The sequence below is a fragment of the Candidatus Zymogenaceae bacterium genome, from assembly GCA_016931225.1.
Taxonomy (GTDB): Bacteria; Desulfobacterota; Zymogenia; order Zymogenales; family Zymogenaceae; genus JAFGFE01.
The window spans coordinates 1-57,671 of sequence record JAFGFE010000009.1; the positions used below are offsets into that span (position 1 = coordinate 1).

The following is a 57,671-nucleotide window of genomic DNA, read 5'->3' on the forward strand; positions in this document are numbered from 1 at the left end:
GGGAAGGGGAGAGCGAAGGGAAGGGGAGAGCGAAGGGAAGGGGAGAGCGAAGGGAAGGGGAGAGCGAAGGGAAGGGAAAGGATGGGGGATCGCTCGTGGTTGGGTTGGATGGTGAGGGGCGGGAGTGCGGGTGATCGAGTTTTTGAGGGACGGGATGTGTCCGGTGTTTCTCTTTCCACCGCCGGATCGGCGGGCGAAGCGTTAAAAATGAATACGAGACAAACGAAACCGGAGCGGCGTTGCAAACGCAATGTCTTTCCGGTTTTTTACATGGATGCTTGCAACATATTGCCTCAGATACGCTTTCATGATACAAGGATACTTGCGAAACTGTGAGAAGGTATCCAAGCGGGATTTAAGGATTACATATGCCGAATACGCTGCAGAAGAAAATGTTTCATGAAATGGAGCAAAAAGATATTTTCAGACAGGCTCAATCCTACGCCTTCGACTATGCCGATGCCGTCCGCGGGCGCACGGTCTTTCCAACGCCCGACGCACTGGCCGGTTTGAACGAGTTCGTCGAACCGCTTCCCGAATCTCCGGGAGACGCCGCTTTGATAATTGAGATACTGAATCGATACGGAACGCCGGCAAGCGTTGCACAGACGGGCGGCAGGTATTTCGGTTTCGTCAACGGAGGCGTGATCCCCGCCTCTCTCGCGGCGCGATGGCTGTCGGATTTCTGGGACCAGAACACCGCACTCTCTGTCATGTCGCCCGTCGCCTCGAAGCTCGAGGAAGTATGCGAATCGTGGCTGAGAGAGCTCTTTAGTCTCCCCACGGAGAGTGTCGCCGGATTTGTCAGCGGCACCTCGTCGGCCATATTCTGCGGCCTGGCGGCTGCGCGGTATCGGATCTTTCTAAACAACGGCTGGGACATCAATACGAAGGGATTTTACGGCGCACCGAGGCTCAGGGTTGTCGCCGGGCGCCAGGCTCACGGATCGGTGATCAAAGGGATCGCCCTCCTTGGCTTCGGCACGGACAATATTGAATGGGTCGAGACCGATGCACAGGGGAGGATGATACCGTTCGAAATTCCCGAGCTTGATGAAAGCACGATACTGATACTGCAGGCCGGTAATGTGAGCTCGGGGGCGTTCGATCCGTTTGATGAAATTTGTGAAAAAGCGAGTTCGGTGAAAGCGTGGGTTCACATCGACGGCGCGTTCGGTCTCTGGGCGGCGGCATCGGATAGGTTGAGCCATCTGACCAAGGGGATGGAAAAGGCGGATTCATTTTCCGTGGACGGACATAAAACACTCAACACGCCGTATGACAGCGGTATTGTGCTGTGCAGCGATAGAGACGCCTTGACGCACTCGCTGCACGCATCGGGGTCCTATATCGCGTACAGTGAAAACAGGGACGGGATGCTCTACACGCAGGAGATGTCCAGGCGGGCGAGGGTGGTTGAGCTGTGGGCGGCCCTGAAATATCTTGGAAGAGAGGGTGTCGACGAGCTTGTATTCGGTCTTCACAGCAGGGCGCTGCAGATGGCAAAGGAGTTGAAAGCCGAAGATTTTCAGATTTTAAATGATGTGGTTTTTAACCAGGTGCTTGTGTCATGTGACAACGATGCCGTTACCGAACAGACAATGCGGTATATTCAGGAGTCGGGTGAATGCTGGGTAGGCGGAGCCGTGTGGGACGGCAAAAAGGTTATCCGAATAAGTGTCTGTTCATGGGCGACTACCGAGGATGATATTACCCGCTCGGTTGGAGCGTTTGTCGCGGCACGAAAAAAAGCTGTTCAGTAATGATGCACATGATATAGAATCCGATATGGGAAAGGAGGAAGCCATGCACAAGACCATCGGCATACTGGGAGGATTGTCTCCCGAGTCGACGGTGGTGTACTACGAGACCATCGTCACAGAATACCGCGATCGGTTCGGGGATCAGCACTATCCTGAAATCATCATGTACAGCGTGGATTTCGACGAATATACCGAATGGTTCGTCGCCGGGAAGTGGGAAGATGCGGGGAGGAACATGGCCGAGAAATTCGAGCACATGCGTGCCGCCGGGGCGGATTTCGGCCTCATCGCCTCAAACACACCCCACCGGGCGTTGGATACGATCACGGCGAATACGACGCTTCCGATCCTCTCCATCGTCGCGGTAACGGCCGATGCGGTGAAGAAGGCGAAGGTGAAGACGGTGGGGTTATTGGGAACGCGCTTTACCATGCAGGAGGAATTCTATCGCCGGGGACTGGAGGACGCGGGGATTGCTGCGCTGATACCCGAGGGGGAGGATCTCGACCGGGTGCATGAGATCATCTACACGGAGCTGGTGAGACACATCATTACCGACGAAAGCCGTACCGAATACCTTCACATCATCGATCGCCTCATCGAGCGGGGAGCCGGGGGAATCATCCTTGGTTGTACCGAGATACCACTCCTGATAAAGCCGGGAGATCTTTCCGTCCCGGTGTTCGACACCACCGCCATCCACGCCGAGGCGGCGCTGGAGAGGGCGGTAAAAAAATAATAGGGAAAATTAAATAAAATTGCTTGACAATTGATATTTACGCTTGGTAAGTTAATATTGAAATATATTTTAATATGCAATAGTAGTTTGGCTCAAGGGTGAAAAAAAGAGGAGAAGGAATATCGGAATCCAAGCGGAGCAGTTACAGAGGAGACGTCGGAACACCATATCATTCCCGCCGATATGGAGCATGCCGGTCACATCTCTGTTCGGTGCGTGTATGACAGAGACATGAGATACAGTGAGGCACGCCACAGTTTCTTCTTATGTATCGCCCGGAGCTGTAGACCTTCACATTAAAAAAATGAGGAGCCTTTTATCGTTTGAAAGACCGATTCATCGCCCCCCTCAATTTGATAACACCTTCAAGAACGAGACAACAGTCGACCAGGCGTGGAAGACGTTGGGGCTTTTCCGGAGGAAAAAGTAGCGTCACCGTTCAGAACGGACGATGTACGGGGGGCGGCCCATAATGGGCCGCCCCCCGTTGTATTCAGCACGGAAAAAAAGCCCGATGACCGCATAGTCGGATGAAGGAGAAAACGCGTATTTCGAAAGACATGTTGCGGTTCTATTTCACGTGGAATAACACAGACTAAGGAGGATGCGATGGAAAAGGTTGGCGTAGTCGGAGTGGGACAGACCACATTTGAGCGGTGTAAAGAGGATACCTTCGATGAGCTGGTTTTTGAAGTAGTGACGAAGGCACTCGCCGATGCCGGCGGAGAGATCGGCGATATCGACAACGTCATCACCGTCTCTAACGACTTCTGGGACGGCAGGGACGTTTCGTGCATGGCTGTCCAGGACGCCGCGGGAGGTTGGGACAAGGACATCTCCACCGTGGAGGGTGACGCCACGTTTGGCGTGCTCTACGGCATGATACGGGCCATGTCCGACGCCTACGAGACAACCCTGATCGTAAGCCACATCAAAGGATCCGAGGGGGTGATGAACCTGATCACCAACGCGATGTTCGATCCGATCTATCAGCGTTCACTGGGCATCGACGCCACATCATCCGCGGCGCTCCAGGCCCGGATGTATATGGAGAAGGCAAAGGCGACCCAGGAGGATGTCGCCCTTGTCTCGGTGAAGAATCATAAAAACGCCATGAACAATCCCTACGCCCAGCTTCCGATGGAGATCAGTGTTGCCGACGTGATGAAGTCGAAGATGCTTGCCGATCCCCTGAAGGTGTTGGATTGCTCGCCCATCAGCGACGGCGCAGCTGCGGTGATTCTGGCCACGGAGAAGGGCGCCAAGCGATTCAAGAAGAGCCCGGTCTGGATCAGGGGCGTGGGGCATATGTCCGACTCTTATACCCTGGGATACCGAGACCTGACGAACCCCCGGGCTCTGGATGCGGCGGCAAAAAAGGCCTACAAGATGGCCGGTGTCAAGAATCCCCTGAAGGACCTGGACGTGGTCGAGCTGTACGACGCCTATTCATACATGGAGCCGCTGTGGTATGAGGGGTTGGGTCTTGCAAAGGAGGGCAAGGGTGTGGAGCTGTTGAAGTCAGGCAGCACCGCCATGGACGGTGAGCTTCCGGTCAACCCGTCGGGCGGTGTCATCTCGGCCCACCCGGTTATCGTGGCGGGCATGGTCCGGGTCATCGAGTCTGTTCTGCAGCTCCGGGGGGAGGCGAAGAAGCGTCAGGTAAAGGGCGCCAAGACCGCCCTGGCCCACGGCATCAACGGCGCCTGCGGTCAGTCTCACTGCGTGTTTGTCATGGGCGTGTAGGGGTAGCCGAGGCTGAAGGGGGGCGCCGCTTCCCATAGGGTGGGTGATACTACTGTCAGTTTATTATATATATATGTTTAATAGACGTCATTGTAGGCGGGTGGCGGTGTCCCCATTTAATCGGGATACCGCCTTTTTTAACATCGGAAGAGTTCTCAATCGAACCCCCCCTCCACGTCGGCCCCGCCCGCTAGTCGTCCGCTGCGATGGGTGGCCTGGGATGTGATAAAGATGATTACGTATAAATTCCTTGACATTTGACATTTATATCCTATAAGTATATTTGTGAAAATTCTATTGATGTATAGTGAAAAATAGTAAATAGGGAAAATTATGATAGACAAGATATTAGAAGCTTATCTTGACAATTTCAAGGAGGATTATAATTTGAGCGGGTTGGAAATCCCGGTCGCGTTTGAGCATTTTGTTAACCATTGTATTATAACAAAAGATTATCCAGGGAATTATGATTTTGAAGAAATCGCGGTAGGGGGCACACATGATATATCGATAGATGGTTTGGCAATAATGGTAAATGATCATCTCGTGTTTTCAGAAGAAGACATAGACTATTTTAAAGATGAATTCAATAGATTTGATATAAAATTCATTTTTATACAATCAAAACTAGGTAGGAAGTTCGAAAGCTCAGAAATGGGACAATTTCTATATGGTGTAAAGTGTTTTTTTGAAGATGAGTCGAGTAGTAATGAGAATGTTGAAATAGGAAAACGAAGGGAATTGAAAGACTATATTTATAAGAATGCAATTCACATGGACAAACCACCGGAATGTTTATTATATTACGTTACAACTGGAAAATGGGTGGATGAGCAAGTTCTTATAGACAGGATTAAAAGGGGGGTGCAGGATCTTAAATCAACTAAACTTTTTCAAGAAGATGAAGTAAAATTTATTCCAATAGATGCTGAGAAATTAAGTAAAATTTATCGTGAGTTGAATCTTAAGGTTAAAGAAGAAGTACTTTTTGAGAAACATACTACTTTACCGGAAATGGATAAGGTAGAGGTTGCATATATTGGTATTTTACCTGCAAAAGAATATCTGAAATTGATTTGTGATAAGGAGGGATCATTACAGCGATCGATATTTTATGATAATGTGAGAGATTTTCAAGGACGTAATCATGTAAATAAAGAAATTGAAGAAACCTTAAGGGATGGTACACAAAATGATAAATTTGCATTATTGAATAATGGAATTACTATTGTTGCTAAATCCATCAATCCAGTAGGGGATAGATTCACCATAAAGGATTATCAGGTAGTAAACGGCTGTCAAACGAGTCATATTCTTTATAATAACAAGGATATTATAAATGAGAAAATTTATATACCAGTCAAATTAGTTGTCACAGATGATCCTGATGTGACGAATGAAGTAATCAAGGCAACAAATCGGCAAACTGAGGTAAGGCTTGAAGCGTTTGAGTCTTTGAAAGAGTTTCAAAAGAAGCTTGAGGAATTCTATAATACTTTTGGAAAAGATAAAAAGCCTAGATTATATTATGAAAGAAGATCTAAGCAATATGGTCAATTGAAGATCCCTAAAAAATACATTGTAACCTTAACCACACAAGTAAAAAGTTTTTTAGCAATGTTCTTAAATGAACCACACAGTACACATAAATATTATGGTGAGCTGATAAGATCAAATCAAAACAAATTATTTCTTGATAATCACTCATTATATCCATATTATATTAGCAGCTACACACTTATCACATTAGAAAGTTTTTTTAGCGACAAAGCCATTGACAATAATTATAAAAAATTTAAATATCAAATGATAATGTTGTTTAGGTTCAAAACTGAACCTTTTATTGTACCTCACCTGAATAATTTAAATAAAATCGACAAATATTGTGATCAAATCCTAAAAACACTTTTTGATAGAAAGAAAACATTGAAAATATTTAAAGAGACTACTTCAATAATTGATGAAGTGTTGCAGAAAAAGAAAATAACTAAGAAAATAACTGTAAAAAAGGCTTCCAGGCTTAAGGCATTTACAAACGAATTAATAGAGTATTGTCTCGGCGATGATGAATATTCCTCTGAGAAGATATTGCCAGCAACAGTTGACAGAGTAAGTGGAACAGTAAAGAACTATAGTGATATTAAAGGTCATGGATTTATTGAAACAGATACAAACAAAAACGTGTATGTTCATTCAAGCGATTTAGAGAAGTCAGGAATAGAAGGATTGGTTAAAGGACAAAAAGTTATATTTACTATAGTAAAAAATGACAGAGGGTATAGAGCGATAGATTTATCTATGGTACAATAACTAAAAACATTTTAATAATTTGTAATGGAAATCGCCCCGTATGGGACGGTCTTAAAAATCGATTATCTCACTCTATTCCGTGAGGCCCTTTTTGGCCCCCCCTTTCAGCTCCCCCTCACTCCACAATCACCACCGCCAGCTTTCCCGGGCCATGGATGCCCCGGACGGGGGTGAGGGCGATGTCCGCCGTCATGCTGGGGCCGGTGACAAGGCTCATGGCCCGAGGAGAGTGGCCGTCCGCCGCCATGCGCTCGAAAAGCGCCTCGGTATGGGGAAGCATGTTCTTCGCCTCCAGGACGGCCACGTGGATGAACGGGACCAGGGAGGTGAGCCTTCCTTTGCTTTCTCCGAAGATCATCGCCAGGGTGCCGGTTTCTGCAATCCCATATTGCGCCGTAGTCACGCCCGCGTCGCACGTGATGCACGCCTCCCGGTGGGCGGCGGCGTCGATGGGGCCGGAGGTGACATCCAGCTTCGCCGTCTTCAGCGCCTCCGGTATGCCCAGGGAGGCCAGCGGCTCCTCGTCCGCTACCAAGACGCTTTTCGCCCCCAGCTCATTCAGGGCTTCAACAACAGCGGCCGCTGCCTCCTTTTTTCCGGACGCCCGCTTGAGGATGCCGGTGGTGAGGGCCAGCTTTTCGCCGAAGGAGGCGATCATCGTCTCCGGGTCCGGGAAGGAGGGGGTAACCGGGATTCTTTCTTTCGGCTCTATGGCTCTGGACGGGGCGGATCTGAGTCTTTTCAGTATTGAATCGCGGATCGATGTGTCTGTCATGTTGTGCTCCTTTCCTCGCCGTCCGTTTTTCTCTCGACGGCATCCCGCCAGTGATCCCGGAAGGTTTTGCTCGGCGGCTCGGGCAGGTCCCGTACTTCAGTGAATCCCCGGCCGGGCTCCGGAAGCCGTGTAAGCTTTCCGTTGGACACGAAGGGCTTGATCGCCAGGCGAAAGAGGCGGCTCCCCAGCCGGTAGCGGCCGTTGCCTTTCAACCCCCATGACCATATGGACATGATCAGGCGTTCTGTGAGGGGCGGTTTTTTCCCGCCGAAGGTTTTGTCTCCAAACGCCCGTCGCTCCCGATGCTTTAGAAGCAGCTTCGGGTGGTCGATGCCTGCGGGACAGACCGATTTGCAGGTGCCGCAGAGTGACGTGGCGAAATAGAGGTCCTTTGCCCGGTCTTCACCCACCAGCAGCGGATTGAGCACCGCCCCGATGGGGCCGGAATAGACCCAGCCGTAGGCATAGCCCCCCACCTTCGTCCACACGGGACACGAATTCAGGCACGACCCGCACTTGATGCACTGGAGGACCTCCCGGAATTCCGGGTCCGCGTAGATCTTCGACCGGCCGCCGTCCACGATGACGAGAAACACCTCCTCGGGACCGTCGATGTCATCGGGCCGCTTTGGGCCGTTGATGAGCGAGATATAGCTGGAGATGGCTTGGCCGGTGCAGCTTCGGGTCAGGAGCCTGAGCATATGGAGGGCGTCGTTCATGGTCGGGACGACCTTCTCAATCCCCATGACCGCCACGTGGGTTTTCGGTGCGGAGGTGGAATAGCGGATGTTCCCCTCGTTTTCCACCAGGACGATCGTCCCGGTCTCGGCCACCGCCATATTCACCCCGGTGATCCCCATCTGGGCCGAGAGAAACTTATGTCGTAAAAAATCTCTCGCCTGCATGGTCAGCTCGTTCAGGTCCATGGTCCGCTCGACGCCCATCACCTTCACGAAGAGATCGGCGATCTCATCGGTTGTGATGTTCACCGCGGGCCCCACGATGTGGAAGGGGGTGCGCTTCGCCTGCTGGACGATGAACTCCCCCAGGTCCGTCTCGAAGGTGTCGATGCCGGAGGCAATCAGCTCCGCGTTCAGCCCCATTTCTTCCGTGAGCATCGATTTTCCCTTGGTGATCATATTCACGCCCCGCTCTTTCGCGAGCTTCAGGACGATTTCTTTCGCGTCGTCATAGTCTTCGGCCCACAGCACCGTCACGCCGTTTTTCGTGATATTTTCCTCGAATTGGGCGAGGAGCTCCGGCATCCGGGCGATGGCGTTCGTACGGATGGCGGCCCCGGTATCCAGGGCGGCCCGGGCGTCCGGCAGCGTGGACATGGCGTAGTCCCTCAGACCCTTGAACAGCACCGGGAGCCGGGAGAGCACCTCCCGCTGGGACTCGTTGGCCAGGCCCTCTTTTGCTTTTTCTACGAATCGTTCCGTTTCTATCTTCATGACGCCGCCTCCTTTCCCATCGTACCGCTCTCTGTGGCCAGGACCTGGGCCAGGTGCAGCACCTTCAGGGGGAGACCCTGTTTTTCGACGTATCCCCGTATATTCAGAATACAGCCCGGCTCTGCCAGTACCAGGTACTCGGCGCCGGTGGCCACGGCCTTATTGACCTTGTCCTCCACCATGGCGCCGGATATCTCCGGATAGTTGGCGGAGAACTCGCCGCCGAATCCGCAGCAGACATCCATGTCGGGAAGAAAAAGCATCTGGGCCCCCGGCACCGCGTCCATCAGGGCGATCGGCTCGGCCATGATGCCCAGCCCCCTGACGATATGACAGGAGTGGTGATAGGCGACGCTGCCCGTAAAGCCGCTCCCTGTGTCGGTGACGCCCAGGACGTTGACGAGGTAGTCGGACAGCTCGTACACCCGTCCCGCCAGCTCCAGGGCCTTCTTTTTGTATTCGCCCTCGAGAAGCTCGGGATAGTGTCGGGTGACCGTGTAGACGCATGAGCCGGAAGGGGCCACCACGGCGCTGTCTTTTGAGGCGTCGTAAAAGATGTCGATAAATCTTTGGGCAAGGGTCCGTGCCTTGTCGGTACGGCCGGCGTTTATCATCGGCTGACCGCAGCAGGTCTGTCTCGGATCGTAAGACACAGAAACGCCCAGTCTCCGAAGGAGCCGGGCGGTATCGGTGCCGATATCGGGCAGAAATTGATCGACAAGACAGGGGATGAAGAGCGCAACGTGTGTATTCATGGTGCATCCCGTGAGAAGTATTGAATTGTCATCATTACAATAAAAAAAATATCACGAAAAGTCAAGGGAATTCAGAAAAGCGATTTTAGGTAAAAAACGGAACAGATGAAGAGACACTACATTCCCGTCGTTCTGGCGCGAAACATGGTGTAGATGAACCAGGCGTAGTAATCGGATCGGTGATAGATACACCGATCCGAATCTGGATCGATGAGGGTTCGATAAAGAAGCCTATCCTGTTCTGAGAGGTCGTTGGGATCGGTGCCCCACCGCATGAAAAACAGCGAGTCGAGGGCCCGCTCCTCCATGTCATTTTGGGGCGGATGGATTTCCCCCAGGAAGGAACGTACGAGGATATCCTCAAGGCCCATCGTTTCAAGCCGCCCCTTCAATCGCAGAAAGTGAAGGGAGGGCGAAAGGCCGTCCCGAAAGGGCGCAATACCCTGGGCTGTTGTGTTCAGGTGCGCTTCCAGGACGGGATGGCCCGGCAGCAGCATTTGTGACGTCCACGCCGCCAGCGCCAGCATCCCGCCGGGTCTGACGACCCTGACGAGCTCGGTGATCATGTCGTGCGCGCTTTCCGGCATCATCCCGACGCAGTCGACGCTCACCGCCGAATCGATTGCGGCGTCGGAAAAGGGGAGCCGCATCAGGTTTCCCCGTATGTATGATGTGTTTTCCTTGTCAAGTCGGTTTCGGGCGCAGCGAAGTGAGTCGATGTCATAATCGACTCCGAGAACATATCCGTGTCGTCCGGCCGCGTGCGCCAGAAAGGACATATTGCTGCCGATGCCGCAGCCCGCGTCAAGACCGACGCCGCCCGGAGAAATCTCCAGTGAGTCGATCATCCGGCCCATGACCTCTCCGCGGAAAAGATCGGTAAGCTCCAGCATCTCGATTTTCGTGTATGGTCTATTCATCTGTTTAGGATTGTAAAACCGGCAGCGCGGTTACCGCACCGCATTCGTGCAGCCACACCTCTTTCCTGTGGGTGGAGCGAAGGCGTGCATGATTCCCGGATGCCCCGAGAGAATCCCGACGATGGGCGCATATTTCCCGTTCATCATGGACATCTCACAAATTTTGTAAAAAAAACATGCGTATCGTCGGCTCCTTGCCTCATTGAAACGATGATCATATCGGATGAGATCTTCCCCTGACGACGATGGTGCATTGTAGCAGAGAAGCTCGCGAACAATCCAGCAAAAAGGGCGGCGGTGGTCTGGGAAGCGGCGGGCTCGGAGTGAACGCCGGGGACGGGAAAATCGATCACCATATATGATATCTCCTGAGTTATGGGGATGAAACCAAAACGATCGCTTTACACCTCTGGTTGATAATGATATGGTAAGCACCATATCTTATTTCTCTTATCTTGTGTTTTATCATTCAATGGGCTTTGTCATTCAATGGACTGTACTCTACGGGAATCGTACGATGTGGTGGTGGTCGGCGCCGGATTCGGCGGAACGGCGGCGGCCCATCATACCGCCCGCCACGGGCTTTCTACCCTGGTGATCGAGCGCGCCGAGAACATCGGCGAAAAGATCATCTCCGGCCTGACCATACCGATCTACGGATTTCTTTTCGGTCCCGGCTTCATCAGGGACGGCACACCGCCCATAGAACGTCCGGTGGACGGCATCATCAACTACATCGTCACCGATATCGACCGGGAGGAAATCGTCATCGACGATACCCTTCGATTCCCGAAGCCTTTCGCCCCGATATTTTCCTTCGGGTATAACGCCTACTGCGCCGACTTCTGCCAGTGGCAGGCCGACGAGGCAGTCCGGGTGGGGGCGGAGGTCGTCACAAAAACGGTGGTGAGTGATCTTATTATCGAGGGCGGATCGGTTCGGGGAGTGGTGCTGGAGGACGGGAGGAACATTGCGGCGAAGATCGTCATCAACGCCGAGGGCTCCCAGGGGCTTCTGTCGGTAAAGGCGGGCATACGAAAAAAATATCCCCCCCGGGTCATCTCCCTGGCCGATACCTATGACTACACGATGAAAAAAGGGGATGTGGACCGGATCTTCGGCCACTCCATCCGGTTTTTGTGGGCCTGGGATGAACAGAACATGGCGCCCCCCCTCGGATACGGAAACGGGTTGATGGTCTGGCCCTACGGCGAGAGCCTGCACTTTATGCAGGATCAGTGCCTGGCGATGGACGACGGCACGGTGCAGAATCTGAAAAAGAGGTTCGAGACCTATCATAAAAACGTCGTCGAAAAGCTCCCCTGGTGGCGGGACGATGTCGAGGCAAAGGCCGAGCTTCGGGCGCATACCTGGCAGTGTTTCGAGATATTCGTGGGGCTTGACGACGAACTTCGGGCGATGCCCCTTTCCACCGGCGGCATGCTCCTTGTGGGAGACGCGGGGGGGCTGGAGAGTACGGAACTGTGCGACGGGGTGCCCGCGGCCTGGTTCTCCGCGGAGATAGCGGGACGGGTGGCCCGGGAGGCGATTGAGGCCGGTGACGTATCGGAAGATTTCCTCTCCCGGTACGACCGGGAGATCAGGAATCACCCGATCATCGCCTGGTCCATCACCGCCCCTCATCGATATCTGCTCCGCAACGCCCAGCAAGATCATGATCTCGGTTCATTAAGGAAATATGTCCACGCGGGATGGGGCTTCGGAGCTTTGGCCCACACCGTTTCTCCTCTTTTCCGGGTGTTTCTTTCCGCAATCAGGCAAGATCCCCGGGTGCTCACCTCATGGGTGCGGATGTTCTTCCGAAACTATCGTCACTGGCACCATTCGTATTCAGACGATGTCTCGAGTTGCGGGGACGAGGTGATCCGTCCGGGAGACCGGAGCGTTGGAGAATATATATTTATATTCCTGATGTGGTGGTCGGACCTCGTCTTAACGGTATTTTGGCCCGTTTTGTGGACGATGTCATACCTATTCGTCCCGTTTGCTTTCCTCATGAAGGCGATTGCGGGATTCATGGTCTGGCTGTATGAGCCGCTGTACGTGCGCCTGCTCGGCCGGCTGGATACGAGCGCCGTCGGAATGACCGAGGCCCTTATCCGCTTTACCGTGAAAGCCCGTGCCGCCACCTTCGGGGCGAAAAAGAGGAGGGAGCCTTGAGGACCACGGATACATTTCCCGGTGTGCGCTGGGTGGGGGAACCGGAACTATTTATACGGATTGATCCCAAAAAATGCACCGGCTGCGGGGGGTGCCTCAAGGTGTGTCTCGCCGGCTGCTTTGAGATCGTGGAAAAAACCGCCCGGGTCCGCTCCCTTGAATGGTGCATGGAATGTTCGGCGTGCTGGTATGTCTGCCCGCAGGACGCAGTGGAATTTTCATGGCCGAAGGGGGGAAGCGGATTTCATACCCGCTTCGGGTAATCGTGCGCACGGAGACGTTGAATACGAACGAGACGACGGTCGGTTCCGCCGTACATCTTGACAGAAGGCGGTTTCTGATCCGGGGACTTGCCCTCTCCGGCGGGGTGCTGGTCGATGCGGGGTCGTGTGGAGGATACATGAAGCGAGCGGATTTTCAGAATGCCCAGGAACAGGCGCGGCTCGCCGCGCGGGAACTGTCGCTTGTGGAGATCGCCGAGGGGAGGCTGCACCATTACAACGGCCGGTTCGTCAATCCCATCGGCCTGGGCGGCGCGGTGGGAATTCCACGCCTCGTGAAGTGGCGGTTTTTTTCAAAAAACGAATTCAAGCAGTACTACGACCAGGAGCCGACCGTGGAGGTCTCGGTGGACTGGCGTCTGGTGATGATGGAGAAGAATCCGTCGATCACATTCATCCGCCACGCCATGCTCTTTATCCGCATCGGCGAAAAAAACCTCCTGGTGGACCCGGTCTTTTCCACCATCATCGGGGTGCACGACGATTTTTCGCCCCTGGCCTTTTCCCCCGCCGAGATGCCAAAACCCGACTGCGTGCTCATCACCCACGGTCACTTCGACCATTTGGATATAGCATCCCTGTCTCTATTGAATGACGACACGCACGTCGTCAGTCCCCTGGGATATGATGATCTCTACGACCGGGCAGGTCTGAGAAATCGCACCCATCTGGACTGGTTCGAGTCATACCGCGATGGTGATGTGACGATCACCTTTCTCCCCTGCGACCACTGGACCATGCGAAACCCGATCGTCGGCCCGAATACCGGCCTGTGGGGGTCGTTCGTCATCGAATGCGACGGCGGGCCGACGTTGTATCTTTCCGGGGACACCGCCTATTTCGACCGCATCGGTGAAATCGGCGACATGTTCGATATCGACCTGGCCGTTTTCAACCTGGGGGCCTATGAGCCCCGCTGGTTCATGTCCACCAGTCACATAAACCCGGAAGACACCGTGACGGCCTTCCGACAACTCGGGGCAAAACGATTGATGGTGGCGCACTGGGTGACGTTTCGCCTGGGGGATGAGCCGGTGCATTTTCCCCCGAAGAATATTCTCCGGGAGATGGAGCGGCAGGGATTGGAGGAGAGATTCGTATCCCTCAACCACGGCGAGAGCTATTTCTTTTGACCGTAATTTACAATCGAAACGGAAAAAAGAGAGGTGACGGATGAAACAGGTGCTGATCGTATATGCAACCCAGACCGGAAACACGAAAAAGCTGGCCGACGCAATCAACGGTGCCGCGAAGGAGCACGAGGTGACGATTATGCCCGTTGACGAGGCGGACCCGGCGAAGGCCGGGGAGTATGATGTTGTGTTCGTCGGCACCCCCATTCACGCCGGGGGACTCTCCGCCCAGGCGAAGGAGTTTCTCGAAGGCCTCCCGGAGGGGGGGGATGTGACGCTTGCGGGGTTCGTCACCCACTCGTCGTCCGCCTTCCGGCCGGAGGGCTTTCGTCGGGGGCTGGAGACGTTTGATGAGGTCTCGAAAACCAAGAAGATCGACTGTCTGGGGGTGTTCGACTGCCAGGGAAAGCTCGCCCCGGAGCTTCACGATTTTGTCAAGCAGAACCTGGGCGTATCGGACGAGGAGTTCGCACGGATAATGGCCGAGACGGACCCGCATCCCGACGATGCGGACCTGAAGGCGGCGGCCGAGTTTGCGGTAATGATCCTCAACCAAGTCGGCAGGGGCCGACAGCCGTTATAGTGGTGGAGTGAGACGACTGGGGTGTGCCGACAGAGTCGGGTGCCATTATAGCGGTGGAGTGATGTGATTGGGGTGTGAATAAGCGAAGGGGGCGAAGGATACTATTGGGGAGAGGACAAGAGGTCCGCTTTTCCGCCTCATGTGCTTAAGTCCACCACTATTGAGGAAGACAGCACTGCAGGATCGGCAGGGGCCGACAGTCGTTATAGTGGTGGAGTGAGACGACATGAGTGCGCCGACAGGGTCGGCTGCCAAGATAGAGGTAGATTAAAGTGACTGAGGTGTTGAGGGGTGACGGTGGAGGTGTGGGGTGAGGAAGTCAAGGAGACCGGCAGGGTGAAGTCAGGAAATCCGAATTACCGCCCCATGTGCTCCAGACCACCACTATCTGACATACCCATCGGATAAACAAGGAGTCTGTCATGAAAAATATTCCGAAAAATGTGGCGAGGGTGCTCAGGCTCCCTCGGCTCAATCAACTGGGCATCGTGGTCAGAGACATGGACCGGGCGATCGAATACTTTTCCCGGACATTCGGGCTGGGACCATGGTTTCGGGCGGGCCTGGCGGACGAGGAGCATTACCGAGGCGGGACGGAGCGCGTCAGCTATGAACTCGATCTGGTAATGGCGTTTTCCGGGGGCGTCATGTTCGAGTTGATCAGCCACCTGAAGGGGGATCGAAACCTCTACCTTGAGCATCTGGAGAAGCACGGGGAGGGGCTTCACCACCTCGGATTTTTTGTCAAGGATTTCGACCGGCGCATGGAGGCGGTTCGGGAGGCGGGTATCGGCGTGTTACAATCGGGCATCATCAAGAGCACCGGGAAGGGAGGGGGATCCGAGACGAAATACGCCTATCTTGACACCGTCGAGACCGGGGGGATTATCTTCGAGTATATCCAGACGAAATTCGTGGGCATAACAATTAAGATGTCTCGACCCTGGTTCGAGATGGGGGCGCTGACCGGAGATCTGGAAAAAATCAGCATAAGATGATATACTTATGCCGAAATGATGCAATTGGGTGTTGACAAGCGCGTCGGTAGGTGCTACAAAGGGAATCCATTTTATGGGGATGTAGCTCAGTTGGGAGAGCGCAGCGTTCGCAACGCTGAGGTCGTGGGTTCGAATCCCATCATCTCCACCATGTTACAATCCGGCCGGTCGTCCGGCCGACATCCGGGGGCGGATACACTTCGTTGAGAAGGGTGAATCACCGTGGGCGGTTTATCGTCCTCTGAGGATTCATGTGAATCGGCGGTGAGTATCACGCCCCCCGTTATTTCCACACACAGCTTACTGCGCGAAAAAAATCGGGGACGACCAAATCGTCCCCGATTGATTGAGTCATGCAATAAACTCCCCGTCCGACTCCCCGCTACTCCTCGATTCCGTGACCCTTCAAAAACATGTGGTAATTATACATGGCGACCAGTGATTGCACCGCCTTTTCCGGTGTGGTGTATACCACCTCGGAGTAGCCGGCTTTTAATCTCAAGCTCGCGCGACGACGCCCGGAATAGAGCGAGACGTTGATGATCGGTTTTTTCAGCTGGTTCATCAGTTCGTTGAAGCGGGTCAGGATGTCCTGCTCGGTCTGCTGGTATCTCTCCTGGGTCTGTCTGACGTAATATTCGATATTGTCCATGTCCGACGCGGCGGCGGATGAGAGAAATGTTCGTACGCCGACGTTGGAGACGCCGATCATTCCCAGGCAGATGACCGCATCTACATTTTTGGACTCTGCCACTACCTGCACCGCCTCGATGTATACGTCGGGGAGTATTTGGCCCACCAGGTCGATGGGATTGCTGCGGCTCCAGAAGGGCGGCAGCAGCTTGTCGAGCCGTTCGATCACCGAGTTATCGAGGGTCGCCAGGCGCAGGCCCTGTTCCACCAGGGCGTCCGTGGTCAAAACGCCCCAGCCGCCGCCCAGGGTGACAATGCCCACCCTGTCTCCCTTCGGGAGCGGCAGGTTATCGAACGCCATGGAGAGGTCATATAGGTCCGACGCGCTTTTCGCCTCGATGATGCCGGACTGGCGAAACACGGAGGTCATGACCGTGCTGTCCCCCGCCATGGAGCCGGTATGTGAATGGGCCGCCTTCCCTCCCGCGTCGGTACGGCCTCCCTTCAAGGCGATGATCGGTTTTTTCAGTGTCGCCTTTTTTGCGGCCTCGAGAAAGTGGATGCCGTCGTCCACGCCTTCCAGATAGAGCATGATCACCCGTGTGTCCTTGTCCTGGGCCAAGTAATCGATATAATGCTCCTTGGCGACACAGGCCTCGTTTCCGGACCCCACCATTTTACTGATGCCCACACTATTGTTCTCCGCCCATTCCAGCATCTGGATCCCCAGGTTACCGCTCTGGGTGACGAACGAGATCGTGCCTTTTCTGGGGAACATGGGTGAGCCGACGGTGAAGAGTCTCTTTTGCGTGCAGAGAGCCCCCATCGTATTGGGTCCCACCATGGGGATGCCGGCCTTGTTTACCATGTCCGTCAACTGTTCCTCAAGATTTTCACCCTCATCGCCGGTCTCCGAAAAGCCGGAGGTGATAATCATCAGGCTTCTCACCTTTTTTTCTATGCACTCTTTGACCACGTCAAGGACGGCCGATGCGGGTGTGGCAACCACCGCCAGGTCCACCTTTCCGGGAACGTCGCCGATTTTTTTGTAGACGTTCCTGCCGAAAATCTTCTCCTCTTTTGGGTTAATGGGAAATACCTGTCCCATATATCCGCCGACGATGAGATGGGCGGTGATGAATGATCCCCATTTGTTGAAATTGTTGCTGGCCCCGATAATAGCCACCGATTCAGGATAAAAGATAGCATCGAGGTTGCTTTTGAAGTCCGTTTCCATAATGTTTGCCTCCGAGTTGAATACTCCTTGGAAATTGCATAGGTGTCAATAGCAACATGTGTTGCCATTATAATACCCGGATACTATAAAGAGCAAGTAAAATTCTTCATTGAAGTGCTATACATTGAAATGCCCCCGCTGAATCATTCGCCGCCGTTCGATATACCCATGGGGCCGGACGTCTGTCCCTCTCGGAACACATCGATGGAGGGGAGGAGGGGGGCTGATGCGATGTCTTATCCATTGGAAAGGGAAAATAGCTTGACATTATTTTAAGCATTGCACTATAATATACTATTTACACTGGGGAAATTGTAGCGTGAAAGCGATGATTGAAATCGACAGAGAGGTATGCAAGGGATGCCTCTACTGTGTTGAAACATGTCCCAAGCAGATGATAGTGATTGATGAGAAGCTTAACGCCAAGGGATATTACCCGGTACGATTTGACGATGGCGACAGGAATGAATGCACCGGATGCAGCATGTGCGCCGTCATATGTCCCGAGGCCGCCATCGAGGTATATCGTGAGTCAAAAAAGTAATTTGAAACTAATGCGCGGCAATACTGTTGTGGGTGAAGCCGCGGTACGGGCGGGGTGCACCTGTTACTTCGGGTATCCGATCACTCCCCAGAATCAGCTGCCCGAATACATGTCCCGGCGGCTGACAGAGGTGGAGGGCGGCATCTTCATCCAGTCCGAAAGCGAACTGTCGGCGATAAATATGGTACTGGGAGCCAGCGTCGCCGGAGCCAGGGTTATGACGTCCTCATCCAGCCCGGGCATCAGCCTCAAGCAGGAAGGCATCTCGTTTCTGTGTGGGTGTGAGCTTCCGGCGGTGATCGTCAACATGGTACGCGGCGGGCCGGGGCTGGGAAATATCTCTCCCGCCCAGTCGGACTATTTCCAGGCGACCCGGGGCGGCGGACACGGCGATTATCGGGTTGTGGTACTGGCGCCGGCTTCATGCCAGGAAGTCGCCGACCTGACTATGGAGGCGTTTGATATCGCAGATTATTATCGAAATCCGGTTTTGATCCTTGCCGACGGCATGCTGGGACAGATGATGGAGCCGGTGACGTTCGAAAATTACTCTCCCCGAGAGATACCGGAAAAGGACTATATTCTCGACGGCGCCAAGAACAGGCCGTCCCGCATAAACCGTTCCCTTATCCTCAATCCCCAGATGATGGAGGAACACAATTGGAAGCTGGTGCGCAAGTACAAGACCATCGAGCGTAACGAAACCAGGTATGAAGAATTCATGATGGACGATGCGAAGCTTGCGGTTGTGGCCTATGGAACGGCGGCGCGCATTGCAAAGGGGGCCGTCAAGCGGGCCAGGAGCGACGGGATGAGGGTGGGGCTCATTAGGCCGATTTCGCTGTGGCCGTTCCCTTCCGATATCATCCGAAAACGGGCGAGCAAAACGGATCTTTTTTTCGTCTTCGAGATGAGCACCGGCCAGATGGTCGATGACGTGCGCCTTGCCCTTGAGGGGCGATCGGAAGTCTACTTTCACGGAAGGCCCGGCGGGATTATTTCAACGCCGGTGGAGGTGCTGCGGATTATCTCAAGACAATATTACCAAAAGGAGTTGGGAAAGTGAAAAAGGTCTACGAACGCCCGAAGCTCCTCAAGGACGCCATCATGCACTATTGCCCCGGTTGTGGGCACAGCATCGTCACCAAGCTCATCGCCGAGGTCATCGAGGAGATGAACATGGCCGACCGAACGGTGTGCATACCCCCGGCGGGGTGCGCCGTGCTGACATATAATTATCTCGATGTCGATACAAGCGAAGCCGCCCACGGCAGGGCGTGCGCGGTGGCGACGGGCATCAAGCGGGTACTGCCGGACCGCCTGGTGTTTACCTATCAGGGAGACGGCGACATGGCGGCCATCGGCACCGCCGAGACAATCCATGCCGCGAACCGGGGCGAATGCTTCACGACGATATTTATGAACAACGCTGTGTACGGTATGACCGGCGGACAGATGGCCCCCACCACCCTGGTGGGACAGAAAACGACGACCTCACCCTTCGGCCGCTCGGTTCAAAAAGAGGGGTCGCCCATACCCATCAGTGAAATGATCGCCATCCTGAACGGTGCGGTCTACATCGAGCGCACCACCGTCACCTCGGTCGCCGCCGTACGAAACACAAAACGAGCCATCAAGAAAGCGTTTACCGTCCAGATGGATAAACTCGGCTTCACGCTGGTGGAGGTGCTTTCGCCCTGTCCCACAAACTGGAAAATGACCCCCCTGAAGGCCTGCACGTGGATCGAAGAGGAAATGACAGGCACCTACCCCCTGGGAGTTTTGAAGGATGAAACGGCTGGGGCGCCGGGTCGGGAGGCAGCCAATGCAGATTAAGACGATTCTTTCGGGCTTCGGCGGCCAGGGTGTCTTGATGATGGGATATGCCTTTGCCGTGGCCGCCATGTGGGAAGACAAGCATGTCACCTACATGCCGTCATACGGCGCCGAGGTTCGCGGAGGTACGGCGAACTGCACCGTGGCGATTTCCAACGACGAGATCGCCTCTCCCATCGCGTCGTCGCCTGAGTTCATCGTGGTTATGAACAAGCCCTCTCTTAAGATGTTTCAGAATCGACTTCAACCCGGAGGAGTGCTTTTTATCAATTCCACGATGATAGACGAATCTCCGTCCCGGGGAGATATCGAATTGGTAACCGTTGATGCCGGGAGAATTGCCGAAGATATTGGAGATATGCGAGCCGCGAACATGGTAATGCTGGGCTCGTTTGTTAAAAAAACCAACATGGTCAAGCTGAGCACGGTGATCGACAGTCTGGGTGAGATTTTTGACGGGAAGAAAAAGGTTGTGGAGGTAAACACGCAGGCGCTGGAGATCGGCTATAGCAGCGTATGAGGTACATGCACGTATGACAAATAATGAGATGCAAATCAAGCAGATTTCAGTGGTAGTGGAAAATGTACCGGGGAAGCTCTCGCGGCTTTCCACCATTCTGGGGGGAGAGGGAATAAATATCCGGGCCATTTCCGTTGCGGATACGTCCGATCTGACCACCATCAGGATGATTGTGGACGATCCGGCCAAGGCAATTATGGTGATGGAAAGCAAGGGATATGAGGTGAGAAAGCGGGATGTCCTGGCGGTGGAGACGCCCGATCATCCGGGGGGACTCAACGCCGTGCTCAAGCATCTCAGCGATGCGGATGTCAATGTCCTGTATTTGTATCCGTATATCGGTCGTGTCGGGGACAATGCCATCCTGATCGTCGGCGTGGATAAGATCGATGATGCCATCGATATCATGAAGAGAAACTGGGTGCCCCTGATTTCAGAGAAGAAACTTTCTACACTATAATGTGCTTCTTTATGCTATAATCAACCCGGTTTGCATCCGTGTATAGTGATTTACACTTAGGGGATGATACACATAGTTTGAGGGACATATGGATGTTATTGAACGGGTACGGGGACTCGTGACCGGGCCGGAGGCGCTTTTCGAGACTCTCAGGGAGAGCGATCGGCTCGAACAGGAGACTCTCATCTTTGTCTGTATCGCGGCTCTGATTCCGTTTTTTGCCTCGCTTTTCGGTCAGAGCATCGTGGGATACGGCATCGGACAGTGGGGGCGTTTTCGGCTTCCGTTCGGATACGCACTCCTTTCCGGAATCCTGCGGTATTTTCTTACCGTCGGTATGGTGTTTGCGGGCGGATGTATCATTATGTATATTGCACCCAAGTTCGACGCGACAGCAGATTACGGAAAAGCGCTGCTTTGCGCATCGTACGGATATCTTCCGTTTTTTCTGGGGGGGATTTTCCTGTTCATTCCGGCGGCCAGCATTTTAACCTTTATTACGGCTTTAGGTGGAATATACATACTCTATCTGTCGCTTCCAATCGTAACGGGCAATCCCGAAGAGCGAACGGCCGTATATACGCTGACCGGCTCTCTCGCTCTGGCGCTCCTGTTGATAATCGTAATGATGATTGTGGCTCGTATTAATTATGTGTTCATGGTAACGTCCATGGACAAGTTATTCCTGTAATTAAATAATACCACCAGAGAAAGTTCGGTTTTCACCTCTGTTGAAAGTTTGGCCCTTGTTGCCGGTTGAAGGAACCTCATGAGAAAGCTCTTGTCCTCTATCATCTATCCCGTGAACGGGAAACAACCGACGCTGAGATATCTGATACTCTGTGCCGTGAATCTTATACCCATTGTGGGAACGATTGTGGCATGTGGGTATATATCCGAAAGCATGCGTATATCCATGAACGGTAAAAATGAGACGCCGCCCTGGGATCGGATACTCGACCTGGGCATCGGCGGCCTGAAGTTTCTTGGTGTCCTGGCGGTGTATGCCGTCACGTTTATGGTTCCCTTTCTCATCGCCTCTTTTTTTATCTTCGTCATTCGCACACCCTGGTCGGATTATGTCGGTTTTTTCTTTCTATTGATTACGGCCATATTGACGCTTACCTGGGCGTTTATTATTCCTATGGCCCTGTTTCATATGCATCGGGAGAACGGATCGTTTGGTTCCGTGCTTAACTATTCGCTGGTGTTGATTCGTATACGCGAAAACATGACATCCTATATCGGTTTGACACTCATATTCTGGTTTTTTTGTTTGGTGGGAGCGGTCCTGTCGTTGTTCTTCATCACGCTGCCGTATGGGTTCCTGCTGGTGATTTTTCCGGTCATGTACCTGCTGTTGTTCGCCTCACGCCTCTTTGGGACCATGGGAATTCCGGATAATTCACATATTATCGGGTCGGACGGTGTTACCGGGTACGAGTAAGGATGATTGTAAACATTTCTTGACAAAAGAGTGTCAGTGATATATAAAAAACTTTACATATATGTAGTATAGATTTACTATCGTGTTTGAAACTATTTCAGATAAATTCGCCTCCATTTTTTCAAAGATACGGGGAACCGCCAAGCTTTCGGAGGAAAACATTTCCCAGGCGATTCGGGAGATTCGCATGGCGCTCCTGGAGGCGGACGTCAATTACAAGGTCGTCAAGGATTTTGTAGGTCACGTCAAGGAACGCTCGCTGGGCGAAGAGGTGACCGGCAGGATCACGCCGGGCCAGCAGTTTATCAAGATCGTTCACGACGAAATGGTCGATCTTCTGGGTGGCACCGAGAAGGGCATAAGCCTTATCGGGGCGACTCCGGCCGTGGTGATGCTGTCGGGACTCATGGGCTCGGGCAAAACCACAACCGCCGGCAAGCTCGGCCATTACCTGAAAAAGGGCGGACGGAAAGTCCTGATGGTTGCCGCGGACACCCAGCGTCCGGCGGCCCGAGAACAATTGATGAGCCTGGGCGAGCGAATTGGAATAGACGTATACAGCACGAAGGAGGTCAGCGATCCGGTCAAGATATGTCAGGATGCCAGGAGCCATGCGGCGACGAACGGGTACGATGTGGTCATCCTGGATACGGCCGGCAGGCTCCATGTGGATCAGGAGCTGATGGATGAGCTGGTAACCATCAAGCGGGCGGTGAATCCGGGCGAAATTCTGCTGGTGGCGGACTCTATGTCCGGCCAGGATGCGGTAAACGCAGCGGAAGAGTTCAACGCGGCGCTGGATCTATCCGGTGTTGTGTTGACCAAGCTTGATGGCGACGCCCGGGGCGGGGCCGCCCTTTCCATCAAAGCGGTCACCGATCGGCCCATCAAGTTCGTGGGCGTTGGTGAAAAGCACGATGATTTTATCGCATTCGATCCTGCCCGTATGGCGGGAAGAATCCTGGGTATGGGTGATGTGGTATCACTGGTGGAAAAGGCCCAGGAGGTTGTTGATGAAAAGAAGGCCCGGGAGCTGGAGAAGAAGCTCAGAAAGGGCGCCTTTTCCCTGGATGATTTCCTCGATCAAATCAAAAGCATCAAGAAGATGGGCTCCCTGGAGGGATTGATGGGAATGATTCCGGGAATGAAAGGCCTGCCGGGTGGAGTGAATTTCACCCAGGCCGAATCCGAATTGAAGAAGATAGAGGCGATCATCAACTCCATGACAAAGAAGGAACGGGATAATCATACGATTATCAACGGAAGCCGCAGAAAGCGCATTGCCAGAGGAAGCGGTACGCGAGTTGAAGATGTCAACCGTTTGCTGAAACGATACAGTACCATGAAGAAGATGATGAAGAAAGTTTCAAAAGGTGGATTGAAAGGTATTTCCAGAGGAAACATACCATTTTAGAGATGCAAGGAGGTGAAGAGAATTATGCCTGTTCGAATTAGACTGCAAAGGGCCGGAGCGAAGAAGAAACCGTTTTATCGAATTGTTGTAGTGGACAGTGAATCTCCGCGAGACGGCAGATTTCTTGAGATTGTTGGAACATATAATCCTTTGACGGATCCCGCACAAGTGACGCTGAAAGAGGAAAGGATTCTTGAGTGGATGAAGAACGGGGCCAAGAGCAGCCATACCGTCAAACAGATTTTCAGGCGACATGGAATCACTCAAAACAGTATCAAAAACAATGATGCGGTTCAATAAAGCCTTAACAGCATATTTTTCGGGAGGTGGTGAGTCATGAAAGAGCTCATTAAGTATATAGCTCAGGCCCTGGTTGATAATCCTGATGAGGTGCAGGTTACAGAGGTGGAGGGAGAACAGACATCGGTTATCGAGCTCAAGGTTGCCAAGGAAGATCTCGGTAAGGTTATTGGAAAGCAGGGAAGAACCGCTCGGGCGATGCGGACGATTCTTTCAGCGGCTTCGACGAAAGTGCGTAAGAGAGCTGTACTTGAGATAATTGAGTAAGATGGGCGAAGAGATTATCCTGGGGGAGATCGTTAAGCCCCACGGCATAAAGGGCGCGGTCAAGGTAAAGAGTCATGCCGAGTCACCCGAGATTTTTCTCGAATCGTCACAACTCACGCTTCGGCACCAAGATGGAACCAGACGGGATATCACCGTCAACCGGGGCGGAGGCATGGGCAACCGGCTTATATTAAAACTTGACGGGATTGATACCCGGGAGGATGCAGAGGCATTGATCGGCTTTTCGATCGTTATCAACTCGGATGATCTGCCCGAAACCGAACAAGACGAGTATTATTGGCATGATCTTATAGACATGGAGGTGCTGGACAGCAGAGGAAGACAGTACGGATATATCAAGAGGATTTTGCCGACCGGTTCCAACGATGTATATATCGCCATCGACGACACAGGCAGAGAAACACTAATACCCGCAACACACGATGCGGTGTTGGATGTTTCAATTGCTCAGAAGAGGATGATCATCGATCCGACGGCGCTGTCGGATGACACCAATGCGAATTGATATTATCACTCTTTTTCCGGATTTTTTTGTATCCCCGCTGAAAACAGGCGTGCTGAAAAGAGCCATTGATGCGGGGATTGTATATATACATGTTGTCGATATCAGGCGTTTTACCGTCACCAAACATCGTATCGCCGATGATTATCCCTTTGGGGGCGGTGCCGGCATGGTCATGAAGCCGGAGCCGATCATGCGGGCCATTAGGCATTTGGGGAAGGGCGGCCTTCGTCCACGGACCGTTCTTCTGACGCCCCAGGGACGTACCTTCGACCAAAAAACGGCCCTTCGCCTTTCGAAATACTATCGTCTGGCTTTTTTATGCGGCAGGTACGAGGGTGTGGATGAACGGGTGGTAGCCCGATATGTGGACGAGGAAATATCCATCGGCGATTACATCCTCTCCGGGGGGGAAACGGCGGCACTGGTGGTTATCGAGGCGCTGGCGAGACTCCTTCCGGGCGTTGTGGGTAACACCGAGTCGGTAGATACGGATACGTTCTCGGGATCGTTCCTCAAATATCCACAGTATACCAGACCTCAGGAATATCTGGGTATGCCCGTGCCCGAGGTGCTGTTGAGCGGCAATCACAAGAGCATCGACGAGTGGAGAAAAAGAAGAGCCGCCGAGAGAACCATCGAGAGACGCCCGGATCTTCTTGATGACGATACCCTGACAGACGAGGAAAAGAAAATCATCGCCCGCATTTCCCGCCGACCGGGGGGCGATACTAAGCGGTAATGAAAGGATGGGCGGACGTGGGATCGCTTGGAGGACGGCGTGCGGGGCATGTGAGGGTGATGTTCGTCTTATTACACGGTCAAAGCGGATATCGTTACGAACCTGAAATAATTTCATTGCGGGGTTGACAAAACCCTTATAAATTTCATATATTCTGATACGTACAGGTTTCGGGCGCTGGAGACATCGGGTGGGAGACCTCTATATCGGGCTGGTCCATTATCCGGTAAAAAACAAACGGGGCGATATTGTCGCCTCGGCGGTTACGAACCTGGATATTCATGATATCGCCCGGATCGCCAAGACATACAACGTCGCGGGATTCTACATCATCCAGCCGATGCCGTCCCAAAAACGGCTTGTGGCATGGATCATCTCTCACTGGACCGAGGGGTACGGCGGCGAGTATAATCCGATCAGGGCCGAGGCCTTCGACCTCATCAGTCTGGTCGATGCCATTGATGACGCGATCGCGGCGATCGGGGAGGAGGCGGGACGTCCTCCGCTGGTGGTCGGAACCTGGGCGGGCTATTCCGGGACGGCCATCGATTACGAGAGGATGGGCGCCATTATTAAAAGCGGGGTGGAGCCTGTGCTGATACTGTTGGGCACCGGTTTCGGGATGGCCGACGAAGTGGAAGAGGTTTGTACGTATATTCTTGAGCCGATACACGGAAACGGCGGTTACAACCACCTCTCGGTGCGTGCCGCCGCAGCAATCATACTGGATAGACTCAGAGGAGTAACACAAACGGATCGAAGATGACAAGGGAGTGACTGATGAACACTATAGATATGATCGAAAAAGAGCACATGCGCACCGATATCCCCGATTTCAGGGCGGGCGATTCCGTGAAGGTTCATGTGAAAATCAAGGAGGGCGATAAAGAGCGCATCCAGGTTTTCGAAGGAACGGTCATCCGCAAGAGAAAGGGATATGCTCGATCAAGTTTCACCGTCAGGAAGGTCTCCTACGGTGTGGGCGTCGAGCGGATATTTCCTCTGCATTCCCCCATTATCGAAAAGATAGAGGTAATGCAAAGGGGCCGGGTGCGTCGCGCAAAACTCTATTACCTGCGCAAGAGGAAAGGCAAAGCTGCCCGGATCAAGGAGTTGAGAAAATTCTAATTCCGGCCGTCAGCAGAGGGGAGAGATTATGTTTCTGCTGGATATGGTCGTCTCCGGTGTGGGAAAATATGCCAAGGCCGTCAAGTTTACCTTTCATAAAGGGTATAATGTAATTCTTGGCGGAAACGAAAGCGGTAAGAGCAGTATCGCCCGAGCGCTCATGGCGGTTCTGTTTCCGGACGTCTATTCCGGGGACAAGGATTTCCTGAACTGGCAGCTCGAGGGGGCATCCCGCTGTTATGCGACCATCCAGCAGGGCAACGAAGCCTATCGTCTCGTCAGGGACTATACCCAGGGGCTTTCCAACCTGTCACGGTATATCAAGGAACAAAAGACATTCGTGCTGGTGACGAAGGATCACAACGAGATCAACGATTTCATCACCGGCACGTTGAATATCCCCGACGAGGAAATCTATTCCCACATTTTTTTCTCCGATTTAAACGGACTTCCCTCCACCAATCCTTTTGGGGCCCAGGGTCTTGCCCCAAAGGCCGCACCGGCTAAAAAAGGTGAGGGCGAGGTCATCGATGAAGAGCTCGACGAGATGGACATCGCGGACGTCAGGGAGCGGCTCGATACCCTGCGGCAGGAAATGGTGCGGGCGCAGGAGATCGAAAAGCTCCAGATGTCCATGGACGACGAGCAGGCGAAGGTCTATGAGCTGCAGACCAAGGTACAGAAGGTCACCGGCATGGAGGAGGAGCTGGAAGGGCTGAACGATTTTATCGCGAAATTCGAGAGCATGGGGGACATGGAGGGGGTGATGGCTCGGATTCAGAAGTTCAGCGATACCGAACGACGCAAAGAGGTGAGCCTCGCCGAGGTGAAGAACCGAAGGGGCCAGGCGAACGCCGAGCTGACGACCGCTCCGGTTCCAAACATCAAGGACAACAAGTTCATCACGCCTGGATTGTCAATCGCCGGCGGCGGCATCTTGGTCGCGTTCATCCTCTGGAATATGTTTCTGGGCAGCGTCCTTGTGAATGATCTCGGCCTGGCTGTCGAAACCGCGGAAAAGATCAGGCATGCCGTACAGTTTGCAATCGTGATCGGCCTGGGCGTTGCGGGATGGGGGGCGTGGCAGATCATCAGCGCCCGGGGCAATATCGGACGCCTCAACCGGATGATCGTCGACGCCGACGAGCAGATCGCCCAGATTAACTCCCGGTTCGCCGCGGAAGAGCGGGAGATAAAAGCTCTGATGACCACCCTGGGCGCGGATAACATGGTCTCCATCAAGGAAAAGGTCAAGTCGTTCGAGCAGGCCAAGAGGAAGCGGCAGAAGCTGGCAACGGATATCGAGGCCGTCAAACAGGACGAGGAGTACCAGAGCCTGATGCGCCAGCAGGACGAAATAGACGTCAATATCGCCCGTATCCAGAAACAGCTGGAGGGCGCCGGCGCTCTCGGCTTTACCCCCCAGGAAATGAAGAGCGAGGTGAACCGGCTTGAGAAGTACCTGAAAAAGCGGGGCGTCATCGTCAGCGCCACCGGAGAAGGCGGGGGAAAAAAAGGCCCCTTCGGCGCCGGCAGGGTGGAGTCGAGGTTTCCCACCGATCACGTTGCGCGTTTTCTAGCCATTGCCACCGAGCTGGTGCAGAAGGGGAAAATGGACCCGCTCTCGGAGCTGCAGAAGATCTTCAACGAAAATATCAAGCTCCTCACAAACAACGGCTACGCCCGGGCCACGTTCAGCCAGGGAGGGGTAATCAAGTTCTTCAAGGCGGACAGTCTGCTCCGGGTCAGTATGGACAGCATGTCCCCCGCCACAAAAGACAGCATGTATTTCGCCCTGAAATTCGCCATGATAGAATCGATGCTCAGCCATATGGCCCTCCCCGTCGTTCTGGACGACCCGTTTGTGATGTTCGATGACGAGCGTCTGGCGGCGGCGGTAGCCATCATCAAGCGGATTTCCCAGAAGACCCAGGTGGTGCTCTTGACCTCCCGGCAGGGTGCGCTCAAGGGCGCGGACCGCTCCCTCAAGATCAAGTGAGTCATGCTCACGGCCTACGACGATCAATTCTACTCCCATGCAATCACCCACCTTGCGGGCGTGGATGAAGCCGGCCGGGGTCCCCTGGCGGGGCCGGTGGTGGCCGCGGCTGTGGTTCTTCCCCACTCATGCCGCATCGAGGGCCTGAGGGACTCGAAGCAGCTTACGGAAAAAGCCCGGGAGCGCTACTACGCCGAGATAACGGAGCGGGCCCTGGCATGGTCCGTGGGCATGGTGACGCCGGAGAGAATCGACGCCGTGAACATCCTCCAGGCGTCCCTTATCGCCATGAAGGAGGCGGTGCTGATGCTCTCCCACCCCTTCGACCTGGTTCTGGTGGACGGCCGCTTTCCTATCCCCTTCTCGGAACGGGCGATTCTCCAGGAGGCTGTAATCCGGGGGGACGGGCTCTCGGCCCACATCGCCGCGGCGTCGGTGGTGGCGAAGGTCACCCGGGATCGGATCATGCGTACCTACCACGAAGAATATCCCCACTACAACTTCGCCCGGAACAAGGGCTACCCCACACTGGAGCACCGCACGGCCCTCAAGCGCCACGGCCCCTGTCCCATCCACCGGCGGACCTTCTCCGGCGTCAGGGAGCTTGTCGATGAAGATGAAGCCTGATCGGGCGGGACGGATCGGGGAGCGGTTCGCCCGGTGGCGGCTCCGGCTGATGGGATATCGGATTATCGAGACCAACTGCCGACTGCCCGGGGGGGAGCTGGACATCGTCGCGAAAGACGGGGACACCCTGGTGTTCGTGGAGGTCAAGACCGCCGCGTCGAGTGAATTCGGCCGGCCCGAGGAGTGGGTGGACGCGAGGAAGCAAAAGAGGCTGGGGCGACTGGCGACGGCCTACCTGGTACGGCAGGGGAATATGGACATCCCCTGCCGGTTCGACGTGGTGGCGGTGAGCCTTGAGGGAAAGCTCCCCCGAATCAGGGTGATCCGGAACGCTTTCGAGCTGGAGGGTGGGTGAGGGGAGGACTCGGTCACATAATGTCTGAAATTGCTATGGGGGAGACGCAGCAATAGAGGGTGAAAATTATGATACCTGTGAGGCGGAACCATAAAATCATAATTGACAATAGTTAGCAGTGTGCGTTATAAATACAGAAAAATTTCTCCGATTAACTCATATAGTAATCGTGTGTTCCAATCCCTCATGAAAAGAAAACCGATCCTCGCCTATATCCTCTCATCAGTCGCCATGGTGCTGGTGTGTTTTGCGTATTACAGGAGATACCTGGTCAATGCCCGGGAGACTCTTGACCTTTATTTTGGTATTCATTTCCACGGTTTAATTGTTGATAAAGCATATATATGGAAATCGGGTTTGGATTCTATTGGTATTCACGTCTCTTTGGTGATCATTCCCATCTTTTTTATACTCCTCTTGTGGGCCGTACGGGGAAGACTCAAGGCGAACGTGCTTCTCACTGGACTGATGTTCTATCCTATAACGGCATTTTATGTTCATTCCAGATATATTATTCTCTTTGATGATGATTTATGTGACCTCTTATTTCTAATTGCATTTTCACTCTCCGTTTTCTCGATCATTTTTTCTGTTATATCAATATATACCAATGAGCAGAAACTTCATGTTACGAAACACGTCCCGAAGAGTATCTCTATCTCCTATTTTGTACTTGTTGTAATATCGCTTCTTGGGTATGTTACGCTCGGCCTGGTCAGTGATCGAGCATTGAATTTCATTTGTTGGAGTTATAGGGGCGATTATTTCGCTTTCGTTCTCATCCTTGTGATTTTACTATTCTATTGCACAAAGGCTGTGTTGCGAAACGACGAAAAGGGGTACATCACCCTGCCCATAGTAGTGACGGCGCTGACTATATCTATCACATCACCACTGGGGATTACGGCCCGTCTTTTCCAGTATGAACTCCCATTGGAAATTTTATATGAGTATTATATGGTGCATATGAAAACTGTTCCATGGATTATCCTTCTCTTCTCTCTTGTCTCCATTCTGTATCTGCTGTATTTATGCACTCGATTCGTCGAGGAAGGGCATGATGGATAATAACAGGAATGCATTCATATTAACCATGCTGGTATGCTTTTTTCTGGTACCGTTTCTCTACCTCTGGTCATCCTTTGACATCCCGAACAAGGGGCCGTTTGCTATTCTCTTTTTCCCGGCGAGTGGTAAATTGATTCATGAAAGAGGTGTACTCCTCGCTCTCCCTATTCTGATATGTACATGTTTTTTCGCGTATAGAGACAGCATGAGGGCCAACCTGGCAAGGATAGGTGTGTTGTGCTACTATTTTCATGCCGTATACGCCATCATACCCCGTTTCCCACAAATACTGAAATTTTATGAAGAAAATCCTTTATTGAAGCTCTTTAAATTCAGTTTGCCTGGAATACTGTTTCTTATTCTTATCCTGTTTGCTCTGTATTACAGCATACGATCGATACCTCTCGATAAAATATCAACTGATTTATTTGAAAACGTTTCAAAGAAGTCAACAACGAGATTATTGATTTTTGGAATCGTCACATTTTGCCTGCCGATGATTATTATCTTCTTCTGCCACGTTTCCGACATCGAGAGCCTGCTTTCTCTTAACAATTTCGTCTACCATTTTGTATATCTGAATGTGATGCATTTTGCCGGCAGGATGGCTTTACCTTTCAGTTTTCTTTCTCCTGAAATCAGATTCGGAGTGGTCGTGCCCCTCCTGGGGATCGCTGCTTATTTGCTTTCGAAAAACAGAGTGGCTGGATACCTGATGACTCCTATTCTATTGGTGAAGGAAGCGATTCCATTCCTCACGTTTTTTCATCCACAATATTATATGTGGTTTATGCGTCACTCTATCTTCGAAATGATACAGATAATTGCTGCGCACCTGGGAATTGGGAAAAATAAAGAAATAATATCTTCTGATGCATTCTTAGATTATTTTACGAGGTTCTTTTCTATTGACCTTGGACATCTTCTTTTCATTATTTTTACCACCTGTTGTTTTATTTATTCCATCCTGTATCTGGCAAAGATGAAGGAAATAGATACAGCAAAATGACATGGATGGTTACATACAAGGTGGGGCGGGATGAAATCAAGGGAGACCGCCTGTAACTATCGTGCACGGTTGATAGACCATATGAGACTTCTTGACATTTACCGCTGAGACCATATAATTTTAATCATCTGGTACAAACCGAGAAAATCTAAAACAAAGAGAACCGCTGAACGATAAGGGATAATCACATGAAACGACGAGTGGTGTTATTGTGTGCATTGGGCTGTGTTGTTGTCTGTTCGATCTTCCCGAGTGTCCCGGCGGGAGGATTTGAGGATACCATCGTTCTGGAGGACACGGGGGATGCGGAGATTATTGAGACCACGGTATTCAAGGGACATATCATAGATTTTTTGGTATCGAACTTTAGGACGATCGCTGCATTTGTCGCAATATTCAGTTTTCTTTTTGCGGTATATAACCATTTCATGTCCAAGAAGGATAAAGAGAGGGATAGAAAATATTTCAAAGAGCATTTCGATTGGATAGAGAAGGAGATACAAAAGGATCTCTCACAGGATGAGATCGCCTCGCTGGAGGGGAGGCTGGAAGAGTTGAAAGAACAGATAGAGCAGGCGCCGAGGCTGGCGAAGATGGTGGTGCTGAAAGACAAATATAATTCTCTCATCGATGTATTGAATGAGAATTACGAATCATTGCGGCTGGTGGAAAAGCAGATCACAGAGGCGGGCGGAACGGCCGAATTGGATGAGAATCTTCAGGAAGCCGTATCTTCAATCATCACTCCCCAATACGTCATTAAAAAACGGCTCTCGAATTTAAAAAATATTTTGATACTCACAACGGCGACGGCTGCAATCGCCGCATCGATTCTTCCCACAATACTGGAAATCATCATATCATTGCCGTTTCTTGTGCTGAGTGGATATATTGTATTTCAAATGTCCCGGTTGTATTTCAGGGAAAACCTGGCGGCGCGGTTCGACGAAGAGGAGATGCACCGAATACGGCGGATGGTGGTGATATTTCTTTTGTTCTTCGCCGCATTTTTTACCGGTGTCATTATCGTCACGGTCATTCTTGAGAGGATGCTGCATGGCATGTGGGACATCGGCGGCGTGGTGGATATCGTCCTGGTGGCGTGTGCGGCCGTGATGTTCCTGATCTCATTCGGTCTCTTGAGACGATTCGGCACGTTGAGAAAAACAATAGACAATTCGTTTCTCAAAGAATTGATGGAGATATGATCCGGGTGCGAGAAAAGGTTTTCACGAGAGAATTAGGATTTTTCTTGACCACGGAGTATACGGGATAGGACCGTACAGGTCTTGAGGGATTCGTGTCGATTGATGCGAAATCTACAGACGGCGGGCACCGCCTTCCCTGACGAATCATCCCGACGCTGCACGAGTTTCAATCATACAGAAAAATATAAATAATCATTTCACCCCCGGGGCTCACATCTCCTCGTCCGAGATGACAAGGACGCCGTGGGACGCCAGCAGCGCCGCTGTCACCCCCATGCCCCGGGTCTCCTCGGGGCCGCTTCCTTTCTCCACCGTAATCCGGTGTGTGCCGCAGGAGGGGCTTTTTTCCTTCAGGATCGCCATCGTCGCTCCGGCGTTTTCGGCGTGGGCCAGCGCGGCGTGGGCTCCGGCTATGTATGCGGCGGTCCGGTCTGCGCCTTCCGAATCCACCAGCACCGCAGAGCCGCCGATGACGTCTTGCCCGTCACCCCCCGTCAGCACGCACGGCGGCCTGGGGGTGGGAAGCCCCCCGGCCTCCTCGGGGCAGACGGCGATGTAGGTTTTCCCCTCGAGGAACGAGATGACCTTCGGCGAGGGTTTGGATTTCCCGTCGTAACGACAGGCCACGCCCAGAAGGCATGCGCTGACGAGGATGGGATCAGTCACCGAGAATCTCGGCGGGGGGGTTGATCGCGGCGAATTCCGCAGGTACCGCATCCCTGACGACGACCTTACGCCCGACTATCCCCACCCGCCCCTGGGCAATATACTGGATGGCCTGGGGGTAGATGATGTGCTCCTGGGCCAGGATGCGCTTCTGGAGGGTGTCCTTGGTGTCGTCCGGCATCACCGGCACTACCGCCTGGATGATGATCGGGCCGGTATCCACGCCGTCGTCCACGAAGTGGACGGTGCAGCCGGTGAACCTCACGCCGTAGTCGAAGGCGTCCTGCTGCCCCTGGGTGCCGGGAAACGACGGCAGCAGCGCCGGGTGGATGTTGATGATCTTCTGGGGATAGCGGCGCAAGAAATGGGGCGTGAGCACCCGCATGAACCCGGCCAGGCATATCAGGTCCACCGGGCCGGAAGAAAGGGCGTCGATGATGGCGTTTTCGAAGTCCTCCCGTGTTGCGTAATCCCGGTGGTTCACCGCCACCGCCGGGATATTGTGGTTTTTCGCCCGGACCAGCCCGTAGGCGTCCGGCTCGTTGGAGAGGACGAGGGCGACCCTGGCGTCTATCGTGCCGTTTTCGGTGCCGTCGATGATGGACTGGAGGTTGGTGCCGCTGCCGGAAATGAAAACCGCGAGGTTGAGCATATCGGAAAGCCTCCTGTTGCTTAGGGGGTCAGGATTACGTCCGGATCGTCGTCGGTCGGTGCGATCTCGCCGATGAGGACCGGTTTTTCCCCGGCCGTAGCAAGCGCCTCCATCGCCGCATCCTTTTTTTCCGCAGGGAGGATTACCGCCATGCCGATGCCGTTGTTGAAGGTGCGGAACATCTCCCGATGCTCGATCTTCCCCGCGTCCTTCAAAACCTGAAAGATCGGGGGCGCCTCCCAGGTGTCCGTGCGTATTTCCGCCCGGACGCCCGGGGGGAGAAGCCGCCTGATGTTGTCGATCAGGCCGCCGCCGGTGATATGGGCCAGGGCCGAGACCTCTACGGTATCGGTGAGAACAGAAAGCGCCTTCACGTAGATGCGGGTCGGCGAAAGCAGCTCCTCCCCGGCGGTGCGGTTCATTCCGGGGAGGGTGTCATCGACTGTGAGTCCGAGGATGTCGAACACGACCTTTCGGGCCAGGGAATAGCCGTTGCTGTGAAGCCCCGACGAGCGAATCCCCACGATGACGTCGCCGGGGGAAATCTTCGACCCGTCGATGATGCGCGGACGGTCCACCAGCCCCACGCCGAAGCCCGCCAGGTCGTATTTCCCGTCCGGGTAAAAGCCGGGCATCTCGGCGGTCTCCCCGCCGATCAGGGCGCATCCCGCCTCCCGGCAGCCCGCGGCGATGCCGGAGACCACATCTGCAAGCACCCCCTCGTCCAGCTTTCCGGTGGCGATGTAGTCCAGGAAAAAGAGCGGCACGGCCCCGGACACCGCGATGTCATTGACCACCATCGCCACAAGGTCGATGCCTACCGTGTCGTGCTTTCCGGTCATCTGGGCGATGAGGAGCTTCGTCCCCACGCCGTCGGTGGAGGAGACGAGGATCGGGTCCTTCATGCCGGAAAGGCCGGGCCGAAAGAAGCCCCCGAAGCCGCCGATATCCCCCACTACGCCGTCGGTTCTGGTGGATGCGATTTCCTTTTTGATTCTCTCGATAAACCGGTCCGCCGAGTCGATATCGACGCCGGAGTCCTTGTAGGTAATGCCCATGTGTCGTGACTGATTATTGTGTTGATAAAACCCGATGGTTCCCCTGAAACAACACCAGAGGATACCACGCGTCTTGTACTTTTTCAATCTCTTTTCACAAAAACCTCCCATGACCGTCTGAATCTCCCACAGCATTCCAACGTCGCACATGCGTTGATTCAGCAGGAGAGACGTTCCCCCGTGAAACTCCCGTTGCGAAGGTCGGTGATTGGTGATACAATACCGGATCGAGCGCATTGAGATAACTGTGCGTTTCTTCGCCCCTTTTCCGGGCCTCCCGGCGGCATTGCCGTGCGGTGTGGGGTATCCCACCGGGCCCGGACACAATCGTTTGTCATCACTCCCACAGTTACAGATCGGGGGTGATATCTCAACGCATCGGAGCGGATCATGCCTGAAAACGTCATAGAACTCGAGGGACATATCATCGACTCCCTCATCCTTCCCCGGGTGCTCACAGCCGTCATGGAGATGGGCGGGAATTTCGACGTCGAGACCTTCACCATGGGAAAGCGAAAGGACGAGACGAGCTTCGCCCGCATCCGCATACACGCCGAGGACGACGCCACCCTCAACGGCATCCTGGAGGCGGTCCGGGATTTGGGGGCGGTGCTGGCGGACGTGGGCGAGGTTCGGTGGGAGGAGGCACCGGCGGACGGGGTCTTTCCCGAGGGGTTTTACTCCACGACAAACCTGAAGACGGAGCTGTACACGAACGGCGGGTGGCTGGAGGTGAAGTGGCCGGAGATGGACTGCGCCGTCAGGATATCGGAAGACGGCAAGAGTGCTGAGACGGTCACCTTCTCCGGCGTAAAGAAGGGGGATCGCATCGTCGTGGGGCACCAGGGCGTCCGGGTGCACCCGCTGGAGCGGTCCCGGGAGCGGGAGCTGTTCGAGTTCATGAGCTCAGGGGTGTCTTCCGAAAAGCCGAAGGGACAGCTCATCGCCCGGATCGCGGACGAGATGAAGGAGCTGAAAAAGAAGGGCGGGAAGATTCTCGTGGTGGCGGGGCCGGCGGTGATCCACACCGGGGCGGGACCGTACCTCTCCCGGATGATAGCGGACGGCTTCGTGGATGTGCTGTTTGCCGGGAACGCCCTGGCGGTGCACGATATCGAGTATGCCCTCTTCGGCACGTCTTTGGGGATATATCTCGACCGGGGCGTCCCCGCCGCCGGGGGGCACGAGCACCACATCCGGGCCGTCAACGCCGTTCGCCGGGCCGGGGGCATCAAAAAGGCCGTTGAAACGGGGATTCTCACCTCAGGCGTGATGCACGCCGCCGTGACGGTCGGGATTCCCTTCGTCCTCGCTGGCTCCATTCGGGACGACGGCCCCCTGCCGGACGTCATCACCGATTCACAAGAGGCCCAGGAGGCCATGCGCGCGCACGCCCGGGGTGTGGACATGGCTCTGATGATCGCCACGACGCTGCACGCCGTTGCCACCGGGAACATGCTCCCGGCGTCCGTGCGGACGATCGCCGTGGATATCAACCCGGCGGTGGTCACAAAGCTGGGGGATCGGGGGTCGTTCCAGACCCTGGGACTCGTGACCGATACCGAGTCGTTTTTGCGGGAGCTGGCCTCCGGACTTTCGAAATAGGTTACTGATGATTTATACAGGAGCAACATCTCATGATTGACTTGAGAAGCGATACCTTCACAAAGCCCACCGACGGCATGCGAAAGGCGATGTACGAGGCCGAAGTGGGCGACGACGTCTTTTTTGAGGATCCGACGGTCAACCGGCTCCAGGAGCGGGTGGCCGAGCTTTTAGGAAAGAAAAAGGCCATCTGGGTGGCGTCCGGCACCATGGGAAACCTCCTTTCTGTCAAGGCGCTGACCCTGCCGGGGGACGAGATCATCCTGGAGGCGGACAGCCATATCGTCTATTACGAGGGAGGCGGCACGGCGGTGCTCTGCGGCGTGCAGATGCGGATGATACCGGGCGAGCGGGGGGTGATAACACCGATGCAGGTGGAACACGCCGTCCGGGCCACCGGAAACGCCCACTTTCCCCGGACGTCGCTCGTCTGCATAGAAAACACCCACAACCGCATGAACGGCGCCATCCAGCCCTTGAGCGACATCGAGGGCATCAGGAAGGTCTGCGACGAGAAGGGGCTTTCGATGCACATGGACGGCGCGCGGCTCTTGAACGCGTCGGTGGCGTCGGGGATTGCGGCGTCCGAATACTCGAAGTATTTCGATACCGTGACCATCTGCTTTTCCAAGGGGCTGGGTGCGCCGATGGGATCGATGATAGCCGGAGACGAGGAGACGATTTCCACCGTCCACCGCTTTCGAAAGCTCGTGGGAGGCGGCCAGCGGCAGGTGGGGATTGTGGCGGCGGCGGCCCTCTATGCCCTGGATCATCACGTGGAACGGCTTGCCGAAGACCACGAAAACGCCCGCCTTTTGGCCCTGGCCCTGGCGGACATGCCGGGGGTGGCCATCGATCCTGACGACATCGACACGAACATCGTCTATTTCGACGTCGCCGATACCGGCATGACCGCCCTTGACGTGGTGGTGGAGATGAACGAGAAAGGCGTGATGATGCTTCCCCTGGGGGAGATGAGCGTGCGGTGCGTCACCCACCTGGGGTTGGATAGGAAGGACATCGAGAAAGCCATACGCGCATTCTCCGAAGTATTCGGAAGGTAGGCATCCATGATCACTCTGAACGACACCACCGCCTACCACCGGGGCGATCAGGCCAGCCTGGGGTGGGAGCAGACCATCTCGGAAAGCCTGAAGGATACATCTTCCCCCTACATGACGGCCCTGAAAAACAGGTACGCCTATTCAGACGTCATCGTGGAGTTGCTTGAGAGTAAAGGCGTTTTGAAACAAGGCGCCCGCATCCTGGAGGTGGGGGGCGGCTACGGGTCGCTCGCCCGGGGAATACTGGAGCGGCGGGGGGACGTCTCCGTCACCCTGCTGGACATCAGCCCGTCCTTCCAGGAGCGGCAAAGGGAGGCGCTTTCCTCATTCGGCGACCGCGTGGAATTCATACTGGCGGATATCTTCGACGTGCTGGAAAAGGCGCACGGGAGGAGGGGGCTTGGGGGAGCCTTCGACATCGTGGTGGCCAACGAGATCGTGGGGGACTTCCCGGCGCTTCTCGACGTGGACCGTGACCTGCTTATGACCTACCTGGAGGACGACGATTCCAGAGAGAAGGTACGGGGCGACCGGCGGACGCTGATGGATGAGGCGGTTGATTACATCTCGAGCCTCGACCTGTTGCTTGACGACATCCCGGAGAAAATCAACCTGCCGATCGGGGCGGTGCGGTTTGTCCGGGAGGTGTTTCGCCTCGCGCCGGTGCTGTTTCTGGCGGAGCATTCCTCGGACTATGACATACCCGAAGCCTACCGGGGGCTCTTCCGGGAGGAGCGTCCCCACCGCTGGCCGAGAGAGGTCCTTCTCTTCGGCCACACCGAGGTAGCCGTGGCGTTCAGGCATCTGAAACGGGCGATCCAGAACGAGGGGGGAAACGTCATCGGGGGGAGCCTGATGGAGCTTCTCAACGTCAGGAACGACGACGGCATTCGGGGGATACTCCTCTCCGGCTCCATCGCCACTGAGACCCACGAGCTGTTGTGCGAGTTCATCAATCACGTGAAGGAGTACCAGTGGGTGCTGGCGAGGGGGTGAGGGAGAGAAGCGTGTGTTTGAAAGTAAGGAGCTTTAAAAAACCGGTATGAATTTGTAAATCTAATAATTACTTGTTCTTCAATAAAAAAAATGGTATCGTATGCCTGAGAAATAAAAGATCGTAATATTGTCCATCAGTAATAATAGAGTAAAAAGAATGAGTAAGTGTGATTATAGAACGGAATATCTGGATCTAAGTACAGGAAACCAAAAAAAATATGAGTGTCCTCATTCGAACTTGATAATTAAAGATATTGATGGCAAACACCGTTGTATTTTTCATGCCCAAGACGAGAAAAAAGATATTGAAATTTTTAAAAAAGAATTTGAAAAACTTTACGAATCAGGAAAACACAATTTTGTCGGGTTTATTTTTCCAGAGGGATTCAGTTTTCAACAACTTAAAAAGCAAGAGGAGTCGCTGGTTTTTGAAAATGCAGAATTTGCTTTTGCAGAATTCCAATGCAAGGCTGATTTTTCTGGTGTTCAGTTTAAAGGCATAATAGGAACTAGCTTTTGTTTAGCTGAATTTTTAAATAATGCTGATTTTAGTTATGCACATTTTTTAGGTAAAGGTAAGGTTAGTTTTTTTGGAGCACATTTCAAAGGCAAGGGAGTAACCACTTTTATCTCGACGCATTTCTTATGTGAAGGAGGGACAGACTTTTCGAGTGCTGTATTCGAAGAAAAGTGGGGGACGCTTTTTGATTTTGCGGAATTTGAAGGAAATGGGGTAATAGACTTCAGTCATGCAATATTTTCCAGCAAGGTGAGGACCAGTTTAGTTAATGCTCAATTCTCCAGTAGAGGGGGAGTAAACTTCAGAGGAGCATATTTTGACGGTAAAGGATATGTTGATTTTTCTCATGCACACTTCTTCGGCGGGGGAATTGTAAATTTCTCAGGGGTGCACTTTATTGTTGAGGGTGGAATTAACTTTATTGATACGAAATTCTATAATAATTTGTCTGCAAATTTTTCTAGAGCAAGGTTTTCCAGTGAGGAGGGTATAAACTTTAGTGGAGCACATTTCAAAAGTGAGAAAGGAACCGACTTTAAAGAAGCTTATTTCTCAGGTAAAGGTAAAACTGATTTTAGTAGTGCGATTATTTTAACTATAAATTTCGAAGGTACAACATTCGAAAAAACAACTGATTTTCAAGACAGTAGATCAGTTTTTCTGGGTTTTCGTAATACATATTTTGAACAGAATTTACTTCTTCGGGGAAGTTATCTTAATGAAATTTATTTTAATGAAATAGATATCAGCAATATTTATTTGGGTGGAAAGTTCGGGGGTGAATATAAACCATTTGCTCCTAAGAAAACCCGAGATAAAATACATTTTAACGACCTACGCATATTTATTTCACTCGGGTTAAGCGAAGACTTCCGACCAATAGGGCCAGCCCTTTCTTCTCATAAGAAGGCAGACAAGGAAGGTGGAAAAGACAACTGGTTGCAGGCTCAAAAAGACTATCTCGTTATAAAAGAGTGGTTTAGATTGTTGGCGGATTATGAAGCCGAAGATGAAATGCTATATTGGGCAAGAAGATGCGAAGCAAAAACAAAAAAATTTCTTGGCAAATGTTGGTTTTGTATTTTAAAAAATATTCTTGGATTTGGGATAAGATTTAAACCAGTGATAATAAGCATAATAAGTGTAATACTTCTTTCTGCATTATTATACTTTTTTGCTGGATTAATGGGACTTCTTAACTACGATAGCTGTGAACCGGTTAACTTTATTGATAGATTAGTCAATTCTCTTTACCTGAGTTTCATTACATATACTACAGTAGGGTTTGGAGACATCTCTCCTTTAGATGGTTTCAGGTTTGTTACAATGTTCGAGGGCATTTTCGGTGTAATCCTGAATGCATGGTTGGTTGCCATGTTAGCCAGAAGGTTATTCAGGTAATATGAAGTAATAGTCATCACTCTTGCACTCATTCTGTTAGACCGATTCAATACCTGGTGAAAAGATAGAATATTAGGTAGATTCCAAAGGGATCAACTGTTCCCAAAAGTCCCACCCATTAAAAAATCGAGCAATAAAGACTTTTCCCGAGGAACAGTTTACGGTATGATATCGCCTGTATATCAAATAACCAATGAGTATATAGACAGCAGGACGCGGAGGGGCATATGAGCGCGAAGAGAAAAGCCGTCATCCTTGTGTTTCTTTCCTTCTCTCTATTGACTTTTTCATCCTGTTTTCAGGGACCGTCGGCGATGGAGGGGCGGGGGTGGGCCTCCATGGACATGGGGGAATTTGAAGAGGCGGTCGGGTTTTTCGACACCGCGATCGAGAAATGGTCCGAGGACAAATATGACTACTGCCCGCCGTACTGCGGCAAGGCGATCGCGTATACATACCTGGGAAGGTGGGAGGAGGTCATCCCGGTGTGTGACGAGCTCATCTCTATGGAATGCGGGATGCTGTTCGGGTGGCCCAAGACGATCGACGCCTGGCCGTACATCAGGAAAGGCATCGCGCATCTCAACCTCGGTGATCTCGACGCGGCCATGGCCGATTTCGACGCCGCCCTCGGTGTTCCCACCGCCACGGATATTGAGCGGTACGAGGCCCACGTGGGGAGGGGACACGTCCTCTTTGAGACCGGGGAGTACGAAGCGTGCGTGAAAGAGCTTTCGCTGGCCGTCGCCGTCGGCTTCCCGTTTGAAACCATCATCAACAAGCAGGACTACACCTATTACTGCTACTATTATGAGAAGGACGCCTATATCCTGAGGGGCGAGGCGTTCGAAAAAATGGGGATGAAAGACGAGGCGATGGACGACTACAAAAGGGCGGGAGAAACGGGGACGCAGTAGGCGGCCGTGGAGGGACCGGGCGGCGTTTCAGCCGCCTGTGCGTGAAGGGGAAGGGTCTCTATCGTTTCCGATATCTTCGGGCGGTACCGGCGGAATGCGGGTGAATGAACACGGTGAAGCACACCGATCAATCCCACCGCCGCCGGGACGAGTAGATCGCCCGGATAAACCGCGTCATCGACTATATATAAAAAGAGCATGTAGATACAGAACTCACCCTGAAAACGCCTTCCGACGCGGCCGATTTCTCGCGCTTTCATTGCCACCGGAATGTCCGCGCCGTCATGGGGGAATTCCCCATCCCGCATACACGGAGATGATCATCTCTCCACCCACGGCGCCGGATGCACCCCGCCGGGCGGCCGCCGCCGGTGTCTCTCTCCATCACCGAAAAAGGGATTCGCGGCGTCCTGTTTCTATTGTACTGCTCCTCCTTTTCTGCTATTTTGAGCGAAACGATGCTGAAAAGCGGCGGAGAAGGCGCTCTTCTCATTACATCCCATTACAGGCCGAACCCGTTCCCCACCCTCAAAACCGGGTGATTGAGTCGACGTCATGGAAATACCCCTCTTCAATGACATATTAATTATCTTCGGCATATCGATCGCCGTCCTCTTCATCTGCCACAGGTTGAGAATTCCGTATATCCTCGGATACCTCGTGACGGGCGCGCTGATAGGCCCCTTCGCCCTGGGGCTCATTTCCAGCTACAGGGAAGTGAAGATGCTCTCCGAGATCGGCATCGTCCTGCTCCTGTTCAGCCTCGGGATCGAGTTCTCCATGAAGAACCTCCTGAGGATCGGGAAGAACACCGTCATCGGGGGGACCCTCCAGGTCGTATCGACGATTCTCGTCGTCTGTGTCGTTTTTCTTTTCATGGGCACGCCCGTAAACGAATCGGTCTTTCTGGGGTTCCTCGCTGCACTCAGCAGCACCGCCATCGTGCTCAAGATACTCCAGGACAAGGCGGAGCTCGAAACCCCCAACGGACAGTTGTCGGTCGGTATCCTGATATTCCAGGATATCGTCATCGTGCTGATGATCCTGATCGTTCCGTTGCTGGCGGGCACGGAACAAAATATCACGCGCGCCCTGTTGATATTCGCCGCCAAATCGATCGGCGTCATCCTGTTCATCCTTTTCGGCGGGCAGTGGATCATCAACCGCCTCCTGTATTATGTGACGCGAACACAGAGCAAGGAGCTGTTCTTCCTCGTCAATATCGTCATCTGTTTTTCCATCGCCTGGCTGACGTACACCTTCGGGCTGTCCCTCGCCTTCGGGGCCTTCCTTGCCGGGTTGGTCATCTCGAATTCCGAGTACAGTCAGCAGGTGCTCAATGACGTGCTCCCGTTTCGCGTCATCTTTTCGAGCTTCTTTTTCATCTCGATCGGGATGATGCTTGATGTCAGCTATTTTCTGAATCATTCGATTCTCGTGCTCACGGCGTTCGCGTCTATCGTGGTGATCAAGATACTGCTGATAAGCGCGTCCATCCTGATTCTGGGCTATCCACTGCGGGTGGCGCTGCTCGTGGGGTTCACGATCTGTCAGGTAGGCGAGTTTTCGTTTCTTCTTCTTGATATCGGCGGCGGTTACAACCTGATACCGGACGGGGTGTACCAACTGTTTCTTAACGTGGCGATCCTGACCATGTTTGCGACCCCGTTCTTCATGAACATCGCGCCGGTGACGTCCGATGTGCTGGAGAAACTCCGCATACCGAAAGCGTTTCGAGAGGGCCTCTACGGCTCGATGCCGATTGATTCGGGACTGAAGGTCCCGCAATTGAGGGACCATGTCATTGTCATCGGGTTCGGGATAAACGGCAGGAACGTCGCGCGCTCGTCCAAGGCGCAGGGGATACCGTATCTGATCGTGGAGATGAATCCCGACACGGTCCGAAGCGAACAGAAAGAAGGGGAGCCCATTCTCTATGGTGACGCGACCCAGGAGGCGGTGTTACGAAGGGCGGGGATCGAACGGGCAAAAGTGCTTGTGTGCGTGATTTACGATCCCGCCGCCACAAGAAGAATCATAGCCATGAGCAGGTCGTTGAATAAAAACGTTCACATTATCGCCCGAACCAGATTTATCAGCGAGATGGTTCCACTGCATGAACTCGGCGCCGACGAGGTCATCCCTGAGGAATTCGAAACGTCGATAGAAATTTTTTCCCGCGTACTCAACCGATTCGACATCCCGGATTATGAAATAGACCGGATGGTCGATGAGATCAGGACGAATGGATACCGGTTCTATCGCTCCCTATTCGGCAAGGAAGGTCGGTTTGCCGATAACGCGAAATGTATTCCGGGAAGCGCCATTTGCGTGTATGATATCGGAGAGAGGTCGGGACTCATTGAGAGAACGTTGAATGAGATAAAACCGATACGGAACCACGATATTGATGTCCTGATGATACGGAGGGGAGATAGGAGGATAATGGAGCCCGACGGCGACACGTTACTCGAAAAGGGTGACAGGCTCATACTTCAGGGGTCCGCGGAGTCTGTATCGAAAATAGGAGCCGTCCTTGAGGACGATTCCGATTAACCGTATGGAGAGGGGAAATGGGACTGCTTTACAGCATTATAATCGATCTCTTATTTTCGAAAACGAAAACATGTCCTCACTGCAAAAAAGAACAGAGAATTTCCATTCACGAATCGAAACCCTATGTGAAGTGTAGTTACTGCGGCAGACTCATTCCTCTGGTGAAGGAGCCGAAGATCGACGGCGATAATGATACTTCCGGTTGATGTCCAGGCGGATCGTATGACGTCTGAATGACACGTATTCCAAATCCACACAGAGATGCTTCATGAGGCGGGAGGTTTCAAGATCCCTTCAAGGTATGCGGGAGAGGGGGGTATTGTCTCTCTTTTCCTCTTGAACCGGGATCGGCACGCAGGGGACAAGACGGGACTTTTGGAGACGGTGGGTGGGTGACGTATCACATACCATCCCGATGAATACAGGATCGAGATAGATGGACGATCAATCGCGCTACCACCGGGATGAGTACATCGCCCGGATTAACCGCGTCATCGACTATATCGAAAAACATATAGACACGGAACTCACCCTGAAGAAGCTTTCCGACGTCGCTAATTTTTCGAGCTTTCATTTCCACCGGATTTTCCGCGCCCTGGTGGGTGAAACCCTCAATGCCTACATCCGGCGGGTAAGGATCGAGCGGGCGGCAAGCCAGCTCATCCATAATCCCGGAAAGACCATCACCGAGATCGCCCTGGACTGCGGCTTTTCCGGGTCGGCGTCCTTCGCCCGGGCCTTCAGGGAATATTACGGCATGAGCGCCAGCGAGTGGCGTTTGATCGGGAATCTGGAAAACAGCAAGAACGGTATACAGGATCGCAAGAATCGCAAAACGAAAAGCAAGCTCGGTAACGATATGAAGATAACCTCCGGGTATGGTGGGGTGTATTCACACACCAACACATGGAGGATTAAGATGCAAAACAGAAAAGACGTCACCATCGAGGTGAAGAACATGCCGGAGTTTCACGTCGCGTATGTCCGCCACATCGGTCCCTACGCGGGAAACCCCGAGCTGTTCGAGGGCCTCTTTGCGAAGCTGATGGCCTGGGCGGGCCCCCGGGACCTGCTGCAGTTCCCCGAAACCCGGGTGATCTGTGCATATCACGATGATCCCGAGATCACCGAGGAGGAAAAGCTCCGGACGAGCGCGTGCATCACCGTTCCGAAGGACACCCCCGTCGACGGGGAGGTGGGGTATATGACCATCCCCGGCGGCAAATTCGCCGTCGGGCGGTTCGAGCTCGCTCAGGACGAATACGAGGATGCGTGGAAGCTGGTCTTCGGTGCGTGGCTTCCGGAAAGCGGCTATCAGCCGGATGACCGCCTCTTCTACGAGCTCTATCACAACGACCCGAAGGATCACCCGGAAAACAAGTGCGTCGTTGATATCTGCGTGCCGATCAGGCCCCTGTAATCGGATTTGAAAAAACGGCCGCGCCCCATAAATAGGGGTTCGGTCGTTTTTTTTTGCATTTGTCTTTAAAGAATATTATACTGCAGCCACTTTGTCCTAGAGAGACTCGGTCTAGATTTCTTTCCACGGAAAGAAGAGTTACTCGGCCATGTGTAGTAAAGCATAGTCAAGTGAAAGCGGAGATCAAAGATGAAAAAAGCAAAACTGATTTTGTCGGCGACGGCACTTCTCCTGGTGCTTCTTCCAATCATGGTGAATGCCCAGGATTTCAACTCTTTCGGAGATACCAGTTACTACAACGCCCCCAAGGCGCTGCTCCGAACGGATGCGTCCCTCTGGGATCAGGATTTCAGGGACAACCCGGCACTCCTCGATCCGGGATCCGACCTGGAGTTAATTATGGACGCCTTTTACACCGGGAGCACCACGGACGTCTCGGTGGATTTCAATCTCGGGTCGACTGTAAATATTCTCTATTATGGGTATCTGGACACGGACTATCGGATACACAATACGGGAACCGATATCGGATTTATAAAGAAGCTCAATGACCGATCGAGCCTCGGCTTTATTTTCAACTACAGCTGGGAGGGGCTCGACGGGGACGGATCGTTCTCACAGTTTTTGGACACTACCCCTGTGGGTGGTGTGTTAAATTACATGCACGGTGAATTGGATGCCGGCATGATCTCAAACACCTTCGGATTGTCGGTACTCTACGACATCGATTACTCCGAGGACTTCTCCCTGGGGGCGGGCATCGGTTATGCCTATATCAACAATCAGATCGACTATGATATGTCCGGGAGCGGGCTGCTGCCGGTTGCCGGGCCTGAAAACCTGTCGGTAGAGAGGGAGATGACCTTCGACTATCACCGCATCTCTCCCGTTTTCGGGATGTCCATACGACCGATCGATCCGCTGGTCATCAATTCATCTCTCTCCACAAACATCTACCTGGGGAGTGTCGAAAAGATATCGAACCTTTTCGATGATGTGTCCACTGTAGCACTTCCCGGCGCGTTTCCAACGACGACCTTTACGGAAAAACTCAATTCGAACGACGTCCTTGTCCTGGACCTCTCCTTCAAGACCGACGGTGAATATGAGATCATCCCGGACAAGCTCTCCCTCCCGTTCTTTTTCAACGTCACGTACGGTATGGCACGCTGGGGTGTGGATGGAGCGGTGAGCGGTTACTTTGTTCCGGGAGTAAATTATTCCTCCTTCCAGGGGCCGGGGACCATAGAATACGGCAACAAAACCGTTAACTGGACCGTTGCACTGGGCGGCGGTGTTGACTACACCGTCGGGGGCTTTGATCTCTCCGCCCTTGTTGGATACAGCCATCTGGATCTCAAAAACTCCTTCTTTATGGACAATTATGTTGTGTCCGCCGTTTCAATCCCCGGCTATCCCGCCGGCAGCACTGTCGGAGGTTTGACGGGTTTATCCCAGAGGCTCGAGGAGTCCTGGGACGTCGTCTCTTTTGAGCTCGGGATATCACGGGAGTTCTCGGAGAAGCTCTCTGCGGATGTCAGCGCCAGGTACGATATCGGATGGGGACATGTAGTCGCGGATATGTGGTACACGTCTCCCTATGATTATGCGGCTGGCGGGGGGGCCACCGGCGGATCGTTTGAAATGAGCCTGAGCGACAGGGAGGTCACCCATACGCTGACCCTCTCAACATACCTCGCCTACAGCCCCATAGAGAATCTCAACCTCTCTTTTCAGGGCATGGTCGGGATACCCCTGAGCGGGATCAATTACAACCTGGGCGGAAATATCGCCGGAACGGGAACACCCGCTACATCATGGCGTATTCTTTTCGGCGGTCCCTCGTCGATGGATATAAATTATAGGGGATGGGACTACGGCGGCATGTTCAACATCGAGTACGCATTTTAGATTTATCAAACAAAATATATGAACCGATCATACTGATGTAATCGGTTCGACGAAAACGGCCGCGCCCCGTGAATGGGGTGCGGGAGTTTTTTTTTGCTTTTCTGTGTGAAGATCATTGTACTGCGATTTCCTTACACCGAAGGAATTCGATCTGGACTGTTCTTCAATTAAGAAAAGCTGTATTGCTTCGTTTTGAAAAGTGGAGGCTTGAAAAGTGAAAAGGGTAACGCTGGTTTTAGTAACGGCGGCATTTCTTCCGATGTTTCTTCCAATCATGGTTCATGCCCAGGATTTCTTCTCCGCAGGGGAAACCGGTTTCTACAACGCCCCCAAGGCGCTGATTCGGACCGATGCGTCGCTGTGGGACCAGGATTTTAAACACAACCCTGCGCTCCTCGATCCGAAATCCGACCTGGAATTCATCATGGATTCATACTACACCGGGAGCACCTCGGACGTCTCAGTGGACTTCAATTTCGGGTCACCGTTGGGTCTCCTCTATTACGGATTCATGGACGCGGAGTATCGGATAGACAATACAGGCGCCGATATCGGGTTCATGAAGAGGCTGAATGACAGATCGAGCCTCGGTCTTGTGTTCAGCTACAGCCGGGAGGAGTTCGACGGGGACGGATCATTTGCACAGTTCTTTGACTTTGGCCCCCTTGGTGGTTTTGATTACTTGTACGGCACACTGGATGCCGGTATGAGCTCCAACACCTTCGCCCTGACGGCGCTCTACGATATCGACCTTTCCGGGGACCTGTCACTGGGGGCGGGCATCAGTTATGCCTATATCAACAATAAGATGGAGTACGATATATCCGGAAGCGGGCTGTTAACGCTTTTTTCCAGACCTGAAAACGTATCGATCGATAAGGAGATGACCTTCGACTATCACCGCATCTCTCCCGTCTTCGGGATGTCCGTCCGGCCGGTCGACCCCCTGGTCATCAACGCATCCCTCACCGCCGGCATCTACCTGGGGAGTGTCGAGCGGGTATCGAACCTGTTCGATGATTATCCGACTTTAGTAATTCCGACGTCAACCTATACGGAAAAACTCGATTCGAACGACCTCCTTGTCCTGGACGTCGCCTTCAGGACCGACGGTGCATACGAGATCATCCCGGAGAGGCTCTCCCTCCCGTTCTTTTTCGATTGCACGTACGGTACCGCGCGGTGGAGTGTCGATGGGGCGGCAAGCGGGTACTTTCACCCGGCTATATATTACGCCCCATTCCAGGGGCCGGGGACCATCGAGTACGGCAATACCACCGAGCACTGGAGTGTTTCTGTGGGCGGCGGCGTGGACTATACCGTCGGGGGGTTCGACCTCTCCGCCCTCATCGGATACAGCCATCTGGATTTGAAAAACTCCTTTGAGATGGATAATTATGTCGTTTCCTCCGTTGTGCTTGCTGGAGGAGGCCCCCTGAGAGGCTTGACGGCGTTCAGTCAGGACATTGAGGAGACCTGGGACGTATTTTCCTTTGAGCTCGGGGCATCCCGGGAGTTCTCGGAGAAGCTCTCGGCGGACGTCTGCGCCCGGTACGATATCGGATGGGGGCAGATGGACCTGGAGACGTGGTACACATCCCCCTTTGATTTTACACCGGTTGGGGGATTTCCCGGCAGTTCGATTGAGATGGACCTCAGTGACAGGGAGGTCGCGCATACCCTCACCCTTTCGGCGTACCTCGCCTACAGCCCCGTGGAGTATCTCAATCTTTCCTTTCAGGGCATGGTCGGGATACCCCTGAGCGAAATCAATTACACCCTGGGCGGGGATGCCGCCGGGGGGGTGTTCGGATCATCGTGGCGGTATGCTCTCGGCGGCCCCTCGTCGATGGATATGCACTACCGGGGCTGGGATTACGGCGGGATGTTCAATATTGAGTATGCATTTTAAGGTGATATAATCCGTGTGAACCGATCAGGCCATTATGATCGCGTTTAAAAGGGGGCCGCGCCTCAATATCGGGGTGCGGCCGGATTATTTTCATAAAAAAGACGCCGATACGGGGTGACATTTCACCGGATTGTTGTTATCGTAATACTATATGATTTGAGTTGAGAAACGTGCCTTCGCCCGAAACCGGACGAAATAGTGCTTCTCGGAATGAAAGGACATCGCACACCATGTCACCCAAACCTCCCGTAACTCCGAAGCCCGCCGCCACAGTGGTGCTGGTGCGGGAGGGGGAGGAGGGCCGAGAGGTCTTTCTAACCCGGCGGCCCGAGACAATGAGCTTTCTGGGCGGATTTGTGGTCTTCCCCGGCGGGCGGGTGGATGTCGTCGACCATACGGATATGGTCTTCGAGCGTATCACGGGTCTTGAGGATATCCCGCCCCTGCCGTTATCCGACTACGGCGACGTCCCCATCGATCCCCGTTCCTTTTACCCTGCGGCGATCAGGGAGCTGTTCGAGGAGGCGGGGGTGCTGCTTTTGGAGGATTCCGGCGGCAATCCGGTCTCCCCGGAGGTGGCGGAGCGCTTCCGGAGCCTCCTCCCGGTCTCATCCAAGCGATTCTACGAGCTGGTAGCGGAGCACAACCTCTACCTTCCGGCCCATAGGTTTGAGTTCGTCCAGCTCTTCGTTACCCCGGAGTTCTCACCCCAGCGGTTCTATACCGTCTTTTTAAAGACGATGCTCCCCGAGGGGCAGCGGGCGGGCATCGAAAACAGAGAGGTGACCGAGTCATTCTGGATATCCCCCGACGACGCCCTCGATGAGAAGAGCCGGGGCGTATTCAAGATGATCCTTCCAACCGTCATGGCCCTGGAGGCGGTGGGGGACGGCGCGGCTTTGTAGATTGACAAGGAAGATCGTCTGTGATAGGGTATGCGGAATTCGCATACCAGATATCCTGATGGAGACATACCATGTTGATTGTAGCGGAACGCATCAACGCCACCAGAAAGCGCATCCGGGAGGCCCTGGAAAACAAGGACGCCGCCCTGATCGCCGAGGAGGCGAAAAACCAGCTCGAGGCCGGGGCGGGCATTATCGACGTGAACGCCGGCGCCCACCCGGACCGGGAGGTGGAGGACATGACGTGGATGCTGGATGTGGTGCAGGACGCCGTGGACGCCCCCATCGCCCTGGACAGCTCCAGCAGTGAGGTCATCCTCAAGAATATCGACAAAGTCAAACAAACCCCGATGATCAACTCGGTGACGTTGGAGACCAAGAAATTCGAGGAGATGAAGGCGGTTATCGAGGCACGGGAGGCGGACATCGTGGCCCTGTGCATGGACGATAAGGGCCTCCCGAAAAACACCGATGAGGCCTACGACAACGCCGAGCGGATGCTTGCAGCCCTGGAAAAGCTGGGGGTGAAACGGGAGCGGATATACTTCGACCCCCTCATCCAGGCGGTCAGCGCCGAGCAGGACAAGGGAATCATCGCCCTGGAAACCATTCGGCGCATCCATGCAAATCTCGAGGGCGTCAATACCATATGCGGCCTCTCCAACATCTCCTTCGGCCTGCCCGAGCGGTTCCTGGTCAACCGGACCTTCATGGCGCTTGCCATCGGCGCCGGCCTGACCGCCGCCATCGTGGACCCGCTGGACGATAAGCTGATGACCGCCGTGATCGTCTCTGAGATGCTCGTGGGAAAGGACGACTACTGCAAAAACTATATGACCGCCTACCGGAAAAAGCGCATCGTTCCCTGATCGGCGCCACACAAATAGCATGAAGGAGGGAGGCGTCCCAAAAGACGCCTCCCTTTTTTTGTTTGGACGGGTCACGGGATCTCAGCCGGGGGCGGCGGTGTATCACTGTTTTAAAATAGGTGGGGTCGATATATCGATATTAATTCACCACAAAAAAGATCATTTTATTTTGCCGCGGGGCGGAGTTGTCCCTTGACTTACAGGATCGTCGATTCTAACATAGAAGATATCATCGCGTTGTGCTCTTCGTATTACGGGGGCACCGAACGCGGCTTGACTGCAGCACCCTTTAGATCTCATCTTTTTATCGTGAGGTGACGTCATGAACTCGTGGGAACGCGTAGAAAAAACCATCAATCTCCAGGAGCCGGATCACGTACCGGTGGGACCCTTCATGATCTGGCACCACGCCGACGTGGCAAAGGTGAGCTACTACGATTACTGCTGGGATATTAAAACCTTTTTCGAGGCGAGCAAAAAATCGTATGAGTTCTATGACCAGGGGTTCGACGTGATGAACCTGGCACCGATGCTGCTGGCCCATTCCAACATCAACCCGGTCCTCTATTCCGCCCTCTACTTCGACTGGCGCTTCCCGAAAGACTCCATCCCCCAGTTTTTCGAGAAAACCCAGGGGGATGAAACCCTCTATGACGACATCATGAATAAGGGTTTTTCGGTCCTGCGCACCTTCGAGCGGGTGGGGGTGGGGAGGGTCGTGAAGAACCTCACCATCGACGTCGTGAAGTACATGAGGGCCATGGGGAAGGTCAAAGAGACCTGGGATGTGGTCCCCTTCGGGGATATGGTCTCCTACACTCCCGCGGAGATCATGCTGTTCGCCCGTGCCAACAAGGGCTTCGTCGACCTGAAAAAACGCCCCGAGCGGCTCATCGAGCTCAACGAAAGATATACCGGAGACTTCGTCAAACGAACCATCCAGCTTGCCAAAATGCTGAAAGCGAAATATATCTTCATGCCGTCCCTCAAGTTCTCCGCGAGCTTCGTCAATCCGAAGATATTCGAAAAGATCCAGTGGCCCTGGTACAAACAAATGGCCGAAAGCTACACCGATGCGGGCTTCATCGTCCTGCTTCATCTGGACGGGGATTGGGCGCCGCTTCTGGATCACTTCACCGAGCTGACCCCGAAACGCTACGTGATGGAGCTGGACGTGACCGACATGAAAAAGGCCAAGGAGGTTGTGGGAAAGACCCTGTGCATCAAGGGGATGGTGAAACCCCTGACCCTGGCTCAGGGAACGCCCCAGGATATAGAGCGGGAGTGCAAGGGCTTCATCGACGATTGCGCCGCCGGGGGTGGATTTATCCTCAGCTCCGGGTGCGAGGCGCCGCCCAATACGAGACCTGAGAATCTCAGGATGATGATCAACTGCGCCCGGGAATACGGCAGATATCGATAATCCGACGGAGTGCAGCACCGCTCCTCGACTATCGGCGGCGTTTCGAGCTTTTCCCGCATACCGCGATGCGAAGCCGAAACGAACGGAGTACGGTGAGATATTTTATCGCCCGGATCACCTGTGGGGGCGGGCGACGGACCGACATGGTATTCGTCACAGCTTCAACCGGAAAAAATCACCGCCTCATCCCGTGATGCGGCGGCGCCTGGGAGCTGAGGATTTTTTATTTCACGTCGACCGGTTTTATGTTATGATACGCAGGACTCGGCTTTCAGAATCGTCCTCGCGTATCGGAGCCGATGAACCGTAGAGCGAAAACAATCACACAATTAATCCATACGAAGGAGAGCGGTCATGAGCGAGACTCTGCTGAAAGTGAAAGAAGCCATTGTTGAACTCGACCTGGATACGATTCAGGATGCGGTGAAGGCCTGCCTGGATGCGGGAGTTGCTCCCTGGGAAATCATCAAGGAGGGTATGGGTGACGGGATGGTGGTTGTGGGCGAGCGTTTTGAAAGCGGCGAGTATTTTCTCGCGGACCTGATTCTCGCCGGAGAGATAATGAAGGACGGCATGCAGATACTCGAGGAAAAGATGGACGCGTCGACGATGGGCAAGAAGGGCACGGTCGTTCTGGCCACGGTCAAGGGAGACATACACGATATCGGCAAGAACATCGTCGGTGTGATGCTCTCAGCGGCGGATTTCAAGGTGATCGATCTGGGTGTCGACGTTACCGAGACGGACATCGTAAACGCGGTCAAGGAAAACCAGGCCACGGCCGTGGGCCTGTCTGTGCTTTTGACCACCATGATCGGCAGCATCAGGGATGTGGTGGATGCGCTGTCCGAGGCGGGACTGCGGGACAAGGTCAAAATCGCCATCGGAGGCGCATGTACGTCTCAAAAACTGGCAGATGAGATGAAGGTGGACGCCTTCGGTGAGGACGCCGTGAAGGCGGTGAAGATTTTCGAGAATCTGGTGGCGGCCTGACGAGGATACCGTACATATGACGGCATTACGCTATTACCATAAAAAGGGCGCCTCGGCGCCCTTTCCCGTTTCCGTGGAAGAAGAAGCGGGGAAGAAGGTGTATCACTTCGCCGACGGATCGACGGTGACAGACACCGTTCGGGAGGTATCCGACGGCATCGACGAGATCACCCGCCGGTGGGACATTAAGGGACGGGGAAGGTACCGGCTGTTCTTCGAGCACGACACCGGGAGGTTCTTCGACGACTGGATCGTCCCCGCAGTACTGTACCGGGAGAACAGGGACGGCACGGGCCATTTCCCCCGGGGGGGGATCGATTCCGGCTGGGAGTTTCGCGAGGACCGGATGGGAATTCCCGGGGCGTTCTTCGCCGTGTCGGAAACAGACGTTGCGGGCGTCTTCGTGGAGCCGGCGGTGGGTCCCCGACATATCACCTCGGGGGGCATACGAAAAAGTGATGGGGGGCATGTACTCTTTGCCGCGCTTCCCGCCGTCGAAAGCCCCAAACGTTACATCGCCAAGGGCTTTCTGGGGCTGGCGTACGGGAGGAAAAAACCCCGGTACGTTCATTCCGATGGAACGCTGACGTATGAGCGAAAGTTTTATCTCTACCGGGGCGACCGCCTCGATTATTACCGGGTGTTCCGGGCCGCCGCAATCGCCTTCGGTCCGAAGGCGATTGCGATCACAGAGGAAGCACTCACCGAGCAGATCGAGCTGAGGAGGAGACACCTTTCCGACTATCTCTATTATGAGAAGGGAGACATTTTTGGCATCCGCCGGGGTAGGAACAACGGCTTTCTGCTCCAGAGGACCATTTACGACGTGGTCGGGGGTGGATTCCTCGAAAAGGGTATCCAGGGGGCGTATCTTCTGCATCGCCTGGGCGAGGAGGAGAAGGCGAAGAAAATCGCCGACTTTCTCCTGGAGGGAAGGCTTGAAAACGGGCTGGCCTGGGTCTGCTATCACCTCAGACAGAAAAAATGGGGCGGGGCGTTCCTGGCGTTTCCCCGCTATTTGACCGAAAAGGTCCCCTTGAGGCCCCTGGGAGAGATGGGCGTTCACTACCTGAAGCTCTATCGCCTGACAGAAAACAAGGAGTATCTCGACTATGTCGCCGCCGCCGCGCGAATATTGATGGACAATCAGAAGGATGACGGAAACTTCGGCAGGGTGGTGAACCTTGACGGCTCGATCTTCGACGATCGGGGCACAAACGGCGCGTATATCGCCTGGATGCTCCTCGACCTCTTCGAGGTGACCGGCGAAGGATCGTACAAGGAGAGCGCATTGAGGTCGGTGGAATATTATATAAAGAAGGTGGTGGAGGAGGGCGAATACCTGGCCGACGCCCTGGACAGCGACTGCATCGACAAAGAGGGGGGCGTTATTGTCCTGAAGCTCCTGCTCAGGACGTATGAAGTCACCGGGGATCGGAGGTATATCGAGGCGGCGGTGTCCGTGGCCGATTATGTGCTGCACTGGGTATGGAGTTATGATGCGGCCTTCGATCCAAAAACGCCTCTGGGAAGGGAGAAGGTATCCACGTTCGCGATGACGTCGGTGTCGGTGGCCCACCATCATTTGGATTTTTACGGTGCGGAGATCGGCGTTGATCTTCTGAAGCTGGATATATACCTGGGAGAGGATCGGTATCGGTTTATCGCCCTGCCGATGATATCGTGCTGTTTCCAGCTCTTGAACGGATTTCAGGGCAGAAAGAATCTCCAGTTATCCGACATCGAGGGGTGGCAGCCGGAACAGCTCAACCAGACGGACTGGGATATGCTGCATCCTTTGGTTCGCGGCGGCAGGGGGACTTACAAGGTGCTTATCGCCTGGAATCAGGTATTGGTGCTGGGCGCCCTGGTTGAGCTTCGTGATCTGTTGAAAGAAGGCAAACTGAGCCTCTCGGAGACAGATTGACGGTGTGAGACGGACAGCCCGGAGGGAGGAGGGAGGAAAGATCCCCGGACCGCGTATTGTTCTCAGGAGACGATGGGGCGTTTCAGTGCATGATGTCGACGACCACCCTGTGCGGGTCCGACAGGGTGAAGATGCGGTAATCCCGGGGAGTTTCGAGGTCCATCACGACCCGGACCGTTTCGGAGTTGTACTGGGACCAGCGTATGGCGTGAACAAACCCATCGTCGATATCGATGGGGCCGGTGCGATCGAGGGACAGTTCCGCACCGAAGACGTCGATGTATATCCGGGGCGGCAGGCCCCGGTCGCTGTTTTCGGGCAGCCTGGAATCAAAAAAAGCGGCGGCATTGTCGGTATCCAGAACGATGCGGGTGTGGTCGGTGTCGGTGAAATACCGGATGCCGGTGACCACGGTCGTCGACGCCAAGGGTGCTGCGGGTGTCAACATGCGGGTTCCTCCATTGTCTTCCTGATATTTTGAATATAACGAATCCACCGGGCTCGACGGACTCTCCGGACGGGAATCTTCGGGCACCGGAGGTACGGTTGTCGGTTGGGGAAGCCCGTCGGTATACACCGGTGACGCGGCGTCATACACCCGTTCGTCGTTATCGTGTGTGGAGCCGATATCCTCCACTTCCGACAGGGCGGACACGGGCAAAAGGAGCGGCTCAGGGTTTTCCTCTTCCGGGGGCGAGCCTTCCGATTCCAGAGATCCGATGCCGAAGGATTCCTCGGCATCGTTCGTCGGTATCGACGTTTCGGCGGCGATGACCGGTTCAGGGGAGGACGGTGCTTCCGTGACCGTTTCGGTTTCCGTCGGTGCCGGCTCGGTTTCTTCGGGAACGATGGTTTCGGGAACGATCGTCTCCTCGGCGATGATGGTCTCTATCGGATCGACGGGCGTGTTTTCATCGTTCGGATTCGGGATATCAGTGTCCGCCGGTTCCTCGGTCTTCCTGTTCTTCCTTTTCTCTCTTCTGGATTCCTTTTTGGACGGCTCCTTTGTCTCTTCGACTTCCGTGGTTTCGGTTTCCTCCGGAATCAACAGCCCCGCCAGGTTCGTCTCGGGGGTCACCCGAACAAGACAGTTATTCGTGCGAAGATCGTCTATCTCTAAAAGTTTTGTTCGGGATTCATCCGCAAGCTCATGATCGGGATAATCCGCAATGACCCGCCGAAAGGCCTTTTCCGCTTTCAGCAGCTCTCCCAGGGTGATGGAGTAGGTAAACATCTCCATGTACAGCTCGCCCTGGCGAAAAATCGCAAGCGGCGCCTCTGGAGAGTCCGGATGATCATCCACGACTTCCTCGAAAGATGCAATGACCTGGGTCCACAGGGATTTCGTGGATGAGCGCTTTTCGGATTTCAGCAGTGCCTGGTATTCCGCCTCGGCCGAGACCAGGTCGTCGGCGGCTGAACCGGCAAACGCCGTCGGGGCGATGAACAGTATAATCACCATCGCCCATGTGAAGCATCTGTTCATACTTTGAATTCTATATAATATATCTTAAATATGATGAAAATATCATATAATTATATATAATTACGTATCATATATAATATAATTTATCAAATTTGTCAAGGCAATAATACAATTCCTCTTGATTTTAACAGAGCCGATATGGTACCATGCGATGACGGAGTATCGGAGCGAATGGTCCTTCCACGCATTGTTTTCACTGTTTCTCAATGTATTATGGAAATCTCACAGAAGGCCTCAGGAGGTGAATAGTTTGTATGGATATTAAAAGAATTCTCGTACCGATTGACATCGCCTATTCTTCAGAATTGCTTGCGGAGTACGCTCGAACGGTCGCGGAAAAATTCGGGGCGGAGCTTATCGTGATGTATGTGGCCCGGGATGTTGAGGATCTCGGGAGCCTTCAGATACCTCATATATCCATAGAGAAAATCGAAG

54 protein-coding genes and 1 tRNA gene (1 of these 55 running past the window's edge) are annotated in these 57,671 nt (G+C 53.6%); 45 read left to right on the top strand and 10 right to left on the bottom strand.

What is annotated here, in order from left to right; all coding sequences use genetic code 11:
• The first annotated feature begins 368 nt into the window (after window positions 1-368).
• The 4 genes from JW885_03780 to JW885_03795 all read left to right on the top strand — a co-directional run bounded on the left by JW885_03780 (window position 369) and on the right by JW885_03795 (window position 6,558).
• Entirely contained in the window at window positions 369-1,763 is a 1,395-nt protein-coding gene (locus tag JW885_03780; protein ID MBN1881272.1) for an aspartate aminotransferase family protein, read from the top strand.
• A 43-nt stretch (window positions 1,764-1,806) separates the two neighbouring features.
• Complete coding sequence (locus tag JW885_03785) at window positions 1,807-2,502, top strand: aspartate/glutamate racemase family protein (protein ID MBN1881273.1); 696 nt, start codon at window positions 1,807-1,809, stop codon at window positions 2,500-2,502.
• A 609-nt stretch (window positions 2,503-3,111) separates the two neighbouring features.
• Window positions 3,112-4,248, top strand: a complete 1,137-nt coding sequence (locus JW885_03790; protein ID MBN1881274.1) for a thiolase family protein — start codon at window positions 3,112-3,114, stop codon at window positions 4,246-4,248.
• Between the two features lie 333 nt (window positions 4,249-4,581).
• Window positions 4,582-6,558, top strand: a complete 1,977-nt coding sequence (locus JW885_03795) for an AIPR family protein (protein MBN1881275.1) — start codon at window positions 4,582-4,584, stop codon at window positions 6,556-6,558.
• A gap of 115 nt (window positions 6,559-6,673) precedes the next feature.
• Here JW885_03795 and JW885_03800 read toward each other — a convergent pair whose 3' ends face one another.
• The 4 genes from JW885_03800 to JW885_03815 form a co-directional block, all read right to left on the bottom strand.
• A complete protein-coding gene (locus tag JW885_03800; protein ID MBN1881276.1) occupies window positions 6,674-7,333 on the bottom strand; it encodes an LUD domain-containing protein in 660 nt (219 codons plus the stop codon).
• On the bottom strand, window positions 7,330-8,787 hold the full coding sequence (locus JW885_03805; GenBank protein MBN1881277.1) for a lactate utilization protein: 1,458 nt from the start codon (window positions 8,785-8,787) through the stop codon (window positions 7,330-7,332). The genes JW885_03800 and JW885_03805 overlap by 4 nt, the downstream gene beginning before the upstream one ends.
• Window positions 8,784-9,542: a (Fe-S)-binding protein gene (locus tag JW885_03810; GenBank protein MBN1881278.1), complete on the bottom strand. Its 759-nt coding sequence runs from the start codon at window positions 9,540-9,542 to the stop codon at window positions 8,784-8,786. Before JW885_03810 ends, JW885_03805 begins: the two co-directional genes overlap by 4 nt.
• A gap of 116 nt (window positions 9,543-9,658) precedes the next feature.
• Complete coding sequence (locus tag JW885_03815) at window positions 9,659-10,462, bottom strand: class I SAM-dependent methyltransferase (GenBank protein ID MBN1881279.1); 804 nt, start codon at window positions 10,460-10,462, stop codon at window positions 9,659-9,661.
• Window positions 10,463-10,951: 489 nt separating this feature from the next.
• Here JW885_03815 and JW885_03820 point away from each other — a divergent pair, with 489 nt between their 5' ends.
• From JW885_03820 to JW885_03845, 6 genes are all read left to right on the top strand, one after another.
• Entirely contained in the window at window positions 10,952-12,643 is a 1,692-nt protein-coding gene (locus JW885_03820; GenBank protein ID MBN1881280.1) for an NAD(P)/FAD-dependent oxidoreductase, read from the top strand.
• Window positions 12,640-12,906 carry a 4Fe-4S binding protein gene (locus tag JW885_03825; GenBank protein MBN1881281.1) on the top strand — a complete coding sequence of 89 codons (267 nt, stop codon included), beginning with the start codon at window positions 12,640-12,642 and terminating at the stop codon, window positions 12,904-12,906. The genes JW885_03820 and JW885_03825 overlap by 4 nt, the downstream gene beginning before the upstream one ends.
• Window positions 12,864-14,057 carry an MBL fold metallo-hydrolase gene (locus JW885_03830; GenBank protein ID MBN1881282.1) on the top strand — a complete coding sequence of 398 codons (1,194 nt, stop codon included), beginning with the start codon at window positions 12,864-12,866 and terminating at the stop codon, window positions 14,055-14,057. Before JW885_03825 ends, JW885_03830 begins: the two co-directional genes overlap by 43 nt.
• Before the next feature lie 40 nt (window positions 14,058-14,097).
• Entirely contained in the window at window positions 14,098-14,640 is a 543-nt protein-coding gene (locus tag JW885_03835) for a flavodoxin domain-containing protein (GenBank protein ID MBN1881283.1), read from the top strand.
• 422 nt (window positions 14,641-15,062) lie between these two features.
• Complete coding sequence (locus JW885_03840; protein ID MBN1881284.1) at window positions 15,063-15,638, top strand: VOC family protein; 576 nt, start codon at window positions 15,063-15,065, stop codon at window positions 15,636-15,638.
• A gap of 75 nt (window positions 15,639-15,713) precedes the next feature.
• A tRNA-Ala gene (locus tag JW885_03845) sits at window positions 15,714-15,789 on the top strand.
• A gap of 231 nt (window positions 15,790-16,020) precedes the next feature.
• Here the strand turns inward: JW885_03845 and JW885_03850 are convergent.
• Window positions 16,021-17,508 carry a CoA-binding protein gene (locus tag JW885_03850; protein ID MBN1881285.1) on the bottom strand — a complete coding sequence of 496 codons (1,488 nt, stop codon included), beginning with the start codon at window positions 17,506-17,508 and terminating at the stop codon, window positions 16,021-16,023.
• Between the two features lie 328 nt (window positions 17,509-17,836).
• Between JW885_03850 and JW885_03855 the strand changes: the two genes are divergently transcribed.
• The 20 genes from JW885_03855 to JW885_03950 all read left to right on the top strand — a co-directional run bounded on the left by JW885_03855 (window position 17,837) and on the right by JW885_03950 (window position 32,955).
• Window positions 17,837-18,052, top strand: a complete 216-nt coding sequence (locus JW885_03855) for a 4Fe-4S dicluster domain-containing protein (GenBank protein MBN1881286.1) — start codon at window positions 17,837-17,839, stop codon at window positions 18,050-18,052.
• Window positions 17,973-19,118, top strand: coding sequence for a 3-methyl-2-oxobutanoate dehydrogenase subunit VorB (locus JW885_03860; protein ID MBN1881287.1), 1,146 nt, complete (start codon window positions 17,973-17,975; stop codon window positions 19,116-19,118). The genes JW885_03855 and JW885_03860 overlap by 80 nt, the downstream gene beginning before the upstream one ends.
• Before the next feature lie 41 nt (window positions 19,119-19,159).
• Window positions 19,160-19,888 carry a 2-oxoglutarate oxidoreductase gene (locus tag JW885_03865; protein ID MBN1881288.1) on the top strand — a complete coding sequence of 243 codons (729 nt, stop codon included), beginning with the start codon at window positions 19,160-19,162 and terminating at the stop codon, window positions 19,886-19,888.
• The gene (locus tag JW885_03870) at window positions 19,878-20,408 is read left to right on the top strand and encodes a 2-oxoacid:acceptor oxidoreductase family protein (GenBank protein ID MBN1881289.1); all 531 of its coding nucleotides are present in this window, start codon (window positions 19,878-19,880) and stop codon (window positions 20,406-20,408) included. Before JW885_03865 ends, JW885_03870 begins: the two co-directional genes overlap by 11 nt.
• Before the next feature lie 13 nt (window positions 20,409-20,421).
• Window positions 20,422-20,868 (top strand): ACT domain-containing protein, encoded by a 447-nt coding sequence (locus JW885_03875; GenBank protein MBN1881290.1) that lies wholly within the window; start codon window positions 20,422-20,424, stop codon window positions 20,866-20,868.
• 88 nt (window positions 20,869-20,956) lie between these two features.
• Window positions 20,957-21,559 carry a YIP1 family protein gene (locus JW885_03880; protein MBN1881291.1) on the top strand — a complete coding sequence of 201 codons (603 nt, stop codon included), beginning with the start codon at window positions 20,957-20,959 and terminating at the stop codon, window positions 21,557-21,559.
• A gap of 78 nt (window positions 21,560-21,637) precedes the next feature.
• Entirely contained in the window at window positions 21,638-22,315 is a 678-nt protein-coding gene (locus JW885_03885; GenBank protein MBN1881292.1) for a DUF4013 domain-containing protein, read from the top strand.
• Window positions 22,316-22,397: 82 nt separating this feature from the next.
• Entirely contained in the window at window positions 22,398-23,729 is a 1,332-nt protein-coding gene (gene ffh, locus JW885_03890) for a signal recognition particle protein (GenBank protein ID MBN1881293.1), read from the top strand.
• Window positions 23,730-23,753: 24 nt separating this feature from the next.
• Complete coding sequence (gene rpsP, locus JW885_03895) at window positions 23,754-24,029, top strand: 30S ribosomal protein S16 (protein ID MBN1881294.1); 276 nt, start codon at window positions 23,754-23,756, stop codon at window positions 24,027-24,029.
• Between the two features lie 36 nt (window positions 24,030-24,065).
• The gene (locus JW885_03900; protein MBN1881295.1) at window positions 24,066-24,296 is read left to right on the top strand and encodes a KH domain-containing protein; all 231 of its coding nucleotides are present in this window, start codon (window positions 24,066-24,068) and stop codon (window positions 24,294-24,296) included.
• A 1-nt stretch (window position 24,297) separates the two neighbouring features.
• Window positions 24,298-24,822, top strand: coding sequence for a 16S rRNA processing protein RimM (gene rimM / locus JW885_03905; GenBank protein MBN1881296.1), 525 nt, complete (start codon window positions 24,298-24,300; stop codon window positions 24,820-24,822).
• Window positions 24,812-25,561, top strand: coding sequence for a tRNA (guanosine(37)-N1)-methyltransferase TrmD (trmD, locus tag JW885_03910; protein MBN1881297.1), 750 nt, complete (start codon window positions 24,812-24,814; stop codon window positions 25,559-25,561). Before rimM ends, trmD begins: the two co-directional genes overlap by 11 nt.
• A 190-nt stretch (window positions 25,562-25,751) precedes the next feature.
• Window positions 25,752-26,327 carry an RNA methyltransferase gene (locus JW885_03915; protein MBN1881298.1) on the top strand — a complete coding sequence of 192 codons (576 nt, stop codon included), beginning with the start codon at window positions 25,752-25,754 and terminating at the stop codon, window positions 26,325-26,327.
• A 14-nt stretch (window positions 26,328-26,341) separates the two neighbouring features.
• Complete coding sequence (gene rplS, locus JW885_03920) at window positions 26,342-26,689, top strand: 50S ribosomal protein L19 (protein ID MBN1881299.1); 348 nt, start codon at window positions 26,342-26,344, stop codon at window positions 26,687-26,689.
• A gap of 28 nt (window positions 26,690-26,717) precedes the next feature.
• Window positions 26,718-28,688 carry an AAA family ATPase gene (locus JW885_03925; GenBank protein MBN1881300.1) on the top strand — a complete coding sequence of 657 codons (1,971 nt, stop codon included), beginning with the start codon at window positions 26,718-26,720 and terminating at the stop codon, window positions 28,686-28,688.
• A gap of 3 nt (window positions 28,689-28,691) precedes the next feature.
• The gene (locus JW885_03930; protein ID MBN1881301.1) at window positions 28,692-29,315 is read left to right on the top strand and encodes a ribonuclease HII; all 624 of its coding nucleotides are present in this window, start codon (window positions 28,692-28,694) and stop codon (window positions 29,313-29,315) included.
• Window positions 29,305-29,670, top strand: coding sequence for a YraN family protein (locus tag JW885_03935; GenBank protein MBN1881302.1), 366 nt, complete (start codon window positions 29,305-29,307; stop codon window positions 29,668-29,670). The genes JW885_03930 and JW885_03935 overlap by 11 nt, the downstream gene beginning before the upstream one ends.
• Window positions 29,671-29,856: 186 nt before the next feature.
• On the top strand, window positions 29,857-30,738 hold the full coding sequence (locus JW885_03940; protein ID MBN1881303.1) for a hypothetical protein: 882 nt from the start codon (window positions 29,857-29,859) through the stop codon (window positions 30,736-30,738).
• Window positions 30,728-31,747, top strand: a complete 1,020-nt coding sequence (locus JW885_03945) for a hypothetical protein (protein ID MBN1881304.1) — start codon at window positions 30,728-30,730, stop codon at window positions 31,745-31,747. The genes JW885_03940 and JW885_03945 overlap by 11 nt, the downstream gene beginning before the upstream one ends.
• 188 nt (window positions 31,748-31,935) lie before the next feature.
• Window positions 31,936-32,955, top strand: coding sequence for a hypothetical protein (locus tag JW885_03950; GenBank protein ID MBN1881305.1), 1,020 nt, complete (start codon window positions 31,936-31,938; stop codon window positions 32,953-32,955).
• 210 nt (window positions 32,956-33,165) lie between these two features.
• On the opposite strand, the gene JW885_03955 is transcribed toward JW885_03950, so the two are convergent.
• The 3 genes from JW885_03955 to JW885_03965 are packed head-to-tail and all read right to left on the bottom strand — an operon-like array spanning window position 33,166 to window position 35,331.
• The gene (locus JW885_03955; protein MBN1881306.1) at window positions 33,166-33,672 is read right to left on the bottom strand and encodes a DUF523 domain-containing protein; all 507 of its coding nucleotides are present in this window, start codon (window positions 33,670-33,672) and stop codon (window positions 33,166-33,168) included.
• Window positions 33,614-34,273 (bottom strand): phosphoribosylglycinamide formyltransferase, encoded by a 660-nt coding sequence (locus tag JW885_03960; GenBank protein MBN1881307.1) that lies wholly within the window; start codon window positions 34,271-34,273, stop codon window positions 33,614-33,616. The genes JW885_03955 and JW885_03960 overlap by 59 nt, the downstream gene beginning before the upstream one ends.
• A 20-nt stretch (window positions 34,274-34,293) precedes the next feature.
• Entirely contained in the window at window positions 34,294-35,331 is a 1,038-nt protein-coding gene (locus JW885_03965) for a phosphoribosylformylglycinamidine cyclo-ligase (protein ID MBN1881308.1), read from the bottom strand.
• Window positions 35,332-35,721: 390 nt separating this feature from the next.
• Between JW885_03965 and JW885_03970 the strand changes: the two genes are divergently transcribed.
• The 5 genes from JW885_03970 to JW885_03990 all read left to right on the top strand — a co-directional run bounded on the left by JW885_03970 (window position 35,722) and on the right by JW885_03990 (window position 41,834).
• The gene (locus JW885_03970; GenBank protein MBN1881309.1) at window positions 35,722-36,936 is read left to right on the top strand and encodes a TIGR00300 family protein; all 1,215 of its coding nucleotides are present in this window, start codon (window positions 35,722-35,724) and stop codon (window positions 36,934-36,936) included.
• A gap of 32 nt (window positions 36,937-36,968) precedes the next feature.
• Window positions 36,969-38,000 carry a DegT/DnrJ/EryC1/StrS family aminotransferase gene (locus JW885_03975; GenBank protein MBN1881310.1) on the top strand — a complete coding sequence of 344 codons (1,032 nt, stop codon included), beginning with the start codon at window positions 36,969-36,971 and terminating at the stop codon, window positions 37,998-38,000.
• A gap of 6 nt (window positions 38,001-38,006) precedes the next feature.
• A complete protein-coding gene (locus JW885_03980) occupies window positions 38,007-38,996 on the top strand; it encodes a methyltransferase (protein ID MBN1881311.1) in 990 nt (329 codons plus the stop codon).
• Between the two features lie 157 nt (window positions 38,997-39,153).
• On the top strand, window positions 39,154-40,917 hold the full coding sequence (locus tag JW885_03985) for a hypothetical protein (protein MBN1881312.1): 1,764 nt from the start codon (window positions 39,154-39,156) through the stop codon (window positions 40,915-40,917).
• A gap of 227 nt (window positions 40,918-41,144) precedes the next feature.
• The gene (locus tag JW885_03990; GenBank protein MBN1881313.1) at window positions 41,145-41,834 is read left to right on the top strand and encodes a tetratricopeptide repeat protein; all 690 of its coding nucleotides are present in this window, start codon (window positions 41,145-41,147) and stop codon (window positions 41,832-41,834) included.
• On the opposite strand, the gene JW885_03995 is transcribed toward JW885_03990, so the two are convergent.
• Window positions 41,801-42,094: a hypothetical protein gene (locus JW885_03995; GenBank protein ID MBN1881314.1), complete on the bottom strand. Its 294-nt coding sequence runs from the start codon at window positions 42,092-42,094 to the stop codon at window positions 41,801-41,803. The genes JW885_03990 and JW885_03995 overlap by 34 nt on opposite strands.
• Before the next feature lie 295 nt (window positions 42,095-42,389).
• Between JW885_03995 and JW885_04000 the strand changes: the two genes are divergently transcribed.
• The 9 genes from JW885_04000 (at window position 42,390) to JW885_04040 (ending at window position 55,750) form a co-directional block, all read left to right on the top strand.
• On the top strand, window positions 42,390-44,390 hold the full coding sequence (locus JW885_04000) for a cation:proton antiporter (protein ID MBN1881315.1): 2,001 nt from the start codon (window positions 42,390-42,392) through the stop codon (window positions 44,388-44,390).
• Between the two features lie 436 nt (window positions 44,391-44,826).
• A complete protein-coding gene (locus JW885_04005) occupies window positions 44,827-45,810 on the top strand; it encodes an AraC family transcriptional regulator (GenBank protein MBN1881316.1) in 984 nt (327 codons plus the stop codon).
• A gap of 189 nt (window positions 45,811-45,999) precedes the next feature.
• Window positions 46,000-47,721: a hypothetical protein gene (locus JW885_04010; protein ID MBN1881317.1), complete on the top strand. Its 1,722-nt coding sequence runs from the start codon at window positions 46,000-46,002 to the stop codon at window positions 47,719-47,721.
• A 214-nt stretch (window positions 47,722-47,935) separates the two neighbouring features.
• Window positions 47,936-49,633 carry a hypothetical protein gene (locus JW885_04015; GenBank protein MBN1881318.1) on the top strand — a complete coding sequence of 566 codons (1,698 nt, stop codon included), beginning with the start codon at window positions 47,936-47,938 and terminating at the stop codon, window positions 49,631-49,633.
• A 230-nt stretch (window positions 49,634-49,863) separates the two neighbouring features.
• Window positions 49,864-50,538 (top strand): NUDIX domain-containing protein, encoded by a 675-nt coding sequence (locus JW885_04020; protein ID MBN1881319.1) that lies wholly within the window; start codon window positions 49,864-49,866, stop codon window positions 50,536-50,538.
• A 71-nt stretch (window positions 50,539-50,609) separates the two neighbouring features.
• Window positions 50,610-51,407: a dihydropteroate synthase gene (locus JW885_04025; GenBank protein ID MBN1881320.1), complete on the top strand. Its 798-nt coding sequence runs from the start codon at window positions 50,610-50,612 to the stop codon at window positions 51,405-51,407.
• Between the two features lie 322 nt (window positions 51,408-51,729).
• A complete protein-coding gene (locus tag JW885_04030; GenBank protein MBN1881321.1) occupies window positions 51,730-52,830 on the top strand; it encodes a hypothetical protein in 1,101 nt (366 codons plus the stop codon).
• 354 nt (window positions 52,831-53,184) lie between these two features.
• Window positions 53,185-53,823 carry a cobalamin-dependent protein gene (locus tag JW885_04035; GenBank protein MBN1881322.1) on the top strand — a complete coding sequence of 213 codons (639 nt, stop codon included), beginning with the start codon at window positions 53,185-53,187 and terminating at the stop codon, window positions 53,821-53,823.
• A gap of 16 nt (window positions 53,824-53,839) precedes the next feature.
• Complete coding sequence (locus JW885_04040; protein ID MBN1881323.1) at window positions 53,840-55,750, top strand: hypothetical protein; 1,911 nt, start codon at window positions 53,840-53,842, stop codon at window positions 55,748-55,750.
• Between the two features lie 82 nt (window positions 55,751-55,832).
• Here JW885_04040 and JW885_04045 read toward each other — a convergent pair whose 3' ends face one another.
• Window positions 55,833-57,236, bottom strand: coding sequence for an AMIN domain-containing protein (locus JW885_04045; GenBank protein MBN1881324.1), 1,404 nt, complete (start codon window positions 57,234-57,236; stop codon window positions 55,833-55,835).
• A 254-nt stretch (window positions 57,237-57,490) separates the two neighbouring features.
• Here JW885_04045 and JW885_04050 point away from each other — a divergent pair, with 254 nt between their 5' ends.
• A protein-coding gene (locus JW885_04050; GenBank protein MBN1881325.1) for a universal stress protein crosses the window boundary here: on the top strand, window positions 57,491-57,671 show its beginning. The gene runs 260 nt beyond the window's last position; only the first 181 of its 441 coding nucleotides appear in the window; the start codon lies at window positions 57,491-57,493; its stop codon lies beyond the right edge, outside the window.

Excerpts from the sequence above, each read along its gene's own strand:
- JW885_03780 (MBN1881272.1), top strand. The coding sequence starts at position 369 with ATGCCGAATACGCTGCAGAAGAAAATGTTTCATGAAATGGAGCAAAAA.
- JW885_03785 (MBN1881273.1), top strand. The coding sequence starts at position 1,807 with ATGCACAAGACCATCGGCATACTGGGAGGATTGTCTCCCGAGTCGACG.
- JW885_03790 (MBN1881274.1), top strand. The coding sequence starts at position 3,112 with ATGGAAAAGGTTGGCGTAGTCGGAGTGGGACAGACCACATTTGAGCGG.
- JW885_03795 (MBN1881275.1), top strand. The coding sequence starts at position 4,582 with ATGATAGACAAGATATTAGAAGCTTATCTTGACAATTTCAAGGAGGAT.
- JW885_03800 (MBN1881276.1), bottom strand. The coding sequence starts at position 7,333 with ATGACAGACACATCGATCCGCGATTCAATACTGAAAAGACTCAGATCC.
- JW885_03805 (MBN1881277.1), bottom strand. The coding sequence starts at position 8,787 with ATGAAGATAGAAACGGAACGATTCGTAGAAAAAGCAAAAGAGGGCCTG.
- JW885_03810 (MBN1881278.1), bottom strand. The coding sequence starts at position 9,542 with ATGAATACACACGTTGCGCTCTTCATCCCCTGTCTTGTCGATCAATTT.
- JW885_03815 (MBN1881279.1), bottom strand. The coding sequence starts at position 10,462 with ATGAATAGACCATACACGAAAATCGAGATGCTGGAGCTTACCGATCTT.
- JW885_03820 (MBN1881280.1), top strand. The coding sequence starts at position 10,952 with ATGGACTGTACTCTACGGGAATCGTACGATGTGGTGGTGGTCGGCGCC.
- JW885_03830 (MBN1881282.1), top strand. The coding sequence starts at position 12,864 with ATGGCCGAAGGGGGGAAGCGGATTTCATACCCGCTTCGGGTAATCGTG.
- JW885_03835 (MBN1881283.1), top strand. The coding sequence starts at position 14,098 with ATGAAACAGGTGCTGATCGTATATGCAACCCAGACCGGAAACACGAAA.
- JW885_03840 (MBN1881284.1), top strand. The coding sequence starts at position 15,063 with ATGAAAAATATTCCGAAAAATGTGGCGAGGGTGCTCAGGCTCCCTCGG.
- JW885_03850 (MBN1881285.1), bottom strand. The coding sequence starts at position 17,508 with ATGGAAACGGACTTCAAAAGCAACCTCGATGCTATCTTTTATCCTGAA.
- JW885_03855 (MBN1881286.1), top strand. The coding sequence starts at position 17,837 with ATGATTGAAATCGACAGAGAGGTATGCAAGGGATGCCTCTACTGTGTT.
- JW885_03860 (MBN1881287.1), top strand. The coding sequence starts at position 17,973 with ATGAATGCACCGGATGCAGCATGTGCGCCGTCATATGTCCCGAGGCCG.
- JW885_03865 (MBN1881288.1), top strand. The coding sequence starts at position 19,160 with ATGCACTATTGCCCCGGTTGTGGGCACAGCATCGTCACCAAGCTCATC.
- JW885_03870 (MBN1881289.1), top strand. The coding sequence starts at position 19,878 with ATGCAGATTAAGACGATTCTTTCGGGCTTCGGCGGCCAGGGTGTCTTG.
- JW885_03875 (MBN1881290.1), top strand. The coding sequence starts at position 20,422 with ATGACAAATAATGAGATGCAAATCAAGCAGATTTCAGTGGTAGTGGAA.
- JW885_03880 (MBN1881291.1), top strand. The coding sequence starts at position 20,957 with ATGGATGTTATTGAACGGGTACGGGGACTCGTGACCGGGCCGGAGGCG.
- JW885_03885 (MBN1881292.1), top strand. The coding sequence starts at position 21,638 with ATGAGAAAGCTCTTGTCCTCTATCATCTATCCCGTGAACGGGAAACAA.
- rpsP (MBN1881294.1), top strand. The coding sequence starts at position 23,754 with ATGCCTGTTCGAATTAGACTGCAAAGGGCCGGAGCGAAGAAGAAACCG.
- JW885_03900 (MBN1881295.1), top strand. The coding sequence starts at position 24,066 with ATGAAAGAGCTCATTAAGTATATAGCTCAGGCCCTGGTTGATAATCCT.
- rimM (MBN1881296.1), top strand. The coding sequence starts at position 24,298 with ATGGGCGAAGAGATTATCCTGGGGGAGATCGTTAAGCCCCACGGCATA.
- trmD (MBN1881297.1), top strand. The coding sequence starts at position 24,812 with ATGCGAATTGATATTATCACTCTTTTTCCGGATTTTTTTGTATCCCCG.
- rplS (MBN1881299.1), top strand. The coding sequence starts at position 26,342 with ATGAACACTATAGATATGATCGAAAAAGAGCACATGCGCACCGATATC.
- JW885_03925 (MBN1881300.1), top strand. The coding sequence starts at position 26,718 with ATGTTTCTGCTGGATATGGTCGTCTCCGGTGTGGGAAAATATGCCAAG.
- JW885_03930 (MBN1881301.1), top strand. The coding sequence starts at position 28,692 with ATGCTCACGGCCTACGACGATCAATTCTACTCCCATGCAATCACCCAC.
- JW885_03935 (MBN1881302.1), top strand. The coding sequence starts at position 29,305 with ATGAAGCCTGATCGGGCGGGACGGATCGGGGAGCGGTTCGCCCGGTGG.
- JW885_03940 (MBN1881303.1), top strand. The coding sequence starts at position 29,857 with ATGAAAAGAAAACCGATCCTCGCCTATATCCTCTCATCAGTCGCCATG.
- JW885_03945 (MBN1881304.1), top strand. The coding sequence starts at position 30,728 with ATGATGGATAATAACAGGAATGCATTCATATTAACCATGCTGGTATGC.
- JW885_03950 (MBN1881305.1), top strand. The coding sequence starts at position 31,936 with ATGAAACGACGAGTGGTGTTATTGTGTGCATTGGGCTGTGTTGTTGTC.
- JW885_03955 (MBN1881306.1), bottom strand. The coding sequence starts at position 33,672 with ATGCGGTACCTGCGGAATTCGCCGCGATCAACCCCCCCGCCGAGATTC.
- JW885_03960 (MBN1881307.1), bottom strand. The coding sequence starts at position 34,273 with ATGCTCAACCTCGCGGTTTTCATTTCCGGCAGCGGCACCAACCTCCAG.
- JW885_03965 (MBN1881308.1), bottom strand. The coding sequence starts at position 35,331 with ATGGGCATTACCTACAAGGACTCCGGCGTCGATATCGACTCGGCGGAC.
- JW885_03970 (MBN1881309.1), top strand. The coding sequence starts at position 35,722 with ATGCCTGAAAACGTCATAGAACTCGAGGGACATATCATCGACTCCCTC.
- JW885_03975 (MBN1881310.1), top strand. The coding sequence starts at position 36,969 with ATGATTGACTTGAGAAGCGATACCTTCACAAAGCCCACCGACGGCATG.
- JW885_03980 (MBN1881311.1), top strand. The coding sequence starts at position 38,007 with ATGATCACTCTGAACGACACCACCGCCTACCACCGGGGCGATCAGGCC.
- JW885_03985 (MBN1881312.1), top strand. The coding sequence starts at position 39,154 with ATGAGTAAGTGTGATTATAGAACGGAATATCTGGATCTAAGTACAGGA.
- JW885_03990 (MBN1881313.1), top strand. The coding sequence starts at position 41,145 with ATGAGCGCGAAGAGAAAAGCCGTCATCCTTGTGTTTCTTTCCTTCTCT.
- JW885_03995 (MBN1881314.1), bottom strand. The coding sequence starts at position 42,094 with ATGAAAGCGCGAGAAATCGGCCGCGTCGGAAGGCGTTTTCAGGGTGAG.
- JW885_04000 (MBN1881315.1), top strand. The coding sequence starts at position 42,390 with ATGGAAATACCCCTCTTCAATGACATATTAATTATCTTCGGCATATCG.
- JW885_04005 (MBN1881316.1), top strand. The coding sequence starts at position 44,827 with ATGGACGATCAATCGCGCTACCACCGGGATGAGTACATCGCCCGGATT.
- JW885_04010 (MBN1881317.1), top strand. The coding sequence starts at position 46,000 with ATGAAAAAAGCAAAACTGATTTTGTCGGCGACGGCACTTCTCCTGGTG.
- JW885_04020 (MBN1881319.1), top strand. The coding sequence starts at position 49,864 with ATGTCACCCAAACCTCCCGTAACTCCGAAGCCCGCCGCCACAGTGGTG.
- JW885_04025 (MBN1881320.1), top strand. The coding sequence starts at position 50,610 with ATGTTGATTGTAGCGGAACGCATCAACGCCACCAGAAAGCGCATCCGG.
- JW885_04030 (MBN1881321.1), top strand. The coding sequence starts at position 51,730 with ATGAACTCGTGGGAACGCGTAGAAAAAACCATCAATCTCCAGGAGCCG.
- JW885_04035 (MBN1881322.1), top strand. The coding sequence starts at position 53,185 with ATGAGCGAGACTCTGCTGAAAGTGAAAGAAGCCATTGTTGAACTCGAC.
- JW885_04040 (MBN1881323.1), top strand. The coding sequence starts at position 53,840 with ATGACGGCATTACGCTATTACCATAAAAAGGGCGCCTCGGCGCCCTTT.
- JW885_04045 (MBN1881324.1), bottom strand. The coding sequence starts at position 57,236 with ATGAACAGATGCTTCACATGGGCGATGGTGATTATACTGTTCATCGCC.